The sequence below is a fragment of the Amycolatopsis sp. WGS_07 genome (genome assembly GCF_045278895.1).
GTDB lineage: Bacteria > Actinomycetota > Actinomycetes > Mycobacteriales > Pseudonocardiaceae > Amycolatopsis.
Map to the genome: position 1 here is coordinate 2,224,203 of NZ_CP136053.1, position 56,519 is coordinate 2,280,721.

Genomic DNA, 56,519 nt, shown 5'->3' on the forward strand with positions numbered 1-56,519 from the left:
CATCGACCCATAAGCCCGGTCATGCTCCGCATTCAGCTCGGCGAACGCCAACTCCGCCTCAGTCAGATCGAACCGGCGCGCGAATGCCAGGCCGAAATCGGTCAATACAAACCGATCGCCATCGGTCAAGAAGTTCTCGAAGTGGTTGTCGAAGTGCAGAACCCCTTGTGCCCGAAGGAAATCGAGCGTTGAGGCGATCTCCGACGCGACACGTCCTGCCTGTTCCAAATGATCAGGCAGCCACCGGTGCAGATTGGTCGGAAAGTACTCGCAAAACAGCACCACACTCGCCGACGCGTCCCGTAGTTCCGTGAGACGCTGGCGGACCGCGGCTGAACCGCCCCAGTACTCGACGTCCTCCTCCAGCGGACGGTCCGGCTCTCGACCCGACGGGACCGGCAGGATTCGCCAATGGTGCAGCAGCGGGAAGTTCTCACACTCGCCGCTGAGCACCCAGCCGTTCGCCATCACATGGAGCGCCAGCTCACGCCACGCCGAACCCTCCGGCGAACCAAGGCCGTAATGGCAAAAGGCAGGCAGGCCATACAGATTCGCGGTCGAATGCGGATGCCGCCGCTCCAACTCGGTGAGGGGCACGCGCTTCGCGAATACCGGAACCCCGTCGACGTCCAAGCGGGCACCGGTGCCGCCGATTCCCTGGGACAGCACCTCGGCGGACTCCAGCCGCTCGGTGAGCTGACGGTCGCTCAGCAGGGAAAGCGCCGTGCTCGCCGCGGTGTGCCGCGAAACCCTAGAAGACCCCATACTCCGACAATAGAGAAAAGGGCGGCCCCCGCGTGGGGAGCCGCCCTTTTCGCCGTTAGATCACTCGTTCTCGGACTCGCCGTTTTCGGCGGCTCCGATGCTCACCGGCGGAGCGTCGGGAACCGAAGACGGACGCTTCTCCCCACGGAAGGTGAAGTGCGCCTCGTCGTCGCGGTCCTCGGGGTTGCCGCTCCAGCCTTCGACGTCGACCACGATGATCTGGCCGGCTTCGACCTCGCCGAACAGGATCTTCTCCGAGAGCTGGTCCTCGATCTCGCGCTGGATCGTGCGGCGCAGCGGACGGGCGCCGAGGACCGGGTCGAAGCCGCGCTTGGCCAGCAGCGCCTTCGCCTTCTCGGTCAGCTCGATCTCCATGTCCTTGGCCTTGAGCTGCGTCTCGACCCGGCCGATCATCAAATCCACCATCTCGATGATCTGTTCCTGGTTGAGCTGGTGGAACACGATGATGTCGTCGATCCGGTTCAGGAACTCCGGGCGGAAATGCTTCTTCATTTCCTCGTTGACCTTCTGCTTCATCTTCTCGTAGCGGTTCGTCGAATCCGCTCCCGACGAGAAGCCCAGGCTCACGGACTTCGAGATGTCCGAGGTCCCCAGGTTCGAGGTGAAGATCAGCACCGTGTTCTTGAAATCGACCGTCCGGCCCTGCCCGTCGGTCAGCCGGCCGTCCTCGAGCACCTGCAGGAGGGTGTTGTAGATCTCCTGGTGCGCCTTCTCGATCTCGTCGAACAGCACCACCGAGAACGGCTTGCGCCGCACCTTCTCGGTCAGCTGCCCGCCCTCCTCGTAGCCGACATAGCCCGGAGGCGCCCCGAACAGCCGGGAGGCGGTGTAGCGGTCGTGGAACTCGCCCATGTCGATCTGGATCAGCGCGTCGTCCTCGCCGAACAGGAACGACGCCAGCGCCTTCGACAGCTCCGTCTTACCCACACCGGAGGGGCCGGCGAAGATGAACGACCCGGACGGGCGCTTCGGGTCCTTCAGCCCGGCGCGCGTGCGGCGGATCGCCTGGGAGACGGCCTTGACCGCGTCCTCCTGGCCGATGATGCGCTTGTGGAGTTCGTCCTCCATGCGCAGCAGCCGGGTGGTCTCCTCCTCGGTCAGCTTGAACACCGGGATGCCGGTCCAGTTCGCCAGCACCTCCGCGATCTGCTCGTCGTCGACCTCGGCGACGACGTCGAGGTCGCCGTCCTTCCACTGCTTCTCCCGCTCGCCCTTCTGGCCCAGCAGCTGCTTCTCCTCGTCGCGCAGCCGCGCGGCCCGCTCGAAGTCCTGCGCGTCGATCGCGGACTCCTTGTCCCGGCGCACGTCGGCGATCTTCTCGTCGAACTCGCGCAGGTCCGGCGGCGCGGTCATCCGGCGGATCCGCATCCGCGCCCCGGCCTCGTCGATCAAATCGATCGCCTTGTCCGGCAGGAACCGGTCGTTGATGTAGCGATCCGCCAGCGTCGCGGCCGCGACCAGCGCCGAATCGGTGATCGAGACCCGGTGGTGCGCCTCGTACCGGTCCCGCAGGCCCTTGAGGATCTCGATCGTGTGCTCCAGCGACGGCTCGCCCACCTGGATCGGCTGGAACCGCCGCTCCAAAGCCGCGTCCTTCTCGATGTACTTGCGGTACTCCTCCAGCGTCGTCGCGCCGATCGTCTGCAGCTCCCCGCGGGCCAGCATCGGCTTCAGGATCGACGCCGCGTCGATCGCGCCCTCCGCCGCGCCCGCCCCGACCAGCGTGTGCAGCTCGTCGATGAACAGGATGATGTCCCCGCGGGTCTTGATCTCCTTGAGCACCTTCTTCAAGCGCTCTTCGAAATCGCCGCGGTAGCGCGACCCGGCGACCAGGGAGCCGAGGTCGAGGGTGTAGAGCTGCTTGTCCTTGAGCGTCTCGGGCACCTCGCCCTTCACGATGCTCTGCGCCAGCCCCTCGACGACGGCGGTCTTGCCGACGCCCGGCTCGCCGATCAGCACCGGGTTGTTCTTCGTCCGGCGCGACAGCACCTGCATGACCCGCTCGATCTCCTTGCCGCGCCCGATCACCGGGTCCAGCTTGCCCTCGCGGGCGAGCACGGTCATGTTGCGGCCGAACTGGTCGAGCACCAGCGACGACGACGGCGTGCCCTCGCCGCGGCCGGAGCCGCTCTCGGTGGACTTCTCGCCGGTCTGGTAGCCCGACAGCAGCTGCAGCACCTGCTGGCGCACGCGGTTCAGGTCCGCGCCCAGCTTCACCAGCACCTGCGCGGCCACGCCCTCGCCCTCGCGGATCAGGCCCAGCAGGATGTGCTCCGTGCCGATGTAGTTGTGGCCCAGCTGCAGCGCCTCCCGCAGCGACAGCTCCAGCACCTTCTTCGCCCGCGGCGTGAACGGGATGTGCCCGCTCGGAGCCTGCTGACCCTGGCCGATGATCTCCTCGACCTGCTGGCGCACGCCCTCGAGGGCGATGCCCAGCGACTCCAGCGCCTTGGCGGCGACACCCTCACCCTCGTGGATCAACCCCAAAAGGATGTGCTCGGTGCCGATGTAGTTGTGGTTGAGCATCCGGGCCTCTTCCTGGGCCAGGACGACCACCCGCCTCGCGCGGTCGGTGAACCTCTCAAACATGCGCACTCCCTCGACTGCTGCGTCGGCGGCCCGTAACCTCCGTGGATCGCGTCCACGGCGGACAGCACCGTGAGACCACTCTAGTAGCCAAGCGGTCGCGCTTGCGTACCACTACGGCAACCGGGCGGCCCGTTCGCACCCGGACGGCGACCCGGTCGGTCACCGTTCATCATCCGGTTGCGCTGCACCTTTACTCCCTCTCGAACGTACGGGACCGGATCAGGATTCCGCCCGGGCACCCCTGTCCGCTCAGCGCGAACACCCCCGCGCGACCGGGTGGTCTCACCCTGTGGCCACCCGATTGGCGCAATCGCGCTCCGTATGTAAGGTTAGGCACGCCTAATTACGACGGCGAGTGGGGAGGACAGGGGGTGGACCGGTGAACCCGCAGCGCTCGCGCGACGACACCCGCGAGATCGGCGACGGTCTCGCGTCCTCCCTGCTGCGCGCCAGCACCCGGTACGACCTGCGCCGCGACGTCCCCGAGGACTGGCTTCGCTGCGCTGACCTGCTGGAACGGCCCGCGCTGTTCGTCGAATGGCGGTCCCGGCTGACCGAATGGCTAGTCCAGCAGCACGGCGTGGCGCCGGAGCGGACCGCGGCCAGCTACGTGATGTCCTGGTACCTGTACGTCCCCGCGTACATGGGCGCGCTGCTGCTGCATCACGAGCGCCGAGTGCCGTGCCTGAAGCCGGAGCAGCTCGCGTTCGGCCTTGGCCCCGATCGGCCGCATCCCGAGGGCATGGCCGTGCTCAGCGACGCCTTCTACTGCCTGCCCACCGACCCGGGCAGCGTCCGCCCTGAGGCGACCGTCGTGGCCGACGAGCGAGCGCTGGCCGCAGTGCTGCGCGCGCAGTTCGTCGGCCACGCTGCCCGCTTCGTCCGCGCGTACGCCCCAACCACCCGCCTCGGCCGCCGCATGCTCTGGGCAGCCGCCACCGACGCGCTGGACGGCGCGCTGTGGCGAGTGGGCAAGCAAGGCGGGACGGCCGAGGCCGAAGGCGCTGGCGTCGCGGACGCGGCATTGGTCCTCGACGCGCAGTACCGCCCACTGACCTCGGCGTCCACCTTGCGCATGACGGTCAACGACGACGGCCACCGGGTTTGGGAGCGACGTCGGGAGAGCTGTTGCTTCTCCTATCTCCTGCCCGGCGAAGCGGAGTGCGAAAGCTGTCCGCGAATCTGCCGCCGTTGATCTCCATCGAGTGAAATTTCAGGCGTACGGATCGCGGCCCGTCGCGCCCAGCGCCCGATGCAGCACCGGCGCGGTTTCCGGCACCGCGACCTCCGGGCCGAAGACACCGCCGGCGCGGGCCTGCTCGCCCATCCCGGCCGCGAAGGCGAGAACCACTTCGGCGGCTTCGTCCGAGCAGTTCAGCTCGACGCCGCTCGCCCGCGTCAGGTCCCAGGCGTGCACGACCAATTCGCCGAGCACCATGTCCCCGACGACCGAGGCGGGCAGTTCCGATCCGCCGAAAGTGACGGTTCCGGTCCACGCCTCTGGCGGGGTGAGCGCGGCGACCACATCGTCGGTCAATTCCTCAAGCGCCTTCGGCCAGTCGTCGCCGACAAGCGAGGCCTCGGCTTCGCTCGGCGCGGGCGGTTCGTAGGACTCCTGCCGAATTGCGGCAGCGAGCCATGGGCCCCAGTACAAAAGGTGATTGAGGAGACCGCGAACGTCGTAGTCGGCACAGGCGGTCGGCGCGGTTAACGACGGGGCGGCGGCCGCGACGCGCCGCAGTTCGGCGGCGGCCGGGGCGAGCAGTCCGGAGTGATTCGACATGCGCCCGAGCCAACCACGGAAGGCGGCCGCCGTCTTGAAATTACGCGACGCAGTACCGTTTCGGACATGCGGCGGATCCCGAGCGGCATCCTGAACGAGCCGGTGGCGCGCACCAAGTTCACGCTGACCCGGCATCCGCCCGCCCCGGAACTGCGCGATTTCGTGGAACACCACTGGGTGCTCCGCTGGAACCTCACCGAATCCCACGAACAGCACGTGCTGCCGAATCTGTCGGTGCACGTGACGTTCTTCCCGGGCGCCTGCGGGGTTTACGGTCCAGCGCACGAACTTTTCACGCATCGGCTCAGCGGACGCGTGCACGGGATCGGGGCCAGGATCCGGCCCGGCTGTTTTCGCCCGTTCCTCGACGCCCCGGTGCGCACCCTCGCCGATCGCGCCGAGGACGTAACCAAGATCTTCGGGCCGGCCGCCGCGGTCGCCGAAAAATCCGTCCGCAATGCGGAAACGGACGAGGAAATGATCACTGCAATCGACAACTTGCTGATCGCACGTGCTCGTCCCATTCCGCACGCGAGCAGGGTGGCCGCGGAGGCGGTGGAAACAATCGCCGCGGATCCCGGCATCACCAAGGTGGCGGAACTGGCGGCGGCACTCGGGCTGTCGATCCGGGCGGTGCAGCGGTTGTTCGCCGAGCACGTCGGGACAACGCCGAAGTGGGCGATCCGGATTTATCGGCTCAACGAGGCCGCCCGGTTACTCGGCGCACCGGACGCGCCGGATTACGCGGAACTGGCGACCCGGCTGGGCTATAGCGACCAACCTCACTTCATCCGCGATTTCCGCGCAGTGACCGGAGCCCCGCCCGCGGAGTACGCCCGCTCGGCTCGCCGGCTGATGTCGTGCACTCCGGACGGCGCAAAGACTGGAATCTAATACGAACGCCAAACGGCCGCCGGGAATGTTCCCGACGGCCGTTTGACATGCGGTCCGCGAAGACCTGGCGCGGTGCGTTCTCCCGGTTCGCTAACCGGAGGACCGCATCCGCGAGCCCGGAAATGCCCGGGTCAGTTCTTCTTGTGGTAAGCCTCGACGACCTCCGACGGGATGCGCCCGCGGTCGGAAACCTGGAAACCGTTCTTGCGGGCCCACGCGCGAATCGCCTGGTTCTGCTCGCGGTCGACCGCGGCCGGGCGGGCCGGGGCCTTGCCGCCGGCGACCGGACGCAGCGGCGCGCGCTTGCGGCCGCCGGCGCGACGAGCGTGCTCGACGTACTGCGCCAGCGCGTCCCGCAACTCCTCGGCGTTTTCGCCCGACAGGTCGATCTGGTAGCTCACACCGTCCAAACCGAACTCAACGGTCTCTTCCGCCTCACTGCCGTCGAGGTCGTCGACCAGAGAGACCAGCACCTTCTGTGCCATCTGATTCCTCCTGCGGGGCTTACCCGAATGATCTGGCTACATGATCTGGTTTCGGGGCAAGCCCCGAGCTACAGAAGTCTTTGACACCCATATTAATACCCGCTCGCTCCGCCGTAGGCAAATCCGCATTGAGGAAAACTCGAGCGGAGCGACGAGCGGCACCCTATTCGGGGCGTACGAGCGGGAAGAGGATCGTCTCCCGGATACCGAGCCCGGTCAGTGCCATGAGCAGCCGGTCGATCCCCATTCCGACCCCGCCGCTCGGCGGCATTCCGTACTCGAGCGCACGCAGGAAATCCTCGTCGAGACGCATCGCCTCGCTATCGCCCGCGGCGGCGAGCCGGGCTTGTTCGGTGAGCCGCTGCCGTTCCACGACCGGATCCACCAGCTCGGAGTATCCGGTGGCGAGTTCGAAACCGCGCACGTACAGGTCCCACTTCTCGGCCACGCCCTCCCGGCTGCGGTGCTGCCGGGTGAGCGGAGAGGTCTCCAGCGGGAAATCCCGGACAAATGTGGGGGCGTGCAGTCCGTCGCCGACGAGATGTTCCCACAGTTCTTCGACCAGTTTGCCGTGCGCTAGCTTGGGATCCACCTCGATCTCGCGCGCCGCGGCGATCTTGTGCAGTGCTTCGGCCGGAGTATCCGGCGTCACTTCCTCGCCGAGCGCTTCCGACAGCGACTCGTACATGCCGAGTGTCGTCCATTCGCCGGAAAGGTCGTACTCGGTTCCGTCGGCGAGAGTGACGACCTGGGTGCCGAGCACGTTCTCCGCGGCCTCCTGGATGAGTTCGCGGGTCATCACGGCATTCGTGTCGTAAGTGGCGTACGCCTCGTAGTACTCGAGCATCGCGAACTCCGGCGAGTGCGAGGAGTCGCTGCCCTCGTTGCGGAAGTTCCGGTTGATCTCGAAAACCTTCTCGATCCCGCCGACCACGCAGCGCTTGAGGTACAGCTCCGGCGCGATGCGCAGGAACAGCTCGAGGTCGAAGGCATTCGAATGCGTGATGAACGGCCGGGCGGCGGCGCCGCCGTGCAGCGTCTGCAGCATCGGCGTCTCGACCTCGGTGAATCCCCGGCGGTGGAACGACTCCCGCAGCGAACGCATCACGCCCGAGCGCGTGCGCACCACGTCGCGAGCCCGCGGCCGCATAATCAGATCGACATAACGCTGCCGGATTCGCGTTTCCTCGGCCAGCTCCTTGAACGCCACCGGCAGCGGGCGCAGCGCCTTCGCCGCGATCTGCCAGCTGTCGGCCAGCACGGAAAGCTCGCCGCGCTTGGAGGTGATGACCTCGCCGTGCACGAATACGTGGTCGCCAAGATCGACTGTGGACTTCCACGAGGCGAGCGACTCGGCGCCGACCTGCGCGAGACTCAGCATCGCCTGCAGTTCCGTGCCGTCTCCCTCACGAAGAGTGGCGAAACACAGTTTGCCCGTATTGCGGAGAAACATGACGCGACCGGTGACGCCCACCGACTGACCGGTGCTGGTGTCGGCTTCGAGACCGGAATGTTCGGCACGGATCTGCGCGAGACTGTGCGTACGCGGAACCTCTACCGGGTAAGGATCGGCGCCCTCCGCGATTATCCGGTCGCGCTTGTCCCGGCGCACCCGCATCTGTTCGGGCAGGTCGTCATCGGGCAGTGCGTCGGACGCGGGGAATTCGGTCATGGCCATAGAGTACGAAGCCGCTGGTGAACCGCGTCAACCGGATTCCCCTTACGAGGCACTCACGGTATTAGGGTGGTTACTCGTGAGCGATCACGGCACTGACGCGGAACTGCACGCCCGCCGGGCTTCTTCCTTCGGCGACCAGGCAGGCACCTATGCCCGGCACCGCCCGGACTATCCCCGCACGGCACTCGAATGGGGTATGGCCGGAGCAAACCGACCGGTACGCGACGTGCTCGACCTCGCCGCGGGCACCGGAAAATTGACCGAGGGGCTGACCGATCTGGGCCGATCGGTGACCGCGGTGGAGCCGGACGCGGACATGCTCGCCGAACTGTCCCGGCTGCTCCCGGACGTTCCCGCGCTGACCGGCAAGGCCGAGGACATCCCGCTGCCGGATGAATCAGCGGACGCGGTTTTCGTCGGACAGGCTCTGCACTGGTTCGATTTAGAAGCGGCGTTCGCCGAGATCCATCGGGTGCTGCGGCCGGGCGGGACAGTAGTGGCGCTGTGGAACCACGACGACGAATCGGTCCCGTGGGTGCTCGAGTTCTCCCGGCTGATCCGCACCGGAGTCAGCCGGGGGTTCGCCGATCCGGACCGGCCGCTGCGGGCGGACGGCTTCGGCCGATTCGAGCAGGAGAAGTTCAGCCACACGCACCGGCGCACTATCGAATCCCTGCTGGCGACCGTGGCCACGCATTCGCATCTGCTCGTCGCTTCCGCCGAAGACCGCGACCGACTGCTCGCGCAAGCCCGCGCGTACCTGGAATCTGTTCCGCAGACTGGAACAGGCGAATTCGACTATCCCCTGGTCACGACGGTTCTGCGCGCTCGCCGGAGCTGAGTGGCGACCGAAATCACCACCTCGCCGCGGCCGGACGGTGCTAATTTCGGAAGTGGCGGCGATCCGCCCCGGACGAGCGCGTCGTACCCGGTCACGACAAGACGGCGCAGTGGACTATCCGTCACTGCGAAAGGTTCTTGATCATGTCCTGGCTCGTTCTTGTCGTTTCCGGATTTCTCGAAACCGTGTGGGCCGCGGCCCTCGGTGCGTCGAAAGGCTTCAGCAAACTCTGGCCGAGCGTGCTGTTCGGCGGCGCGCTGCTGCTCAGCATGTCCGGTCTCGCGTACGCATTGCGCGAAATTCCGCTCGGCACCGGATACGCGGTGTGGGTCGGCATCGGTGCGGTGGGGACCGCTGTGTACGGGATCGTCGCGATGAACGATCCGCTCACCATCAGCCGGATCACCTGTCTCGTGCTGATTGTCGCCGGGGTCGTCGGACTGAAATTGTTCCACTGATCTTCACGCGAGCGAGATCTCCAGCGCGCGGAGCCGTTCCGGCGCGGAAATCACGTCGATCCCGGTAATCCGGTCGCCGTCGAATACGAAGGTCAGCACCACGGCCAGCCGGCCGCGCGGGGCGAGCACCAGGCCGGGAACACCGTCGACCAACGCGACCTGCGTACTGCGTGCGACTTCCGAAGCGAGCAATGCGCCCTTGCTGACCGCTCGGACGCCGCGTAGCACCACCGGCGCCGCGCCGGTGTCCGAATGCAGCACGACGTCGGGATCGAGCACTTTCAACAATCCCGCGAAGTCGCCTTCCCGGGCAGCCGCCAGATAAGCCTCGACCGCCCCGCGCCGCCGGCTCGCGTCGGCCGGACCGGCTTCGCCGCCGCGCACTCGGCGACGGGCCCGGCTGGCCAGCTGCCGGACCGCCGCCGGGCTGCGGTCGAGGATCTGCGCGATGTCCTCGAACGGCACCGCGAACAGGTCGTGCAGCACGAACGCGATCCGCTCGGCCGGGCCGAGGACGTCGAGCACGACCAGCATCGCCAGACCGACGGAATCGGCCAGCTCGGCTTCTTCGGCGAGATCCGCACCGTCGTCGCCGCGGTCGAGCGGGAATGCGTCCAGCGAGTCCTCGCGGCGGCGTTCGCGCGTGCGCAACAGGTTCAGGCACACCCGCGCCACCACTGTGGTGAGCCAGGCGGGCAAATTCTGCACAGCGGAAACATCCGCGCTGTCGACGCGCAGCCAGGCTTCCTGCACCGCGTCATCGGCCTCCGCGAGCGAGCCGAGCATCCGGTAAGCGACCCCGCGAAGCCGCGGACGCTGTTCCTCGAATTGGGCCGCGAGCAGCACGCGAGCATCCACCTGTCACATCTCCTTCGCGGGCGGGTTCATCCCCAGTAGGACACCCCCAGTGCCCGACCCCGCGGCACTTTACCCGGAAGGAATTGCCATGACGACGATCTTGGTCACCGGCGGCACCGGAACCCTCGGCAAGCTGGTCGTTCCCGCGCTCGGCGACGCCAAGGTGCGTGTTCTGAGCCGGAACGCGAACGGCCCCGACCGGTTCGCCTGCGACCTGATGACCGGCGAAGGACTGGCCCCCGCCGTGGATGGCGCCGACGTGGTCGTGCACCTGGCGGGCGGTCCGAAAGGCGACGACGTGGCGACCGCGAATCTCGTCCGCGCGGCGGAACGCGCCGGAGTCGGCCACCTGGTTTTCATTTCGGTGATCGCCGCGGACGCGGTGCCGCTGGGCTATTTCCGCCGCAAGCACAAAGCCGAAAAACTCGTCGCCGCGGCGGAGGTGCCGTCGACCATCCTGCGCGCGGCCCAGTTCCACGGCTTCTGCCTCAATGCCGTGCAAGCAGCGGCGAAACTGCCGATCGTGCCAGTCCCCGCGATCCATTTCCAGCCGGTCGACGCTCGCGAAGTGGCGACGCGGATCGCGCAGTTGGCGCTCGGCGCTCCGGCCGGGCGAGTGCGAGATCTGGCCGGGCCCAAGGTGTACGGCATGGGCGAGCTAGTCGATCAGTATCTGCGGGCCAGCGGGCGGCGACGGCTGAAAATGCCGATGCGCATTCCCGGCTCGGCCGGAAAGGTCTACCGCACCGGCGGCAACCTCAACCTCGACGCGGACACCGGCGTCCGCACTTTCGAGGATTACCTCGCCGAGCAGTTCGGCTAACGCACATTCCGCTCGTACACCAGCCGCAGCCCGAGCAGCGTGAGATCCGGGACGTGTTCCTTGATCGTCTCGGATTCGCCCAGTACCAACGGGGCGAGTCCGCCGGTGGCGATCACCGTGACCGGATCCGCGCTGTCGGCCTGCAATTCGCGCACAATCCGCCGGACCAGGCCGTCGACCTGGCCGGCGAAACCGTAGAGAATGCCGGATTGCAGGCATTCCACGGTGTTCTTGCCGATCACCGAACGCGGCGGGACGAGTTCCACCTTGCGCAACGCGGCTGCTCGGGCGGCGAGCGCGTCCACCGAGATCTCAATGCCCGGGGCGAAGGCCCCGCCGAGGAATTCACCCCGGGCGGAGATCGCGTCGACATTTGTAGACGTTCCGAAATCGACGACCACACACGCGGTGGCGTGCAAATGGTGCGCGGCAAGGGTGTTCACCAGCCGGTCCGCGCCGACTTCCTTCGGATTGTCCACCAGCAGCGCGACCCCGGTGCGCACGCCGGGTTCGACCACGACCTTCGGCACCCGCGCGTAATAGCGGCTGAGCATCACGCGCAATTCCCGCAGCACCGCGGGAACCGTGGACAGCGCGCTGATTCCGGTGACCGCGTCGGCGTGCGGACCGAGCAGGCCGCGCACGGTGAGGGCGAGTTCGTCCGCGGTCATCCGCGCGTCGGTGCGCATCCGCCAGTCACCGACCAGCTCGGCGCCCTGGTAGAGGCCGAGCACGATGTTGGTGTTGCCGACGTCGACAGTGAGCAGCAACGAGGTCTTCCTTACTGCGGCTCGGACCGCCGCCGCGGACAGGTCAGTTTTCGGCGTGCAGCAACGCGTCGAGACGACGCGCGTCCGCGGTTTCGGCCACCGGGAAGGTCATCGTGTCCTCTTCGGGCAGCGTGACCGTGCCGCTCAGCAGACCCGAACCGTCGGGTGCGTGCGCCGGGTCGTCCCCGCGCTCGACGATCCGGTTGTAATCGTCCACAAAGATCACTCGCGGACGGTAAGCACGCGCCTCCGCGTCGTCCATCTGGCCGTAGGCGATCAGGATCACCAGGTCGCCGGGGTGCACCAGATGCGCGGCGGCTCCGTTGATGCCGAGCACGCCGCTGCCGCGCTCCCCGGTGATGACGTAGGTCTCCAGCCGCGCGCCGTTCGTGACATCCACAATGGACACCTGCTCGCCCTCGAGCAGATCGGCGGCCTCCATGAGGTCCTCGTCGACCGTGACCGAGCCCACGTAGTGCAGGTCGGCCTGGGTCACCGTGGCCCGGTGGATCTTCGACTTCAGCATCGTTCGATACATTGTGGACTCTCCCTATTCCCCTGCGTCCGGATCCGCGCTCGGATGTTCCACGGCTTTTCCGAGCAGCACTCCCGCGTTGTCGATCAGCCGGGTACTCCCCACCCGGGCGGCGACCAGCAACCGCGCCTCTCCATCGACGGGCGCCGGCCCCAGATCGGTTCCCCGCAATTCCAGGTAATCCACTTCCACCTGGGGACGGGCCGCGAGCGTCTTCCGCGCCATCTCCAGCACGGCCGCCGCCCCGTCCCGCCCGACGTGTGCCCCAGCCGACAACGCGGCCGAAAGCACCACAGCGTCTTCCCGTTGTTCCGGCGTCAGGTAGACGTTGCGCGAGGACAGCGCGAGGCCATCCCGTTCCCGGACCGTCGGCACCCCGATGACGCGGGTGCCGATGTTCAGGTCCGCCACCATGCGCTTGATCAGCACCAGCTGCTGGTAGTCCTTCTCCCCGAAGAACGCGTAATCCGGGCGCAGCAGGTTGAACAGCTTCGCGACGACCGTGAGCACTCCGGAGAAATGCCCGGGCCGGACGGCTCCTTCCAGCTCGTCGCCGAGCGGGCCGGGGTTCACGGTGACCATCGCGTTGTCCGCGTACAGGTCCGAAGCCTTCGGCGTGAAGGCCAGTTCGACGCCCGCTTCGGACAAAGTCGCCAAGTCGGCTTCGAGCTGGCGCGGGTACGCCTCGAAGTCCTCGCCCTCGCCGAACTGCAACGGGTTCACGAAAATCGACGCGACGACCACGGTGTTCGGCAGCCGCTTCGCGCGGCGCAGCAGCTCACGGTGCCCGTCGTGCAGCGCGCCCATGGTCGGCACGAGCGCGACCTTCCGCCCGACGCTGCGCAGCGCCTGGCTCACCTTGCTGATGTGCTCGGGCGGCTGGAACGTGTTGAGCGTTCCGCGCTGGAATTTCGGTGTCGTCACGGGGTCTGTCCTTCGGCGGGGTCGGCGAGAAGGTCGGTCAGTTCGCCCGCGGCCGCGGGATCGAGCAGGCCGGCGGCACGGGACCGTTCGGCCGTGCGCCGGGCCAGCGCCCGGTAGGCCGGGGCGATCTGCGGCGCCCGGTCCGTGAGCACGTCGAGGTGCTTGCGGACGGTGCCGAGATCACCACGCGGGACCGGTCCGGTGAGGGCGCGGTCCCCGTGGCGCAAGACATTGTCCAATGCCGCCGAAAGCAGCGGTGCGACGAGTCGTTCCGGATGCCCGATTCCAGCGTCGCGCAGGGTTTCGGTGCAGTCGGCGACCAGCGTCATCAGGTGATTCGCGCCGTGCGCCAGCGCCGCGTGATAGAGCGCCCGCGCGGATTCGGGCACCCGCACCGGCTCGGCGCCCATCTCCACCGCGAGCGCCTCGCCGACGTTCCACGCCGCGTCGTCGTCCGGTGCCGCGGTGACGCCGATGCTCGCCGCGACAAGGCGTTCCAGGTCTTCCTCGCGTCCGGTGAAGGTGAGCACCGGGTGCAGCGCGAGCGGCAGCGCGCCGGCTTCCGCGACCGGGGCCAGCACGTCGATGCCGTGCGCACCCGAGGTGTGCACCACAATCTGGCCAGCCCGTACGGAATTCGTAGCGACCAGACCACGGACGGTGCCGGCCAGCGCGTCGTCCGGCAACGCGAGCAGCACCAGATCGGCTCTGCGCACGACCTCGTCGGGCGGCAGCAAGGGGACCCCCGGCAGCAGCCGTTCCGCGCGGTTCAGCGAAGCGGCGGACAGCCCGGACGCGGCGACGACCGTGTGGCCAGCCCTGGCCAATGCCGCACCGAGGACACTGCCCACGCGGCCAGCGGAAACGACGCCCACGGCAAGGCGGGCCGGCCGGTTCATGGCGTGCGCCTGTGGACGCTCATGGCTCGAAACTCCTCATGTTCGTTCCAGTCCCGCTCTTTCGTCGCGGGTACCAGACGACGGCGCGAGAGTAGCCCCGACCCGGGCGGATCGCGGCACCTGGGTGACCAGCTTCACCCAGGGCGTCCACTCGCGCCCGTACCCTATTGGCGTTCGCCCGGAGCGGGCCGTCGTCAACGCGAATCCCCCGGTGGAACGCCACTTTTGGCACGGTAGAGCTACCCCGGACGGGGAATGTTCACCGACTGTCGCGATTGTTCGCCAATCGCACCGCATCGGCACGGGCATCCCGCAGTGCCTGCAACAACTCTTCCTGCCGCTTCCGGTCCTGCTCAGTGCGCAGCCGAGTACGACGCAGGAATGCGAGTTCCGTCACGCTTGCCTGATATCGGCCCACGGCACGAGCTGCGGCCCGCCCGGATTGCTTGCGCGCCTGCTTACGCCACTCCCGCCGCCCGGACAGACTGGCGAGCAAATCGACCTCCGACGGCGCGATCCACCGCGCGGCCGCCATCTTCGGCAACGCGGCGGCGACGATCCGCTGTTCTCTGCGCCGCTGCAACACGATCACGTAGATCGCCGCGATCAGCAGCGGCAGAATCACCAGGAAATACAGCGTGAGGAAGGACTTTCCGCCGTTGAGCGTGGCCGCCGCGTTCCAGAGCGCGTGCAGCAGGACTCCGACGAGATACCCGGCCAGCGGCGCGACAATCCGGACCCACCGCTGCGCGTAACGAGCGGCGATGCCGAACCCGATGCCGGTCATGGCCGTGAACAGCGGATGCGTGAACGGCGAAAGCACGCCACGCACGAGGAAAGCAGCCAGTACACCGGAGTTGGCACCGTTGCCGAAGCCGTGCTCAGCGAACGCGCGACCGAAGTAATAGATGTTCTCGGTAAAGGCAAACCCGGCAGCCGCGAACCCCGCGTAGACGACGCCGTCGACAATCCCGTCGAACTCCTCGTTGCGCCGCCAGAAGATCAACAGCACGAAGACGCCCTTCGCGGCCTCCTCGACCAGCGGCGCGGAGACGAGCGCACTGACCTTGCTCCCGTTGCCGCCACCCAGAAGCAGGTCGCCGAACGCTTCCGCCCCGGTGTTGATGAGCAGCGCGGTGACGGTGGCAATGCAAGCGCCCCAAGCAAAAGCGATCAAGAGCAGCTTCGCCGGCTCAGGCTCCCACCGATCGACCCACAGCAGCCCCGCGACCACCACCCCGACCGGCACCAGCGCCGCGACCACCCCAATCGCGACCGCCAGCCACCCCACGCGTGCCGTAGCGAGCCCGAAGAGAAAAGCCCGCACAACGCCACGACGATCAGCCCGAGCACCGGAAGGAGCACGGTGATGTGCCGCGAGCGAGATGGAGTGGACGCAGAACCCGGCGGCGTGGCGGGAATGGTGCCGTTCACGAGCCGTCACCCTACGCAGGCCCTGCTGGGGATGCCGGTTGGACGTAGGGTGTTCAGCCCTATGCGGGACACCCTGTGACCACTTCCCCCGCGCAACGTCCGTGAGGGCCACCTTCACAGCCCCAGATTCCCCCAGGGTTCCCCTCACACCCCTTCGGCCCTGGCTGTCCGTGAAGGACCCCTTCACATACTTAGACTCCCTCAAGGAGTCCTTCACGACCCCGAAACAGCCACCGATGCACCCACCCATCGAGGCACCCACCCCACCCCCGCACCCCGATACGAAGCCACAATGCGGTCTGGGGGTGTTTGTCAAGGCATCTTTCCCGCCTTGACAAACACCCCCAGACCGTCATCACAATCAGGCTTCGGGGTGCCCCACGCCAAACGAGGCGCAATGTCGCCCCCAGGCGACGAGCCGCCGATCAATCCTCCGCCCGACGCCTCCGCCGAGGAGTCCCCTCAGTTTTCCCATTAGCCGCAAGCAATTCCGTCACCGACCGCCCAGCCGCATGGCTCCCAGCCGAACCGCCCCCACGCTCCGCAGACCGCCGCCCATGCGCCGACGACTCTTCCTCAACCCCATCCTCCGGAGTCTCCCAAGCAGGCGGCTCCCCATCCGGCCGCCGCCGACGCCCCCCAGACGACGGCACCGGAGCAGGCTCATCATCAGGCCGCCGCCGACGCCCGCCAGTCCCACTCCCAGCCGCCCGAACAGCCTCCGGCAAATTCGGCTTGTCCGCCCCCGGCGCACCATGCCGCCCAGTAGGCGTATCCGCGGCCAACGGCGACAAATCAGACCGAGAGAACTGCTCCAACCGAGACGGCGCACGAGTAGCCGGCTCCGCCGAAGCTTCCTTCTCCACCACCGAAGGCTCAGCATGCCGAGCCGGTTCCGCAGGCCGCGAAACCGCAGTCTGCTCAACCGGCTCCGGCCGCTCCTCAGCCCGCTTCGGCGCAGGCCGGGCAGCCAACCGAGGCACCGGCCGCTCCTCCTTCACCGACGGCACCGATTGCACCGGCGGTACCGACGGCGCAGGCGGCACCGAGGGCTCTGGCTTGCTCACCGGCGGAACCGTCCGAGTCGGCTGCGCATCAGGAGCAGGCCGACGAGGCGGCTCCGGCACGTCGTTCTTCGGCCGAGCCGCCCGCGGCTTACCCGGCCCGAACGCGTCCTCAGCCCGCCCCCGCGATTCCGGCGCAGCAGCCCGATTCTCCCGCGCACGAGGCAACGGCTCAGTCACATTACGCGGCGCACGCTCACCATTCTCCTGCTCAAACGGCTCCGGAATGACGTGCGAACCAGACTCACCCGCCGACCGACGCTCAGGCTCCGGCGCACCACCGCGAGCAGGCCGCTCAGCATTCGGTTCCGAAGCACGCGGCCCAGCGAAGGCATCCGCCACACTGGCCCGCCCCTCGGGCGGACCCGCGTCCCGCCCGCCACGGGGCACGAACGCGTCCGCCAGGCTGGCGCGAGGATCGCGACCGCCCCGAGCGGGAGTCTCCGGCTCGACCTCGTCCTCGAACGGCTCCGGCTCAGCGGGCGGTTCCGGACGCTTCGGCTTGAGCCGCGGCATCTGCTGGGTGCGCAGCTGGGTCGACCGATCGCCGTTCGGGCCGGAACCGTTCAATCCAGCGCTGATCGACCCGTTCGTTCCGGAAGTCCCGTTGGCGCCATGGGACTTCGCCGCGCCATTAGTACCGTTCACCGGTGCCCGGCGGCGTTCGGCGGGCGTGGCGTCCACCACCCGGTCCATGAATTCGGTCGGCCGCTCCGGAACGTCGACCACCGGTTTCTTCGGAGCCAGCAACTGGGCCGGCTTCTTGCCATTGCCGTTCTTCGTTTCGGTACCGGCGGAAACGAGCCGCTGCTCGTCGTTCAACGCCCGCATCCGGGTGGCCTGCGCGGTGAGCGCGACGCGTTCGAGCAGCACCTCGCCGCCGAACAGAGATTGCAGACTTTCGCGCAGCGCAGCCACTTCGGCACGCAGCGCATCCAATTCCTCGCGTGACTGTGCCTGCGCGGCCTCGCGCGTTTCCGTCTCGAGTTCGAGTTCGTACTCCCGCCGGGCCGCGATCTCGCGTTCCAGCTCCAGTTCGTACACCGCCTGCGCCTCGGCGGCCGCGTCCTCGCTGTGCGCCGCGTTCTTGCGGGCGCGAACAGCCAGGAAGGCACCGATCAAAGCCGCCCAGAGCGCCGCGACGATGCCGAGCCGGAGGTACCGGAGGTCGTCGCTGAGCACCAAAACGACAGTGGCGCCGACAGCGAGGAGCAATCCGACGACAAGCCACGGCCTACCAGGGCGGCGGCCGTGCGAGTCGTCACCCACGCCAGTCATGCCTGACACCGTACCTTCCGGTGATCCGAATGAGACCTAGTCGGTACTTCGAGCGGTGCCATCGAAGCGTTAACCGGTCGTTCCCCGACGGTCCTCCGGCGGCGTCCGGCAGCAGTGCTCGAGCCACAAACCGGCAGCTACGAGCAGCGCCGACGACACCGCCCCGACGACCGCCGACTTGCTGTCCGAGACCGCGGCGACGAGTTCGTCACGTCGCGGGAAAACATAGAGGAACGCGGCCACCCAGCCGCCCCCGAGTACCGCCCCGGCCAGCGAAGACGCCTTCGCCAGCGCGACCGCCCGCGCGATCCCGACCGCGTCGCCGTGCACCCGGCCCGACTTGATCCGCGACCGGATCGACAGCGCCAATCCCGCCTCGGCGATCGCGAGCACCGCGAAGGTCACCCCGGCGAGCGTCGGCAGCCGCGGCAGGTCGCCGTAAGCGGCTTGGAACAGCACGTAGACCACGGCGAGGCCGAGGACCGCGGCCACGACCAGGTCCCGGGACCGCGTGAAGTGCATGACTCCACCGTACCGAGCCCGTTCTGGCAGGCTTGACTCTCCAGCGACTGGAGACTCCACGATGCCTGACATGCCTGCCACCACGGTCTTCACGATCGGCGAACTCTCCCGGCGAACGGGGCTGCCGGTGAAGACCATCCGGTTCTACTCCGACGAGGGCCTGCTGCCGCCCACGCAGCGGACCGGTGCCGGCTACCGGCTGTACGACGCGCACGCGCTCGCCCGGCTGGAGCTGGTGCGGACGTTGCGCGAGCTGGGCATCGGCCTGCCCGACGTTTCCCGCGCCCTGGCGCGCGAAACGACGGTGCGCGACCTGGCGACCAGCCACGTCGACGCGCTCGACGAGCAGATCCGGCGGTTGCGGCTGCGCCGCGCGGTATTGCGCGCGGTGCTGAAACGGGATTCCGAGCTGGAGGAAGTGAAACTGATGAATCGCATCGCCCAAATGCCGGATGAGGAACGCCGCCGTCTGGTGGATGAGTTCTGGGCCGAAATGATGGAAGGGCTCGATGTCGATCCCGAGTTCTACGCGCGAATGCAGTCGGCGAAACCGGATCTTCCGGATGATCCGACTCCGGAACAGCTGGAGGCCTGGATCGAGTTCGCCGAACTCGTGCAGGACCCCGGATTCCGGCAGTCCATCCGCACGATGAGCGAGAAGCATTCGGCCACGCGGGAAGCGGGCGAGTACGAGCGGCCGTCGAAGGCTCAGCAGGAAAACTGGGAGACCTGGATGGCCGACGCCCGGTCCGCGCTCGACGCGGGCCACGCGCCGGGCTCCCCGGCCGGAAAGGCACTGGCGGACGCGATCGCGACCGCCTCGGCCCTTCCCGGCCAGGACCCGGCCGACCCGGCGGTCCGTTACAAGATGGCCGACGGAATCGCCGTCGGAGCGGATCCGCGCGCCGAGCGGTACTGGCAGCTGCTGGCGACCATCAACGGCTGGCCCGCCATCCCCAGCAGGCAGGACGAGGTGCAGTTCCTGCTGGCGGCACTGCGGGCCTCGTGAGTGGTGCAGCCGGTTAGAACCGGCCTAAGCGCTCACGACAAGGTGAGGTCGGGCCGCAGGACGACGCCCGCCCGGTCGGCTTCCGGCAGCCGGGCGAGCAGGTCGGCGGCCCGGCCGTGCCCGGGGACCTCGGCGTCCGGGTCGATCTCGAGCCACGGGATCAGCACGCTCGCCCGGTCCGGGGTCCCGGGATGCGGCAGGAGCAGCTCCGGATCGTCGGACGTCACGCCCTGCACTGTCACTATGTCGACATCCAGGGTCCGCGGGCCCCAGCGCAGTTCGCGCACCCGGCCCGCCGCCTGTTCGGCCGCCTGCCCGGCGCGCAGCCACGCCCAGTGGTCGCGCGCCGGGTCGTCGACGATGCACAGCGCGTTGAGGAAGTCCGGCTGGTCCTCGACGCCCCAGGCTTTCGTCTCGTACACCCCGGACACCGCGACGAGCGCCGGGCGCACCGCGTCGACCGCGCTGCGCAGGTAACCGAGCCGGTCGCCGAGGTTGGAGCCCAGCGACAGGACCGCGCGGCTCATCGCTCCCGCCGGATGGTGACGGCGACGTCGTCGAACGTCAGCGGAATCGGCGCGGACGGCTTGTGCACGGTGACCTCGACGGCGGTCAGCCGGTCGTCGCGCATGACCTCGTCGGCGATCTTCCCGGCGACGCTCTCGATCAGGTCGTACGGCTCCCCGGCGACGATCCCCGCCGCCAGTTCGGCCAGTTCGCCGTAGTGCAGCGTCTTGGTCAGGTCGTCCGACGCCGCGGCGGGCCCGAGATCGAGCCACGCGACGATGTCGATGCCGAATTCCTGCCCGTCGCGCTTCTCGTGGTCGAAGACGCCATGTCGGCCGAACACGCGCAATCCGGTGAGCGTGATGCGATCAGCCATCGGCCCGTCCCTGCTGCCAGGCCGCGGCCACCGCCACGGCGTCCAGTGAAGCCCCCACCTCGTGCACCCGCACACCCCACGCGCCAGCCGCCGCGGCCAGCGCCGAGATCGACGCGGTAGCGATCTCCCGGCCGTCCGGCGGCCTCGGCACTCCGTCCTTTCCGGACAGCAGCCTGCCGAGGAACCGTTTGCGTGAAGCACCAACCAAAACCGGGAAGCCCAAGTCCACAAAGGATTCCAGCCCGTGCAGCAAAGCCCAGTCGTGCTCGGCGTGCTTCGCGAACCCGAGACCGGGGTCGAGCACGATCTCGCTCTCCGTAACCCCGGCGGCGATCGCCTCGTCGACCCGCTCCAGCAGTTCGCTGCGCACCTCGGCGACGACGTCGTCATACGTCGCCAGCGCGTTCATGTCCTTGCTGTGCCCGCGCCAGTGCATCAACACCCACGGCGCCTTGGTTTCCGCCGCGACCCGCCCCATCGCCGGATCGGCGAGCCCGCCGGACACGTCGTTGATCACCTGCGCGCCGGCTTCCACCGCTGCTTCCGCCACCGCGGCCCGCGTGGTGTCGACGGACAGCACGAAGCCTTCGGACGCCAGCTGCCGAATCACCGGCAACACGCGCGCGGCCTCGGTCTCCGCGTCGACCCGCGACGCACCCGGCCGCGTCGACTCGCCGCCGACGTCGATCAGGTCCGCGCCGCGCTCCCACATCTCGCGCGCGTGGTCCAGCGCCTGGTCGAGATCGAGGTACCGGCCGCCGTCGGAGAACGAATCCGGAGTCACGTTCAGCACGCCCATCACGGCGCAGCGACCCGGCCGGGGGATCACCGGCGTCCTCGGATCAGCTCGATCGCCTCGGCCCGCGACGTCGCCGACGACCGCAGCAGCCCGCGCACCGCCGACGTGGTGGTGCGCGACCCCGGCTTGCGGATCCCGCGCACCGACATGCACAAATGCTCGGCCTCGACGACCACGATCACGCCGCGCGGCTCCAGCTTCCGCGCGAGCGCGTCGGCGATCTGGGAGGTGAGCCGCTCCTGCACCTGCGGGCGGCGAGCGTAGAGATCGACCAGCCGGGCGAGCTTCGACAGACCGGTGACCTTGCCGTCGCCGTTCGGGATGTAGCCGACGTGGGCTACGCCATGGAAGGGGAGAAGGTGGTGTTCACAGTTGGAGTACATCGGGATGTCCGTGACGAGCACGAGTTCCTCGTGCGATTCGTCGAACGTCTTCGCCAGCACCTCGTCCGGATCGAGGTAGAGGCCGGCGAACATCTCCTGGTAAGCGCGAGCGACCCGGGCCGGGGTGTCCTGGAGACCGTCCCGATCCGGGTCTTCGCCACAGGCGAGCAGCAGCTCGCGCACGGCCCGCTCCGCCCGGTCCTGATCGAAGACCGGGCGGATGCCGTCTTTACCGCTTGTCTGTTCCGTCGTCGACGTCACGCCGATGCTGCCCCTCGTCCGGCTGCTGGCCGTTCGCGCCGTCGGCGAACCAGCCCTGCTCACGCGGACGGTCTTCGGCGGGGCGCCACGGCTGCTGGCCGCCCGGGGACGTCGCCGGGGTCCAGCCCGGAGGCGCCCCGTAGTTCGGCGGTCCGCTCTGCGCACCGCCAGGGCCACCGGGCTGGTAGCCGCCGCCTGCCGGACCGCCCGGCTGCTGCTGACCACCATACGGCTGGCCCCAGCGGCCGGTGCCGTTCGGCCCGCCGGCCGGACGGCCGCCGTTGGGCGGCGGGGCGTACGGGTTGGCGTTCGGGTCCGGAGCCTGGTACGGCGGGCCGCCGGGCAGCTCGCCCGCTCCCGGCGCGGTGCCGACCGGGGTCGGAGCCGGCTGCAGCACCGGCTTCTCCTTCTCCGGCGCGGGCGGCGGCCACGGCTCGCCGCGCTCCATCGCCAGCTCGCCGGGGGTCTTGATCGGCGGCTTGTCCGACGGGGTGCGCTCGCCGAACTCGTTGAAGACGGTGATGTGCGGGCGCTTCTCGACGGTCGCGAAGATCCGCTCGAGGTCCTTGCGCTGCAGCGTTTCCTTCTCCAGCAGCTCCATGACCAGGTTGTCGAGCACGTCGCGGTAGGTGTTCAGCACGTGCCACGCCTCGGTGTGCGCGGTCTCGATGAGCTTGCGCACCTCCTCGTCGATCTCGTGCGCCACCTCGAGCGAGTAGTCAGCCTGGCGGCCCGCTGACCGGCCGAGGAACGGGTCGCCCTGCTCCTGGCCGTACTTCACCGCGCCCAGCCGTGCGCTCATGCCGTATTCGGTGACCATCGCGCGGGCGATCTTCGTGGCCTGCTCGATGTCGGACGAGGCACCGGTGGTGGGCTCGTGGAACACGAGTTCCTCGGCCGTGCGACCACCCATCGCGAACACCAGCCGCCCGATCATCTCCGACCGGGTCATCAGCTGCTTGTCGTCCTCGGGCACCAGCAGCGCGTGCCCGCCGGTGCGGCCGCGCGGCAGGATCGTCAGCTTGTACACCGGCTCGATGTCCGGCATCGCCCACGCGGCGAGCGCGTGCCCGCCCTCGTGGTAGGCGGTGATCTTCTTCTCCTTCTCGGAGATGATCCGGCTCTTGCGCGCGGGACCGCCGACCACCCGGTCGACCGATTCCTCGAGCGCGGCGTCGGTGATCACGTGCCCGTTCTCCCGGGCGGTGAGCAGCGCGGCCTCGTTCAGCACGTTCGCGAGGTCCGCACCGGACATGCCGACGGTGCGCTTGGCCAGCCCGGTCAGGTCGGTGCCCTGCGCGATCGGCTTGCCCTTGGCGTGCACCTCGAGGATCGCCTTGCGGCCGAGCAGGTCGGGCGCGGACACCGGGATCTGCCGGTCGAACCGGCCGGGGCGCAGCAGCGCCGGGTCGAGGATGTCCGGCCGGTTGGTGGCCGCGATCAGGATGATGCCGCCGCGGGCGTCGAAGCCGTCCATCTCGACCAGCAGCTGGTTCAGCGTCTGCTCGCGCTCGTCGTGGCCGCCGCCGAGGCCGGCGCCGCGCTGGCGGCCGACCGCGTCGATCTCGTCCACGAAGATGATGCACGGCGCGTTCTGCTTCGCCTGCTCGAACAGGTCGCGCACCCGCGACGCACCGACACCGACGAACATCTCGACGAAGTCCGAACCGGAGATCGTGTAGAACGGCACGCCCGCCTCGCCGGCGACGGCACGCGCGAGCAGCGTCTTACCGGTGCCGGGCGGCCCGTAGAGCAGAACGCCCTTGGGGATCTTCGCGCCGAGCGCCTGGTAACGCGCCGGGTTCTGCAGGAAGTCCTTGATCTCGTACAGCTCTTCGACCGCTTCGTCCGCGCCCGCGACGTCGCCGAAGGTCGTCTTCGGCATGTCCTTGTTGAGCTGCTTCGCCTTCGACTTGCCGAAGTTCAGGACGCGGTTCCCGCCGCCCTGTGCGTTGTTCATCATCCACATCAGCAGGCCGAGCACCAGCGCCAGCGGGATCGCGAAGATCAGGATCTGGGTCAGCAGGCTCTGCTGGGTGACCTTGGTGGTGAACTTGATCGGATGGTTCGCCTGGTTGTCGACGTTCGCGCCGAGAAGGTCTTTGTAGATGTCGTCGGTCGCGCCGCCGGGGAACTGCGCGATGACCTGGTCGGTCTGCTGGCCGTCGACATCGATCTTCTGCGTGAGCAGCAGTTTGAGCTGCTGCTCCTTGTCCTCGAGGCTCGCTTCCTTGACATGTCCAGCCTTGATCTGCTGGATCGCTGTCGAGATCGGAGCCTGGGTGTAGCCACGATCGCTGTCGAAGATCGTGTTGTAGGCGAACAACGCCAGCAACCCCGCGACGATCCACAGCAGTGGGTTCCTGAGCACGCTCTTCCGGTTCATACGACTCGGCCCTTGCGGCCTCGACCCTCCCTGGTTGGGCGGCTCCTGTGATACCCGCCATCGCGATCTTGACAACCCGTGGGCGCCGCAGGGCACCCGTCCCACCAGGGTACCGTCCGGGCGGGCGGAGAAGCCTGGCGAGCCTCTCGCAGGTCAACGGCCAATCCCGCGCGAGGGTTCCCGGTCCGGGACGACACGTCACCCGACTATCGGGTGTCGACCGCCACAGAGGCCACCATTTCACCCAGCCTGCTCCGCAGCGTCGCCGGGTCCGCCGGGGCGACGGTGACCCATTCGCGACCGTCCGAACCCGCCCGCGACAAGCTCAAATACCGGCCGGTGGCGGTGTCGAACCAGCCGAGCACCCGCGACCGCTGCCGCACTCCCAGCTGGGACCGGCTGTTCGCTGCCAGCTGACCGCCGCGCAGCCGAGGCTGCCCCGCGATGAGCCCGTAGGTCTCGCGCGGATCGACCGTGGCGCGCTCGCTGAGCGACTGCCGCCTCGACCGTCGCCCGCCCTTCTCCTCGGCCTGACCGCCGCCCGCGGCGACCGGCACCCGGATCGGCTGCGTGTGCAACGCCTCGTCGAGCGGAAGGGTGACCGACGCCTCACTGCCGCGCGGACCGCCGGGAAGCAGCTCGACGATCGTGGACACCAGCGCGTCCGGCGGGGTCTCCCGCAGCCAGATGCCGTCGGCGTCCTGGATCGCGACCACGCCGGTGCGCTCGTCGCCCGCGGCGAGCAACGCGACCGGATGCGCCTCGAACTGCGGGATGTGCAGCGCGTCAATGGAGTGCGGGGCGCGCGCGAGCAGCGTCAGCCAGTCTTCGACATCGGGCTCGACCCGGCCGTGGGCGTCGCGGATGCCGCGGGCCTTCAGCTCGGTGTCGACGCGATGGCGCAGCGAGACGCGCTCGTCCTCGGTCGCGCCGTGCGAGCGCACGCGCAGCGGGTAGGGCAGCTCGCCCAGCTCCATCGACTCCCACAGGAAGTCGAATGCCAGCGGCGAGAAGAACTCCTGGTGCATCCGGTACTGCTCACCCTCCGGTCAACGATTTCCGGCCCAGCGTAGCGCCGGATCGGCAGTCTTCAAGCGCCCCAATGCCACATTGGCTGGTTCGGGCGAGCGGGAGCCGAGCGGAGAGCGCGAAATCAGAACGCGCCCGCGTTGGCCTGGTCGGCCACCCCGGCGAGCATTTCGCCGAGCCGGTGCCGCAGCGTGGCGGGATCGGCGGGAGCGATAGTGATCCAGTCGCGGCCGTCGTGGCCCTGGCTCGCCTGCGTGAAATACCGGCCGGTTTCGGTGTCGAACCAGCTCAGCACCGTCGACCGGCTGCGGCCGCCGAGCCGGTTGCGGGCGTTCGCGCCGATCTGGCCGCCGCGCAGGCGCTGCTGTGCGTGCAGCCGGGCGAGCGCCTTGCGGTCCTCGTCGACGCTCGCGCGGCCGGAGGCGTCGACCTGGTTGCCGCGCCGCTGCATGAAGTCGACTCCGGACGCGCCGACCAGCTGCTCCAGCGGCACGGTGATCGACTTCTCGGTGCCCCGCGGAGCACCCGGAAGAAGCGAAATGATCGCCGTGGCGAGGCCGTCCGGCGCGCACGGGTGCAGGTGCAGCCCGCGCTGGTCCTGCACGGCGAACAGGCCGTCGCCGTGGGCACTGCCCGCGACCGCGAGCAGCGGTTCGCCGTTCGGGTCGAGCAGCTGGACGGTGTCCAGGCTGACGTCCGGGGAGGCGAGGATGCCGAAGTAGTCCTCGACGTGCGGGGCGGGCCTGCCCCGGTCGTCGGCGAGACCCCGGTCGGCGAGCGCGCCGAGCGTGCGCGTGCGCAGCGCCGAGCGCTCGTCCATCGTCGCGCCGTGCGAACGGATCCGCAGCGGATACGGCAGCTCGCCCATCCCGGCCGACTCCCACAGGAAATCCACCTCGATCGGCGCGAGCAGCTCCGCGTTCGGCATCGACCAACCCCCTACCCCGAGTGTTTCCGAACGCTCGCGGGCGCGTGACCGGATCCGGTCACGCGCCCGCGAGCATCGCGTCAGTTGTCGTCGTCCGACCACGCGCCGATGACCGGCGGCGGGGTGGCCTGGTTGGCCCCGAACGCGTCGTCCGGGTCCGGCTCGATGAGGAACGAGGCGTGCGTGTGCTCCTCGTCCTCTTCGCCCGCGCCGTGCGCGCCCGCACCGGCCATGCCGCCGCCCATCGGGCTCATGCCGCCCTGGCCCTGGCCGATCGTGCCGCTCGGCGGGACGACGCCCTGCTGTTGCTGCGGCACCGCCGACGCGGCGCTCTGCCCGTTCTGGTGCTCGGACGCGGCGGAGGTCTTGCCTTCCTCCTCCTTGCGCGAACCGCTGCGGTTGCCCTCGCCGAGCTTGCCGCCGGCGAACCCGGCTCCCGCGCCGATGGCGCCGAGGCCGAGCGCGGCGCCGACGCCGCTGCCGCCCGTGCTCGCGGGCGCGGCCGGGGCGACCGGAGCCGCCGCGCCGGACCCGACGCTGGCCCCGGCGGCGAGCCCGCCGCCCTCGAAGCCGGAGGCGCCGTACTTGCCCGAGTCGGCCGAGACGTGCGCCGGAGCGCCGTGCCCGGCGACCCCCGCACCGCCCGCCGCGCCGTGCGCGCCCACCGTGCCGAAACCGGCCGGCGAGCCGAGCGCGCCCGCGTCGGTGTGGCCGATGTTGCTGACGTTGTTGAACGAGTTGCCGTTGAAGTGCGTCGCGGTCGGCTTCATGCCGAGCGAGTCCGGGCCGAAGCTCGGGGTGGAGCTGTCGACCTCGGTCATCGCCTGGGTGTAGGCGTTGAAGAACGCGACCTGCTGCGCCTTGACGTCGTTCGCTGCGTCCGCCTGCGCCTTCTGGTCCGCGGCCAGCGCGGCCGGGCCGCCCGCGAGCGCGGCCGTCATGGCCTGCTTCGGGTCGTAGTCGCGCGGGGCGGGCATCTTCTTGACCTCGGCGGCCGCGGCGGCCTGCCGGGCGAGCCGGTCGGCCATCGTGTGCGCGGCGTCCGAGGCCTGCGTGCCCGAGTTGGCGATCGCCACGAGCGCGCCCTGCGCGCCCGCCGCACCCTGGCCGACCCAGGCGTGGCCCAGTTCGGTGATCGCGTTGTACAGGTCGTTGGACGCCTGCTTCAGCTCGGTGCCGTGCTTGGTCCAGTGCTGCCCGGCGGCCTCGGCGGTACCGGGGTCGTTGTCGGTGGTCGCGCCGACGTAGAGCTGGTGGCTTTCCTGCGACTGCCAGTTCGGCGGGTTGCCGATGGCGCGGTCGCCGCCGATCTCGAAGCCGCCGGAGCTGCTGCGCGCGGACGCGACGATGTCGTTGGTGGCCGAGTTCGGGCCCATCGCGACGGCGGAACCGGGCGCGGGAACCGAGGACGAGGTGCCGTAGCCGGAGGTGTTGTAGCCCGAGCCGTCCGGGACGGAGCCGCCCGTGGCCGGGGTGCTGGTGTTCGGTGCCATGACTGCGTGATCCCCCTAGGACGTCAGGCCTTGTTGCGGAACGGGTCGCCGGCGGACTGGTCGATCTCGTGGTAGCGGGCCATCGCCGCGACGATGCCTTCCTCCGCCGCCTGGTACTGGCTGAGCAGGTTCTGCAGCGCGGACGAGTAGGAGTCGCCGCCGCCGTCGGCACGGCGCACGAACTTGGTCGCCATCGCCTGGCCGACCGGGTTCGCGCCGAGCTTCGGCGGCTGCGCGAGCGTGCCCGCGCTGTTCAGGAGAGCCTCGATCGCGTCCCGTCCGGTCCGGATCTTCTTCAGCACGGTCTGCGCGGCGTCAGGGTCGATCCCGACCTGGCCGTTGACAGCGGCGTTCTTGAACGCCGCGGCATCCGCCGAGCTGTTGTTGCCCATCTGCCCTCTCTCCGTTCCCCCGCGCGAGGACCAGCCCGTCGGCTGGTGTCACTCGTCCGCATGGCAATAGGTCTTCGCATAGGTTAACGCACCTGGTCGAGCCCTATGACGCGATTTGGCGCTTCCGGGTTCCGCACCCGAAAGGATTACCGCGAACCGGACTATCCGGACGTGTAGACGTGCGGATCCAGCGTGCCGATGTAGGGCAGGTCGCGGTAGCGCTCGCCGTAGTCGAGGCCGTAGCCGACGACGAACTCGTTGGGGATGTCGAAGCCGATGTACTTGACCGGCACCTCGACCTTCACGGCTTCCGGCTTGCGCAGCAGCGAGACGACCTCGAGCGAGGCCGGGTTCCGGCTCGCCAGGTTCTTCAGCAGCCAGGACAGGGTGAGCCCGGAGTCGACGATGTCCTCGACGATGAGCACGTCGCGCCCGGCGATGTCGCGGTCGAGGTCCTTCAAGATCCGCACCACCCCCGACGACGAGGTCGAAGACCCGTAGGACGACACGGCCATGAACTCCAGCTGCGTAGGCACCGGAAGCGCCCGCGCGAAGTCGGTCATGAACATGACGGCGCCCTTGAGGACGCCGACCAGGAGGAGGTCGCCCTGGCCGTTTTCCGGGTGGTCGGCGGCGATCTTCGCCGCCAGCTCCGCGATCTTGTCCTTGATCTGCTGCTCGGTGATGAGCACGGAGGCGATCTCGCCCTCGTACACGGGTCATTCCCCTCGGGTGGTGGGTTCGGGTCCGGCAAGCGAGAGCCTGCCACGCCGCCGTCGAGCCTCCAAGTTGCCCGGCAGCCAGACCCCGCCCTGCCCTCGCCAGCGGGCCACGAGCGCGTCGACCGAACGCAGGTGCGCGTCGGTCAGCTCGCGGACCCCGGAGTCCAGCAGCCACCTGCGGAGAACCCGCCTGCGCAGGGCAGCGGGCTCGGCTGCGAGCACGGCTACGTCGAGGTCGTCTTCGCGGACCGCGCGCTCGTGTACGCGCGCGGCGAGTGTGTCCAACGCCTCGGTGTCTTCGCGCAGCTGTGCGGCCGTACGGGCTAAAGCTGGAGCGACTCCACCCGACAGCACGTCCTCCAACAGCGGCAGTGCTTCCGTACGCAGACGTACGCGAGTGAAGCGCGGATCAGCGTTGTGCGGGTCTTGCCACGGCTCTAGGCCGAGTTCTGCGCACGCCGCAACGGTTTGCGCGCGAGTGATGCCGAGCAGTGGACGGCCCCACGGCGGATCGTGCGGACGCATGCCAGCCAGTGACCGCGGTCCGGAGCCTCGGCCTAGACCGAGCAGCACCGTCTCGGCTTGGTCGTCTTGGGTGTGGCCGAGCAGTACGAGCCCTTCGCCGTCCGGCAACGCTTCGCGCAGCGCGTGGTACCTCGCAGCGCGCGCGGCTGCTTCAGGACCGCCTTTGCCCACGACGTGCACGGCATGCACCTCAACGACGTCAATGCCGAGGCTCTTCACGACTGTCGCCGCTTCGGCGGCAACGACGGCTGAATCGGCCTGAAGGCCATGGTCGACCACGAGACCTCGCGTACGGACGTCTCGGTGCCGAAGGACATACGCCGTCGCTTCAGCGAGCGCTAGGGAGTCCGCGCCGCCCGACACCGCGACGCACACTTCGCCGGGAACGGCGACCGTCCCGAGGAAGTCGCGGACCGCTGTCCGGACCGCCGCGAGCGCGCTCACCCGTGCAGGCGCCGCACCCAGGCCGCGGGGTCGGCGATCTCAGCGCGAGTCGGCAACGTGTTCGGCGAGCGCCAGACCGCGTTGAACCCGTCCATCCCGACCGCGTCGACCACGTGCCGCGTGAACTTCGCGCCTTCCTCGTACTGGCGGATCTTCGCGTCGAGGCCGAGCACCGCGCGCAGCAGCCGGTCGAAAAGCCCGCCGCCCTGGCGACGCGCGGTGAACCGCTCCCGGATCTGCTCGACGCTGGGCACGACCTGCGGGCCGACCGCGTCCATCACGTAGTCGGCGTGCCCTTCCAGCAGCGTGGACAACGCCAGCAGCCGGTCGAAAACCGAACGTTCCTTCGGCGACTGCAGCAGCTCCGCGATGCCGCCGCCCTTGCCGCGATTGCGCAGCGCGTCGGGCAGCCTGCCGACCAGCTCGGCCAGTCCGTCCGCGGAACTGTCCGCGAGCCCGGAAACGAGCCGTTCGACCTCGTCGGCGAAGTAATCGCGCAGCCACGGGACCGCGGTGAACTGCAGCCGGTGCGTGCACTCGTGCAGGCAGACCCACAACCGGAAATCGCGTCCGGGGACCTTCATCGCCCGCTCGGCGGCCACCACGTTCGGCGCGACGAGCAGCAGCTCGCCCTTGTTTTCGGGCCCGCCGAACGGGTCGTACTGGCCGAGCACGCGGGAGGCCAGGAACGCCAGCAGCACCCCGGTTTGCACGCCAGCGCCGGACGCCAGGATCGGGCCGAGCGGACCGCCCTGTGCCGCGGGCAGCGCGCGGCCGGTGAGCACGCCGAGGCCGGACGCCGCGGACCGCACCCAGCCGGGCCGGTCCACCACGGTGCCGGGCAGCAGCGGCAGGTCGCGGCCGAGGCCGGTCAGCTCGCGGACGTGCCCCTCCGCCTCGGCGGTCAGCTCCCGCAGGTCGACCACCGCGCGGTCGGCCTCGCCGCGGGCGACCTGCGGGCCGCCGCGCACGAGCAGCGCGCCGGTGGCGGCCGCCCGGTCCCAGTCGACCATGGGCCGCCGTCGGGTCTCGGTTTCCTGGCTCACCTCTCCGACGCTACCTGCCGGTCCGGAATTGTGGGCGGTTCAGCGCAGCGGGTTCAGCGGGTCGGCGCAGTGCCGGGACTACTTGCAGCCGCATCCCCGCAATGCCGTCGCCAGCACGTCGAGCGCCGCCTGCCCGGAGTTCTTGTCCGAGCCGTTGGACATGAACGCGAAGGCGAGCACGCGGTTGTCGCTGTCGAGCACATACCCGGCGAGGGTGTTGACGCCGGTGAGCGTGCCGGTCTTGGCCCGCACCCAGCCCTTGCCGCCCTGGGTTTCGCCCGAGTGGTACCGGCCGTGCAGGGTGCCGTCCGGGCTGCCCGCGACCGGAAGGCCGGCCAGCAGCGGACGCAGTTTCGGCGTGTTCGGGTCCTTGCCGTCCGGACCAGCCGCCGCGGCGAGCACCTGCGCGAGCAGCCTGGCCGGCACCTTGTTCTGATTGGACAGTCCACTCGTGTCGAACAGCTGCAGGCCGTTGACGTCGAAACCGTGGTCCGCCAACACCTTCTTCACTGCGGCGGAGGCACCGGCGAAGGACGCTTCGCCACCGGTGGCCATGGCGACCTGGCGGCCGAGCGCGTCGGCGAGCACGTTGTCGGAGATCTGCAGCAGCGCGTACGCGAGGTCCGGCAGCGGAGCCGACTGGACCTCGCCGAGAACCTTCGCACCTTCCGGTGCCTTGGCGGGCCCGCCCGGGGACGCGCCGAGCTTGTCCGAGACGAGCTGCGTCAGCGCGGTTCCCGGGTTGGCCGAGCGCATGGTCTCGTCGGCCTTCGGGTTGCCGCGTCCGCCGTCGGTCATGGCCGGGACGATCGGCGCGCCGAACAGCGACGGCGCGTCGCCCGGCTCCCAGCCCGGCGCGGTGTTCGGACCGCTGTAAGCGCTCGCGTCAAGCTGCACCTTCGTGATGTTGCCGCCGGCCTTCTTGACCTGGTTGACGAGGTCGTCGAGGTGCGCCGCGCCCGGGTACAGCGGCGAATCGGTGCCCACCGGCAGCGCGGTGAGCGACGGGTCGCCGCCACCGACGATGACGACCGTGCCCGGCTGCGCGCCCTGCACGATCTTGGTGGAGATCCGCTTCGTCGGCTCCATCGCGAGCAGCGCCGCCGCGACGGTGAGGATCTTCGTGGTCGACGCCGGAGTCAACGGCGTGTTCGACGCGTGGTCCCACAGCACGGTGCCGCTGGCCGGGTCGATCACGCTGCCGCTGAGCTGCGAGAGCGCCGCTGCACCGGCAGGCCCGGAAAGCTTCGCGGCGACGCCGTTCGCGGACGGCCCCTGCCCGGAGGTGTCCGGGCCGTGCAGCGCGAGGCTGGCGTCCGCGGGGTCGGGTTCACTGCCCTTCGGCGCGTTCGGTGCCCACGGCAGCCCGAGCCGGTTCGACACGGCGGGCACCGCCGACGCGCCACCCGCGGCGGCCAGCAGAAGCACTACGACCAGCGTCAGGACCAGCGCCTTCCGCTTCCGTTTCTTTCCCTCCGGAGGAGGTGCGGCGGCCTGAGGCGGGATCGGGGGCTCCGGCGGGGACTGCTCCGCGTCGGCGCGCGGCGGAATCTGCTCGGGCCCCGGACGCTCCGCGAAGCCCTCGGCGGGGCGGGGAATCCCGACGGTCGCCTCGGACGGCCCCTGCGCCGCGTCGGGTGCGACGGGGAAGCCCTCGGCCGGACGCGGGATCCCGACGGTCGCTTCCGCCGGGAACTGGCCACCGGCCGGTTCGATCCGCATCGGCCGCACGTGCCCCGCGCCCGCGGGCGGGACGGTGCCGGGCGGCGGTTCGGGCAGCTCGGGGCGGACCGGGATCTCGATCTGCTGCGACCACGACCCAGCTCCGGCCCGGGACTCATCTCCGGGACGGCCGGACTGAGCCTGGTTGGCGCCGGGCCAGTTTTCCCCCGACTCCTCCCCATGACGGCCGGGCTGGGACGGGTTGAGGCGAGCGGCGGCGGACCCGGGTTCGTTCTGCGGCTCGTTCCCAGAACGACCGGCCGGGTTCGGGCTGGCGGCACCGGACTCGGCACGGGCGCCAGGCCGGTTCTCCTCGCCGGAACGACCGGCGCCGGACTGCGCCGAGGCAGGCGCGGCGGAGCGAGCGTCGCCAGGACCGGAGTCGTCTCGGAAGGCGGCCCAGCCCTCCTTCGGCGGCTCCCCCTGCTCGTCCCGCGCGACGACCGGGCGGAACGCCGCCCAGCCCTGGCTGTTGTCGGCGTTTCCCGGAGTCTCGTCCCGGAACGCGGCGAACTGCTGCGCCGCCTCGGCTGGTTGACCGGACTGGAACGGGTTCCACCCCTGCTCCTGCCCCGAAGCCGAAGCGGGCTCGAACAGCGAGTTCCCCGGCTTCCGCGGGGCCTGCCAGGCGGGCGAAGACTCCTGCTGACCAGGCTGAACGTTCGGCTGTGCCCGGACCGTCCGCTCGGCGGTCCCCTCCGCCTCGACCGTCGAGGAGCGCACCGTCTCCTCCGCGTCCGGCCGGGAGTTCTCCCCGGGCCGCGGCACCCCGGCCACGAACTGGGTCGGCCCCTCCACCGGCACCCACGGCGCCTGCGGTTTCGGCTGCTCAGGCCGCGCGGGGACCCCCGACGCGCCGCTCATCCGGTCCGCGAGGTTCGACCGGGGCGGCTCCGGGGCTGGCGGGGCCTCCGAGGGCGCGTTCAGCCCGGGGACCTCCTCCGGTTCGACGTTCGGCCGGAACCACGATCCGGGCCCGTCACCAGGTGTGACATTCGGCACGGAAAGCTGCGCGGTGGCTCCCGCGTCGCGCTTGGGCAGGGGAAGGCGGGAGGTCGCCCGGTCCGCCTGGGACGAGGTGTCCTCGTCGCCCGTGGGCCACCTCGGCTGGTCGTTTTCCGGCACCCACCACTCCTTCTCACCCGCCCCCGGAGGGGCCAAGGTCACATGCCGTCTGGCCGACATCGGCGCGACCGGCCGACGGGGCGTAGTCCACACTAGTGACGTCAACGAGGTCATTAGGTTGCCGCCCACGAGCGCGTGGGACACCGAGATTCGAGAAGCAGCGAGGACGGCCGTGGAATTCGACGTCACGATCGAAATCCCCAAGGGGGAGCGCAACAAGTACGAGGTCGATCACAAGACCGGTCGGATCAAGCTCGACCGGACCCTGTTCACCGCGACCCAGTACCCGGCCGACTACGGCTTCATCGACGACACGCTCGGCCAGGACGGCGACCCGCTCGACGTGCTCGTGCTCGTCCAGGAGCCGACCTTCCCCGGCTGCCTGATCCGCTGCCGCGCGATCGGCATGTTCCGGATGACCGACGAGAAGGGACCGGACGACAAGGTCCTCGCCGTCCCGACGAACGACCCGCGCCTTGAGCACCTGCGCGACATCCACCACCTGAACGAGTTCCACAAGCTCGAGATCCAGCACTTCTTCGAGGTCTACAAGGACCTCGAGCCGGGCAAGAGCGTCGAGGGCTCGTCCTGGGTGAGCCGCGCCGAGGCCGAGGCCGAGATCGGCCGCTCGTACGAGCGCGAGAAGGACCGCCTCGCCAAGGAAGAGATCAACGGCGAAGCGCACCACTGAGTCACGCGTAAAAGGGGCCGCCCACCTGCTGGTGGACGGCCCCTTTTTCGTCGGCCGGGTCAGCCCGCGAGGGCCAGCTCGCTGGCTTCCTTCTCAGCGCGCTGCTCCATCGCCGACTTGTCCGAAAGCGGCTTCTCCCGCAGCAGCCAGACCAGCGCGAACCCGACGGTCAGCACCGCGCCGCCGATCAGGAACACCGTGCTCATCGAGCTGGAGAACCCTTCCAGGATCGGCCGGGCGAGCACCGGGTCCAGCGTCGACAGGAACGAGGTGTCGTTCACGTCGATCCCGCCGCCGGCCATCTGCCGGGCGAACTCCGGGTGCTGGGCCAGCGCCGCGGTGTAGGCCGGGGAGGCCATCGCCGAGCGCACCGCCGCCGCGATCCGGTCGCCGACCGTGCTGAACAGGATCGACAGGAACACCGCGGTGCCCGCCGTGCCGCCGATCTGCCGGAAGAACGTGACCGACGAGGTCGCGACCCCGATGTCCTGGGGCGAGACGTCGTTCGTCGCGGCCAGCGTCAGCGTCTGCATGGTCGAGCCGAGGCCCAGTCCGAGCACAAACGCGATGGCCATGACCACGCCGAGCGAGGTGTCCACGCCGATCATCGAGAACGAGTACACCGCCGCGGCCATCAGGCCGAGACCGGCGACCGCGAAGCCCTTGTACCGGCCGGTGCGAGCGATGATCCGCCCGCTGCCGAGGCTCGCGACCATGATCCCGAGGGTGAGCGGCAGCATCTGCAGCCCGGCCTGGGTCGGCGTCGCGCCCTTCACGATCTGCAGGTACAGCGGCAGCGACATCATCGCGCCGAACATCCCGATGCCCTGGATCACGGTGACCATCGTCGACACCCGGAACACCGAGTTGCCGAACAGCCGCAGCGGCAGCAGCGCGGCGTCGCCCATCCGGCGTTCCTGCAGGATGAACAGGGCCACGCCGAGCGCGCCGACCAGGTACATCGCGAGCGACGCAGGCGATCCCCATCCCCATTCGCGGCCCTGCTCGGCGACGAGCAGCAGCGGCACGAGGCCCAGCGTCAGCGCGCCGGCTCCGAGGAAGTCGACCTTCTGGTCCACGCGAGTGTGCGGGAGGTTCAGCACCTTGCTCACCACGACCAGCGCGGCGAGCGCGATCGGGACGTTCACCATGAACACCCAGCGCCAGCCGGTGAGGCCGGCGAACGAGTCGAGTCCGGCGAAGAACCCGCCGACGACCGGGCCCGCGACGCTCGAAACGCCGAACACGGCCATGAAGTAGCCCTGGTAGCGGCTGCGTTCCCGCGGCGAGGTGATGTCGGTGATGATCGCCAGCGCGAGCGACATCAGACCGCCGGCGCCGAGGCCCTGCAACGCGCGGAACGCGGCCAGTTCGTACATCGATCCGGCCATCGCGCTCGCCAGCGAACCGGCGAGGAACAGCGAGATCGCGGTCAGATACATCGGCTTGCGGCCGAAGAGGTCGGACAGCTTGCCGTACAGCGGCGTGGAAAGCGTCGCGGTGATCAGGTAGGCGGTGGTGGCCCAGGCCTGCAGGCTCTGTCCGTGCAGTTCGTCGGCGATGGTCTTCATCGCCGACGACACGATGGTCTGGTCGAGGGCCGCCAGGAACATGCCGAGCATCAGTCCGGACAGAACCGTGAGGATCTGCCGGTGTGAAAGCCGTCCGTTCGTGGTGGCGCCCCCTTCCGCAGTGGCGGTGTCGCTCATGGTGGTCTCCCTCAGTGCCCGATTAGTTGCTTGTATCTCTCAACTACTTGCTCGTCACAACTGTTCCCGAAAAGCTTGCATTCATCAACCAAATATCGTGTGACGCTAGTCTCCCCGCAGGCGATGTCGAGAACGCGAGATCGGCTCCGTCTCTGGCGCGAACGTGGCCGACAACGGGTCGCCACCAGCACTGAGGAGAACCACCATGGCCAAGTACCTGCTGCTCAAGCACTACCGCGGCGCGCCGGCTTCGGTGAACGACGTCCCCATGGACCAGTGGACGCCCGAGGAGGTCACCGCCCACATCCAGTACATGCGCGACTTCGCGGACCGGCTCGTGGAGACCGGCGAGTTCGTCAGCGAGCAGGCGCTGTCGTCGGAAGGGACGTGGGTCCGCTACGACGGCGAGGGCCGCCCGCCGGTCACCGACGGTCCGTTCGCCGAGACCAAGGACGTCATCGCGGGCTGGATGATCATCGACGTCGACAGCTACGAGCGCGCCCTCGAACTGGCCGGCGAGCTGTCCGCGGCTCCCGGCGCGGGCGGCAAGCCGATCCACGAGTGGCTCGAACTGCGCCCCTGCTACGGCGTCAAGCCCTCGGTGACCGAGTGAACGACGCACTGCTGCGGGAGCTGGTACCCGCGGTGATCGGCATCCTCGTCCGGCGCGGAGCGGACTTCGCGTCGGCCGAGGATGCCGTCCAGGACGCGTTGCTTTCCGCACTGGACGCGTGGCGGGACGATCCGCCGCGCAATCCGAAAGCGTGGCTCATCACGGCCGCGTGGCGCCGGTTCCTCGACGCCACGCGGTCGGAGTCCTCGCGCCGGGACCGGGAAGTGGCGATGGACGCCGAGCCGCTGCCCGGTCCGGCGTCCGCGGTGGACGATTCGCTCCAGCTCTACTTCCTGTGCGCGCACCCGTCTTTGACGCCGTCGTCAGCGGTCGCGCTCACGCTGCGCGCGGTCGGCGGGTTGACCACGAAGCAGATCGCGCAGGCGTACCTGGTGCCGGAAGCGACCATGGCGCAACGGATCAGCCGGGCCAAGAAGACGGTGTCCGGCGTGCGGTTCGACGCGCCCGGCGACGTCGCGACCGTGCTGCGCGTGCTGTACCTGGTGTTCAACGAGGGCTACTCCGGCGAACTCGACCTCGCCGCCGAAGCCATCCGGCTGACCCGGCAGCTCGCGGCGGGATTCGACCATCCGGAAGTGGCCGGGCTGCTCGCGTTGATGCTCCTGCACCACGCCCGCCGCGCCGCGCGGACGAAGCCGGACGGCAGCCTCGTCCCGCTCGCCGAGCAGGACCGAAGTGTGTGGGACACCCGGCTGATCGCCGAGGGCGTCGACATCCTGCAGGCGGCGCTCGCTCGGGACCAGCTCGGCGAGTACCAGGCCCAGGCCGCCATTGCCGCGCTGCACGCCGATGCCCTGGTCGCGAAGGAAACGGACTGGGTACAGATCGTCGAGTGGTACGACGAGTTGCTCGCGTTGACCGACAGCCCGATCGTCCGGCTCAACCGGGCTGTCGCGGTCGGCGAGGCGGACGGGCCTCGCGCGGGGTTGAAGGCGCTGGCGGAGCTGGACGACAAGCTGCCTCGGTATCGCGCGGTGGCGGCTTACCTGCACGAACGCGACGGTGACCTGGCGACGGCCGCGCGGCTGTACCGGGAAGCCGCGGAGAAGGCGCCGAACATAGCCGAGCACAACCACCTGATCAGCCAGGCGGCCCGGCTCAACAACTCGTGAGTGGCGATCACGGTTAGAACCGTGATCGCCACTCACGACGTCACTCGCTGTAGCCCGGGATCGGGTAGGGCTGCAGGAACTCGCGGATCTCGGCGGCGATCGAATCCAGCTCACCGTCCTGCTGCGCCGCCGCGGCGGTCACCGTCCGGTCGATCCACTCGGCGACCTGCACCTGGTGCTCGGGCTTGAGCCCGCGCGTGGTGATCGCCGACGTGCCCAGCCGGATGCCGGACGGGTCGAACGGCTTGCGCGGGTCGAACGGCACGGTGTTGTAGTTCAGCTCGATGCCCGCGCGGTCCAGCGCCTGCGCGGCGGGCTTGCCGGGCACCGCCTTGTTGGTCAGGTCGATCAGCAGCAGGTGGTTGTCCGTGCCGCCGGAGACGAGGTCGTAACCCCGCTCGACCAGCGCTTCGGCCAGTGCCTTGGCGTTCGCGACGATCCCGTGCGCGTACTCGGAGAACGACGGCTGCTGCGCCTCCCCCAGCGCGACCGCGATGGCGGCCGTCGTGTGGTTGTGCGGACCGCCCTGCAGACCGGGGAACACCGCCTTGTCGATCGCCTTGGCGTGCTCGGCGTCGGAGAGGATCATCGCGCCGCGCGGACCGCGCAGCGTCTTGTGCGTGGTCGTGGTGATGACCTGCGCGTGGCCGACCGGCGACGGGTGCGCGCCGCCCGCGATCAGACCGGCGATGTGCGCGATGTCGGCGACCAGCACGGCGCCGACCTCGCGGGCGATCTCCGCGAACGCCGGGAAGTCGATGGTGCGCGGAATGGCCGTGCCGCCCGCGAAGATCAGCTTCGGCCGGTGCTCGCGGGCGAGGTCGCGGACCTGGTCGAGGTCGACGCGGCCGGTTTCCTTCCGGACGCCGTAGCGGACCGGCGTGAACCACTTGCCGGTGGCGGACACGCTCCAGCCGTGCGTGAGGTGGCCGCCGTCGGGCAGCGCCATGCCGAGCACGGTGTCACCCGGCTTGGCGAACGCCAGGTAGGCCGCGAGGTTGGCCGGCGAACCGGAGTACGGCTGGACGTTCGCGTGGTCGGTGCCGAAGACGGCCTTCGCGCGCTCGATCGCCACCTGCTCGACCTGGTCGATGAACTGCTGGCCCTCGTAGTAGCGCTTGCCGGCGTAGCCCTCGGAGTACTTGTTGGTGAGCACGCTGCCGGTGGCTTCGAGCACCGCCTGCGACACGTAGTTCTCGGACGCGATCAGGCGGATCTTGTCGTGCTGGCGTTTCGCCTCGTCCTCGACCAGACCGGCGATCTGCGGATCCGCCGCGGACAGTGCGGACAGGGCGGGCTGGTGTGTCATGGCGTACTCCGGCTCTGCAGTGGCCATCACCCAGGCGCGCGGTGCCGGCCTCGTCGTCGCTCCCCGGTGGTGCTCCACCTCTTGAATGGCGCCAGTCGCTGCTGCGGGACGCAGTTTAGTGCACCGCGCCAGCCCGCGTCCGGTCCGCGGGAACGGGCTCAGACCTGCTCGAGGCCGCCGCGGTGGCGCCGCGCGAGTTCCTGGTAGACCGCCGCGTTGTGGTCGACCCACACGCGCGCCGAATCGGTGAGTTCCACGAACTTCTTGGCCGGGCTGCCCATCGCGATCGTCTCCGCCGGGACCTCGGTGCCGGGCGTGACCGTCGAGCCGGCGGCGACGAACGCGCGCGGTCCGATCACCGCGCGGTCGAGCACGGTGGAACCGTTGCCGATCAACGCCTGTTCGCCGACCGTGCAGTCGTGCACGAGGCACTGGTGCCCCACGGTCACGTTGCGGCCGACCTCGGTCATCTCGGGCCCGGAGTGGATCACCGAGTTGTCCTGGATGTTCGCGCCCTCGCGGATGACGATCGGGCCGAAGTCCGCGCGGATCACCGCGCCGTACCAAACCGAGGCGTCCTTCTCGACGGTCACGTTGCCGATCAAGGTGGCGGTAGGGGCGATCCACGCGTCGGGGTGGACCTGGGGACTGACACCGTCCAAGGAGAACAAAGGCATGCCGGGAGCCTAAGCGGCGTCAGCGGTACCCGGCGAAGCAGAGCGCCTCGATGTCGCCGCGGAGGCTCGAGAACGACCGCGGCCGGACCCGCTGCTGCACCACCGCGCCGAGCAGGTAGCTCAGCAACGAGCGGGCCCTGGCGCGCGGGTCGTCGACGTCGAGCGGGGCGAGGAGTTCGACGAGCAGTTCGGTGATCGAGGTGAGCATGGCGTCGATCGCCTGCGGATGCTGCGCGCGGCCGGCCGCGATCCAGTACTCGAACCAGAGGAACGCGCCGCGCGGATGGTCGGCGAACTCGGCGAGGTAGGCCTCGGCCACGGCGAAAAGCCGTTTGCGCGGGTCGTGGTGCTTGTCCGCGACCGTGCGCAGTTCGGCGGCGAAAGTGTTGACGTGCGCGGCCATCGCGCGGTCGATGAGCACGTCGATGTCGGCGAAGTAGTAGTGGATCGCGCTCTTGGTGAGCGGTCCGGCCTCCGCGATCGCGCGTACCGTGCAGCCGGCGAGTCCTTCGCGGGCGAGGACCGTGCGGGCCGCTTCGACGATCAGTTCCTGCTTCTGCAACTGGTTGGGCGACAGCTGGGTGCTGCGACCGGGCACGGCGCTCACGGTGATCCTCGTTACGTTGTCCAGGACGGCAGCCCTGAATCCTAGGCCAGTCGTCCCAACGTCTTCCGGCGGGTGAAAAACCGGATTGGCCACCCCGGTCCGCGCAGCGGACAATGCCCGGCATGGTGATCTCAGGGGACAAGGGGCTCAGCGAGGCGGCACGCCGTCAGCTGGAGAAGGAAATCGCGGACCTGCGTGCGCAACGGGAGGCGCTTTCGCCGCAGCCGGGCGAGCAGGAACGCACGGGGGACGCCGCCGACCAGGCGGACGTGATCGACCGCGCCGAGGCAGCGGCGCGGCTGGACCGGCAGATCGCCGACGTCACCGCGAAGCTGGAGCACGGCGCGTACGACAGCTCGCTGCTTCCGGACGGCACGCGCGTTTCGCTGCGTTTTTCCGACGGTGACGAGGAAGAGTTCACCGTGGTGACCCTCCCTGGCGAGGACGCCGACGCGATCACCTCCGACAGCCCGCTCGGCCTTGCTTTGGCCAACGCGAAGGCAGGCGAGGAAATCAGCTACCGCACCCCGCGCGGGCAAGCCACCGCGACGGTGCTGAAGCTGACCCCGCCCGCCAACTGACCACAGAGGACAGACGGTGGGCCGCCCCGGATCCCGGGGCGGCCCACCGTTTTTATTTATCTGCGTTGGCCACTGTTTCCGGCTGATACGCGAACACCCCGTCGCTCTCGACGGCGACGTGCCAGCCGCCGCAGTCCTTGTCCGTCCGCTTGTGTTCGCCCGCGGGCCACCAGTCCGCGCTGAGGGTCGGAGCCTTCACCTCGGCCTTGCCCGGCATGCACACCGCGGGCAGACCGGACGGACCCGGCTCGTAGCGCAGAATCCGCTCCGAGCCCGTGGTGCGAATCAGTTCGGTGACCGACTTCGCGTCGTCAGGCACCCACGACGGAAGCCGCGCGTCCGCGTTGGCCTTGCCCTGCTTTCCGCTGTCGTAGGAAACCGACTTCACGTGGCCGTTCGACTTCTCCTCGACCGAGGCACCGAGGCCGCACGACGCGACCGTGGCCAGAGCCGCGATCCCGGTCGCGGCGAGTGCCACCTTGTTCCGCACGCTGTTCATGGCTTCCAGTCAACCGAGACTCAGGCGCCCCGCCCTCGTTCTTCCGGCCCTTGCTTGCTGGCCAGTCGGCCGACTCGGTCCCTCAGATGAGTGAAATCGCGGGTCATTCTTCGCGGTCGAGGTGGGCCTGCAGCGCGGCGAGCGGACCGTCCCAATCCCGGGCGAGGGCGGCGAGGAACTGCTGCGCGACGCGCATCGGCGCCGAATCGAGCCGGAAGCGCACCCGGCGGCGCTCACCCGGCTCAGCGACGACCATGCCCGCGTCGGAGAGCAGGCCGAGGTGCTTGGCGATGGCCTGCCGCGTGATCGGAAGCCGGGTCGCGAGGTCGGTCGCCGTCGCCGGACCGCGCGCGGCCAGCTCGGCGAGGATCGCGCGGCGGGTCGGGTCGGCGAGAGCGGCGAAGACCTGCTCGGCGACCGCTTCGGGATCAGCTGGCATCGAAACTGGCCGCCAGCTCGTCCAGCTCGCGCGCCCAGCCCTCGACGTGCGAGCGGTAGGTGGCGGGGTACTGGCTGTCCGGCAGCTGCGCGAACCCGGATTCGACCACGGTGAGCCGGGTTCCGCCGTCGCGTTTTTGGAGGGTGAACTCGACGTAGGTGCGCCGCGGATCGTCGTCCGGCATCCCGTCGACCTGCCAGGTGAAGCCGAACACCTCGGGCTCCTCGACGCGCTCGACCCGGATCTCGGCACTGCGGTCGCCAATCCACGCGACCCGGCCGAGGCCGCCAGGGCGCAGGTCGATCTCCGCCTCGTCGCCAAACCAGGCGCGCAGACCGTCGGCCGTGGTCAGCGCCGTCCACACCGTCGCAGGCGGCTGCGCCAGCTCGACCGTCCGCTCGACGCGGTCGGGAAACCCCATGCCGTGCTCCTTCCGGGCTGAGCCTAGGCAACCACACTCCATTGACGCAACCACCCGATTGCCATAGTGTAGCAACCAATCAGTTGCGATATCTGTCGAAAGGAAGGCCATGAACTCCTTCACCACCGAACTGACCGTCGACCGCACTCCCGACGAGGTCTTCGCCGCGGTCACCGACGTCCGAGGCTGGTTCAGCAAGACGATCACCGGCACCGCGACCGCGGTCGGCGACGAGTTTTCCTTTGTGGACAAGGGAATCCCGTCGAGCCGGATCCGCGTCACCGAACTCGAACCGGGCCGCCGGGTCGCTTGGCACGTTGAAGACGCGTACGTCGCCTTCACCGACCAGCCCGACGAGTGGACCGACACCCGGATGAGCTTCGACATCACGCCAGGCCCGAACGGCACGACACTGCGCTTCACCCATCACGGCCTCACCCCGGACCAGGCTTGCTACCGCGAGTGCTCCCGAGGCTGGACGAGCTGCGTCAACACCAGCCTGCACGCACTGCTGACCACCGGCGTCGGCGAACCGATCCCGGAATCCGCCAAGCCTTAGGGGAGCTGACGGTCCGAGGCGTCGCGCTTGGCATGCATCTCCCACAGCGTCTCCGCGATGTCCGCCGGCTCGATCTCCGGAAACTCGGTATTGGGTTCGATCTCGCCGGATCGCAGTGCGGCGTGGACAGCGCTTCCCCTGATCATGGCTCCGATCTGAAGCGTCGCCGCGTGCACGCCGTCGGGCGAGATTTCCGCCGACAAGCTCTGGATGTAGTTACGGGTCGCCGCCATCGCCGGTCCAATGCCGCTGAGGACAGGAGCGGGCTCGGTGGCCGAGACGCTCTGGCTGATCAAAATGCTGCCTTCGCCGCGTTCACGCAGCTCCCCCAAAACGGCCTGAACCAGAGCCATCGGAGTGAGGAAGTAGAGGTCGAGGAGCTGCTGCTGGATCGCCGGAATCAAGTCGGCCGCGGGCGTGAAACCGTTCAGGTCCAAGGGCGAGTACGACACCACATCGATCCGCCCGAACCGGTTCCGGATCGTGTCGACCAGTGCGGGAATCTCCGCTGGCCGCGCGAGATCAGCGGTAAACGCCGCGGCTTCGACACCTTCCTCGGCCAGTCCGTCAGCCAAGGCGGCGAGACGATCGCGATTGCGCGCGACGAGGGCGACCCGAAACCCCTCCCGGCCGAACCGCCGGGCGATCGCGGGACCAAGGCCGGTACCAGCACCAAGGACAACAAGCGTTCTGGACACGAAACCTCCATAAGTTGACATTGACCTCAACTTTGGCGCCAAGTTGAGACCGCTGTCAACTTTCTGGCTACGATGACCAGATGGGGAAGCCAACGCTGCGCCGAGACGCGCGCCGCAACCAGGAGCTGCTGCTGGCGGCGGCAGCCGAGGCATTCCGGGAGAAGGGCCTCGGAGTGCCGCTGGAGGAGATCGCACAACGGGCGGGCGTCAGCGCCGGAACGCTCTACAACCGGTTCGGCGGACGGGAAGCCCTGATCGACGCGGTGATGCCCGAGTTGGTCGCCGAGCGGATGGACGAGGCCATGCGGCGGGCAGAAGCGGTCGACGACCCGTGGGAATCGTTCGTCACCTACGTGACCGTGCTGTGCGAACAGCAAGCCGACGACCCCGCGCTCCGGGACGCGATCAGCCGGCAACTCCAGAACGCCCCTGAACTGACCGCGCGCTGCACGGCCGAACTCGGCAAATCGGTACGGCTATTCGAACGCGCCCAGCGGGCCGGGACACTGCGGGCGGATGTGACGTCCGAGGATCTGATGCTGCTGATCTTCACGAGTGCACTGATCGTGCGCGAGACAGTCGAGACCAATCCGGACGCTTGGCGGCGCACGCTTTCATTCAGCCTCGCCGGACTTCGCGCCGGATGTGGTAGTGAGAACGCATGCGAAGATCCTTTTCCCCTTGGGAAATCCGATGAACGATGACGTTTCCCAGAATCTCGTCGTCTTCCGGATCAAAGGCCTGCCCGAACCGGTGCTGGCCAGCGCGCCCACCCAGGCCGACGACGCTGTCGAGCAGGCTTGGGCCAGCATCCGGCAGCAGCACAAGGTGCGCGGGTCCGCGGTTTTGGCGGTGTACAGCGAATGGCAGCCTTCCGCGGCGGACCAGAAATTCATGGCCAAGAATTTTCGAAAAGCGGAGTGCACCTACAGCTTCCCCCGACCGGCTCCCGGTGAGTGGGACCGCGCATTCGCCGAAGCGCGCGCCGTGATGGCGGAAGCCGAGCAGAAGAAAAGCGCCGAGGAGATCCTGCCGATCCTCTGGAGCGCGTCCTCGCCGCGCGCCGGACTGCTCGACGCTTTGCCCCACCACCCGCTCGTGCCCGGCAAGCTGTCGGTCGCGCTCGCCGTGGTCGGACGGACCCCGCAGGGCAAGATCGGAATGCAGCACATCACCCGGCACCAGCAGGAAGAGATGGGCGCACCGCTCGAAAAGCTGCTCGACGTCGGGTTCGGCTGCCTGGCCCGCGGGCTGAAGTTCGAGGTCCGCGGTTCGGGCGAGGACGTGCTGGTCTCGGTCGCCAGGGAGAACCAGATGGCGGCGTCCGCCCTCGCGCTGCCTGATCTGTACCCGCAACTGTCGCACCACCTCGGCACGGGCGACCTGATCGTCGGCCTGCCCTGCCCGGACGAGATGTATGTTGCCAGGGAAGGCTCCGGCTTGGCGGACACCGTCCGGGAGCAGGCGCTCCGTTCGCCATACGAGACCACGGAACTGGTCCCGTCCGTACTGCGGCTCGGCCCAGGCGGGCTGGAACTGCTCGCCGAGCGGAGTTAGCCAGGTCCCCAAACGGGTGAATCTGCGGGAGACCGCACGGGCCGCCCCGGAAACGGATCAGGCCCCATCCGAACCGCGTCGGATGGGGCCTGACCTGCGGAGCCGCCTGGGGGAATCGAACCCCCGACCTATTCATTACGAGTGAATCGCTCTGGCCGACTGAGCTAAGGCGGCATGTCGCTGTGCGACGGTCATCAGTGTAGCGGAGGCGTGTGCGTCACCTTGCGGGGGCCGCGTCGTTAGGCTCCTATGACTTCGGTCTCAGTCCCCGACCCGGCGATCACCTGGAGGACCCGGCACATGCAGCGAAGACTGCCCCGTGCGCTGGCGCTACCCGCCACTGCCGCGTTGCTGCTGCTCTTGGCCGCGCCGGCCGGTGCGCAGGAGATTCCGACGACGCCGATCCCGCAGCCGAACAACCCCTCGCAGCCGCCCGCGTCCGCGCCGATCGGGCCGCAGCCGCTCGGGCACGCGGTCGGCGACGCGGGCACGGCGCTCGGCGTCCTGCGGCTGCTGCCGAACTCGGTCAGCACGAGCACGATCCTTCCCGGCTTCGGGCAGACGCTGCCGAAGCAGTCCGCGCTCGAGGCGGGCATGGGCCTGTCCAGCGCGTCGGCGAACTCGGAGGCCTACCTGGCCTACGAGAAGGCGATCGCGCAGTCGTCTCCGTTCGGGCTTGCCGTCGGCGGCCAGGCACCGCAGACGCCGGGCAGCCTCGTGCAGACGGCGCTGCCGGACAACCCGAAGGAGATCAGCGGAGGCCTGAACGCGCCGTCGAACCCGCTGCTGAACGTCGGGCTGCTCAACGGCACCGCGCACGCCCGCTGGAGCGAATCGCTCGGCCCGTGCGTCGACACGATTGCCGACGCCAGCACCTCCGTCGCGAGCCTGTCCTTGCTGAACGTCCTTCCGACGCTGCCGCAGGTCCCGCTGCTCGGCGGCGGCGGGCTGAACCTGCCGCAGGGCACCCAGCTCGCGCAGGGCTTCGACCCGAAGAGCGGGCTGCAGAGCCTGGGCGGCCTGCTGCCCGGCAGCGGCCAGACGCCCGCCGCGGGCACCGGATCGCTGCTGAGCCTGCCGAACACGCTGTCGTCGCGGTCGCAGGTGAAGCTCGTCGACATGCCCGGCTCGAAGAACAAAGCCGTGCAGTCGAGGTCCACGCTGCAGGCTGCGGACATCAACATCCTGAAGGGCACCCCGCTTGAGCTGAACCTCAAGGTGGCCAGCCAGCCGACGCTCACCGTCACCTCCACCGGCGACGCGAAGACGTCCAAAGTGGACTACCAGGCACCGGTGATCACCATCGCGGCCGGCGGCAAGGCGCTGTACACGCTCGACGCGGCGCACCCGACCAAGGACATCCCGATCGGCCTGCCGCTGTCACAGCTGAGCGACCAGTTCGGCGCGCTGGACAACGTGCCGGTGGTCGGCGGCCTGGTCGCCACCGCGACGAAGGGCATCCAGCAGCTCGGCGACACCACCGGGAAGGTGCTCGACCTCGGCGTGCTGCGGCTGAGCATCGCGAACCTCGACCAGAAGCAGTCCGAGGCGACCACGCCGTTCAAGGGCTACCAGCTGGGCGCGGCGGCGCGGCTGCTCGACGTTCAGGTGCTGCCCACGAAGAAGCTGAAGGAACTGCTGCCGAAGCAGGCGGGCGACAACCTGCCGTCGTCGCTGGCGCAGCTGTCGCTGGGCGAGCAGGTCGCCCGCGCGTACGCCCCGACCGGCGGCGTCGTCTGCGGCACGGCCACGACTCCGGCCGCCCCGCCGAAGGGCGGTGCCGCACCGGCTGGTCCGGTGAAGCACCTGGCCTACACGAACGGCGCGTACGACACGGTGCCGCTGTTCTGGACGGGTACGGCGATGCTGCTGCTCGGCGTTGTCCTGGTCGCGGCGTTCCCGAACCGGCGACGTCCGGCGCTGCCGCTGAAGCGGCCGTCCGGTGGTCCTGACGCACCGTTCAAGCCGTCGCCGCATCCGCGCGACTGACGCTCGACAACAGAACGGCCCTCTCGCTGACTGGCGAGGGGGCCGTTTTTGGTGAGTCAGCCTTGGCGAAGCGTGGTGACCATGGCTTCCACCGCGATGCGCGGCTTCACGTTCAGCCCGATCGCCTCGCGGCACTCCAGCACCGCTTCCAGGCGGCGCAGCGTCGACTCGGGCGACCAGGCTGCCGCGGCCGAGTTGATCTGCTCGGCGTGGTCGGGATGCGTCAGGGTCGCGCCGGAACGCGTGGTCGTCACGAGGACGTCACGGTAGAAGCCAGCCAGGTCGACCAACGCGAGGTCGAGAGTGTCGCGCTGGGTACGCGTCGCGCGGGACTTCTGGCGTTTCTCCAGCTGCTTCACCGCGGCCTCCGCGGCACGTTTCGCGCCAGCGACACCCTTACCGGTGCCGTCGCCACCCATCGCGGTGCGCAGTTCGGAACGTTCCTGCTCGTCGCGGCCTTTGCTTTCCTCGCCCGCGTCCGCTTCGGCGGCGCTGATCAGCTGGTCGGCGCTGGTGAAAACGTCGTCCGGACGGCGCAGCCCCAGTGGAATCCGCAGCACCGTGGCGCGACGCTGCCGGGCGGCCTCGTCGGTGGCGAGCCGGCGCGCACGGCCGACGTGACCGTTGCACACCGCCGCGGCCCAGTTCGCGCGCTCGGGATCGACGCCGTCCCGGGAGATCAGCACCTGCGCGATCGCCTCGGCGGGCGGCGTGCGCAGCGGGACGAGGCGGCACCGCGAGCGGATGGTGACCGAGACGTCCTCGGGGTGATCCGACGGCGCGCACAGCAGGAACACGGTGCGCACCGGCGGCTCTTCCACAGCCTTGAGCAGCGCGTTCGACGCGCCCTCGGTGAGCCGGTCGGCATCCTCGATGATCACGACCTGCCACTCGCCGGTCGTCGGCCGCCGAGCCGCCGCCTGCACCAGCGCGCGCATCTCGGCGACCGAAATGGACAGTCCTTCCGGGACGACCAGCCGCACGTCAGCGTGGGTGCCGGCCATCGTCGTCCGGCAGCCGGGACACGCGCCGCAGCCGGTTCCGGTGCTGCACTGCAGAGCCGCGGCGAACGTGCGCGCGGCGACCGAACGGCCGGAGCCCGGCGGCCCGGTAAGCAGCCAGGCGTGCGTCATCGCCGCTGGCGCAACCGGTTCTCCCGCAACGATTTTGGCCGCCGCGGCCGCCGCCGAGGACAGCGTTTCCACAGCAGGCTCCTGGCCGACGAGTTCGGTCCAGACGCCGATCGGAGCCGTCACCGATCCTCCACTTTGGACACCACGGGCACCACGTCCGCTTCCGCCACTCCGTTCTGCTTCGCCTCCGGCGTCAGTTCCGCCTCGGCGGCCGCAGCCTCGGCGAGGTCGGCCGTCGCGGCGTCGGCCGGCTCTGCGGGTGCGAGACCGGCGAGCGAGCCGACGAAGACCGACTTGACGGCGGTGCGGACGCGACTGGCGACGTCACCGTCGGAACCTTCGGCATCGACCACCACGTACCGGTCCGGATCGGCGGCGGCCATCTCGGCGAGCAGCTTCTGCACCCACAGCTGATCCTTCAGCGACGGCTGCGGATCGTCCGGGTGCTCGGAGTCGAGAAGCACGGTGAGGTCCGGACGGAGCCGTCCGGTGGCCCAGTCGACCAGGCCTTCCAGCTCGTCGCGGTCCAGCTCGCCCGCTGCGGACAGCGAGGCGAGCGGTGAGTCGACGAAGCGCTCCATGACGACCACGGACCCGGCGTCGAGCGCGGGCTGGATCTGACGTTCCACCAGCTCAGCACGCACAGCTGCGGCCACGAGCGCCTGCGCCCGCACGCCGGTGAGGGCGGCGTCCGAAACGAGCGTGCGGAAGCGCTGTTCGCCGAGCGCCGGGTCGGCGGTGAGCACGACCGGACGGGTGCCGGTGCCGAGCCAGCGCGCGAGGCGGGCGGCCTGCTCGGCGGTGTTGACGGCGGTGGTGCCCTCGATGGCGATGAGGAAGCCGTTGACGCGGCGCGGGTTGCGGCGCAGCGCGTTGCGCAGGTCGCTGAAGATCTTCTCGGTGCGCCGCTCGTCCATCTGCCGGTAAGCGATGATCCCGAGCAGCACCGCGAGCAGACCGCCGCCGAGGATGACCGGGCGCGTGCCGTCGACGATGATCGGCGTGCCGAAGAGGTTGACGTTGCGCTGCCGGACCAGGCCGATCAGCACCGGCGTGACCACCGTCGCGCCGAACAGCACGATCTTGAGCATCGCCTGGTAGATCGCGTTGATCCGGCCGCGGATCGCGTCCTCGACGCGGGAGCCGATGATCGTGACGCCGGTCAGGAAGGCGGTGCCGGCGCAGACGCCGACGAAGGCGACCGCGCCCACCGAGATCGCCAGGTGCGGCGACAGCGCGACGACGCCGAGCGCGAGCCCGGCGAGGACGATCGAGATGCCGAACAGCCGGTCGTGCGGGAGCCGGTGCGCGAGCTTCGGGGCCAGCGCCATGCCGAGAGCCAGGCCGATGAAGACGGCCAGCATGAGCAGGTTGAACGCCGCGTCGCCGCCCAGCAGGGAGGACGAGTACGGCTTGGCCGCGCCGATGACCGCGCCGCCTGCCGCGAACGCGCCGAACGCACCGATCAGCAGGCCGCGCACGATCGGGGTGCTGCGGACGAACTTGATCCCGTCGCGCATCATCGCGCCGAAGCCGAACTTCTCCTCGTCGGCGCGCTTGACCTTCTTCTGCTGCGGCGACGAGTGCACGTCGCGCAGGGACAGCTCGGGGATGCGGGTGGCGACCAGGATGCCGCTGATCAGGTACAGCAGGCCGGTGATGACGACGACGACCTTGGCGATGTAGAGGTCGACCCCGGGGCCCTGGAACAGGTGGAACGTGGAGTTCGCGCCCTGGATCAGCGCGTTGGCTCCGGCGGCGGTGATGACGGCGAGGCCGTAGGTCATCACCATGCCGAGCTGGTTGGCGGTCTCGACCTGCTCGGGGCGGCGCAGCAGGTTCGGCACCGCGGCGTCCTTGGACGGGATCCACATGATCGAACAGCAGCCGACCAGGAAGTTCGCCACGAACAGCCACCACGGCGCCCCGACGACGGCGATCGAGAGCAGGAACCCGCAGCGCAGCAGGTCGCAGATGACCATGATCTTGCGCCGGTCGAACCGGTCCGCGAGCAGGCCGCCGACCGGCGCGAAGAGCAGGCCGGGCAGCAGCGCGGTGACGATGACGCCGACGAACGCGTAGTTCTGCGCGGAGTAGTTGTCGAGGAGCTTGGTGCTCAGGCTGGTCAGGTTCAGCAGGTTCAGCCAGTCGGCGACACTGCACAGATACGTGACGCCCCACAGCCGACGGAATGGCTTGATCGCCAGCACCCGGCGGGCCCGGTGGATCGTGGACGTCCCGCCCGATCCGCCCGGGCCGGTGCCAGGCACCGACCGTACGCCCTCGCTGATACGCCCACCCCACTTGTCACGGCGGCGTCAGGCGACCCCTGCGGATCCCCCGACCGTGTGGTGGCCAGGGTAGTCCCGCCGCGGACGCGGGTACGGCACGCCCCGTGATATGGGTGGTCAGGCGGGGTCAGCCAAACAGCCCCTTCACACTGCTCACCAGGCTAGCGATCAGCTCAATCGCGACAATTCCGAACACGATGAGCAACACTACAGCGAGCACGACGCCCGCCGTACTGCTCGACGGACGGCCGAAGCTGGGCATGCTGATCGAGGGCAGCCCACGCCGGCTCTGCCGCTCGGCAAGCTCCTCCTCGATGTCGTCGTCGGCGATCTCGGTCACCCGCTTCGGCCGCGGCCGGGGCACCTTCTTCAGCAGCTGAGGAGCCTTGGTCGGCCAGGTCCGCTGCCGGGGCAGCAGCCCAAGCGGCACCAGATCGGGCCGTTCCGAGGGCGGAATCGGATTCGGCGTCTTGACGACTTCCTTTTTCTTGGCCTCTTCCTTCAGCGCGGCCTCGACCATCCGCTTGACGGCCTCCGGATCGTGCTCGACCGGCTTAGCGGTCGGCAACGGCCGGGGCGAGCGGCTCGTCGACATCTCGAACCCGGACAACGGATCGGAGAACCGCTCGCCCCCGACGTCGCCGGCCAACGTCCCGTCCCGGTCGGACCCGGAGGCGGGAAAGAACGGAGTCCCGTCGCTCGTGCTCATGGTGACCACCTCACTACGGAATGTCCGCCGAGTCCAGTGTCGGCGAGAGTACCGGCAACCGCATCCACCCAATGGCCGCAGAACCACTACCGCCCGCTCCCGCGAAGACACCCGCCACCCAGGCCAGGGACCGCCGATAGACGCCCGCAGGCAATTTTTTCAGCAAAAGAACAGGGGCCCAATTCAGGGGCGCCAGCCAGACCGAGCGGCCGCGAGGCTGAGCCAACACCGCACCTCCCCCAGCCAGCCCAGCTCAGCCACCGCAAACCCAGCCCCTCAACCCCCCAGCCACCTCAACCCCAGTCCTCCCTCAAATACAACTCCGCACCGCCTCCACAATCCAAGCCTCCGCGGTCCCCCGAGTAGCAGGCGTCCACGTAACCACCCACCCCCCGCCTCCACCCCTAGGCGCAGCCCGAAACTGATACCTCCCCTGATCGTTGTCCACCAGCCCAAACGCACCATGCGGATACTCCGCCAACACCGAATCCCGCACAGCCAGATCCACCAGCACCGTCCCCAGCCGGGGCCGCGCCACCGCCTCCCGGATCACGTCCAAATCCCCCCACGCCGCCCGGGGAATCAGCCCACTGTCATCCGTCTCGATCCGCACCGCCGGACCAGGCCCCGGCGAACGATCCGGCAGCCCGTCAAACACCCACCCGGGCAGCGCGCTGAGCATCCCGGACCGCAGCCGCGCCCGGCGGCCCAGTTTGCTCATCACCGTGGTGAAGTCCTCGTCGCCGAAGAACCGCACCTCCCACGGCTCCTCGCTCGCCGGGAACACCCCGGTGACCACTCCGCGGATGAATCCACCGCGCAGCACTCGGTACAGCTCGACCGCCTCGGCGGTGACCTCGCCGTCCGCAGCGAGCCCGAGCGCGGCCATTCCGGCGACGAACCGCGTGTACTGCTCCACCTCCTCGGCCAGCCCCGCACCGAGCATCGGCCCGAACGACTGCCGGACCTCCTCGGCGAGGCTCAGTCCCGAAGCCGCTCCGGCGGGCTCCTCCTCGGCCAGTACGGGCGGCACCTCGAAATGCGGGTCGTAGAACTCCATCACCGAAGGCCGCTGCGGCATCTCGGCGCGCAGCGGTCCGATGACCTCGTCGATGACGTCGAAGACGACGGGTGCTGAACTGCTCACCCCGTCATTGAACACCCTGGTACCGACAATTTCTCGAACTTTTGTTCGAGTCACCCCCTCGATGCGCCGAGCGGTCGGTCAACGCCGCGAGACCGGGTCGCCGACCCGCATCGTGGGCGCGAGGAAGCCGACAGTCACCACGAGAGCACCGACCACGGCGAGCGTCCAGTGCAGCCCGATCCCGCCGCTCAGTCCGCTCACCAGCACCGGACCGGCGAGGAATCCGAGGTACCCGCACGCGGCGACGGCCGCGATCGCCCGGCCCGGTGCCTCCGGCTGTTTGCGGCCCGCGGCGCTCCACGCGAGCGGCACCATCCCGGACACCCCGAGCCCGACCACGGCGAACCCGATCACCGCGACCACCGGCACCGGAACCGCCACCGCCAGCAGGAATCCGGCGACCGTCACCGCGGTCGCGACCCGCATGAACAGCACGGCACCGACGCGTTCGACCACCCGGTCGGCCACCGTGCGCACCGCGATCATCGTGATCGAGAACGCGAAGTAGCCCAGCGACGCGACAGCCGCGCTCGCCGTCGTGACCTCGCGGAGGTAGACCGCGCTCCAGTCGTTCACCGTGCCTTCCGCGACGAAACCGCAGAACGCGATCACGCCCAACGGGATCAAGGCCTTGCTGGGCAAGGCAAACGCCGCCTCGCCCTGTCCCCGGTCGGCACCGGGCAGGAACTGCGAAGCAGCGAAGACGCCGAGCACCAACAGCACGACGCCAGCGCCAGTGAAGTGCGCCTCGATCGGCACGCGCCAGACCTCCATCAGCGCCGCGACGCCCGAACCAGCCAATCCGCCGATGTTCCAGAAAGCGTGAAACCCGGCGAAAATCGGCCGCCCGTAAGCCTCTTCGACGCGTGCGGCGTGCGCGTTCATCGAAACGTCCAGCAGGCTGTTGCCCACTCCGAGCACCACGAGCGCGGCAACGAACAGCGGCACGTTCGGCGAGAACGCGACGAGCGGCAGGCCCGCGCACAGCACCGTGGCCCCGCACAGCACCCCGCGTCGGCTGCCGATCTTCGTGATCAACGGCCCGGCGGCGAGCAAGGCGACGACCGAACCGGCGGCGAGCCCGAACAACCCGATCCCGAGTTCTCCGGCACCCATGCCGAGTTTCGCTTGCGCCGCAGGCACTCGAGCCGCCCACGAAGCGAATGCCGCACCGCACACCGCGAAAACCACGGAAACCGCGGCACGAGCGCGCTGTGTCTCCCCCATCTGTTCCCCCTGACACGAGAAAGGGCCACCCGGAGTTTTCCAGGTGGCCCTTCAGATCCTCGTTACTTCGACTTCGTCGCCGTACTGCTCCGCTTGGCAGGCGCCTTCTTCGCAGTCGTCGACTTCGCCGCCGTGGACTTCGTCGTGGTCGACTTGGTCGCAGTGGACTTCGCCGGCGTCTTGCGCGTCGTCCGCTTCTTCGGCGCCGGGCCCTTCGCGCGCTTCTCGGCCAGCAGCTCAGCCGCGCGCTCCGCGGTGAGTTCCTCGATGCTGTCGGACTTCCGCAGCGTCGCGTTGTACTCGCCGTCGGTCACGTACGGGCCGAAGCGTCCGTCCTTGACCACCATCGGCTTGCCCGACACCGGGTCGTCGCCGAGTTCCTTCAGCGGCGGACGCGCGGTGGCCGACCGGCCGCGCTGCTTCGGCTCCGAATAGATCTTCAGCGCTTCTTCCAGCGTGATCGAGAACAGCTGGTCCTCAGTCTGGATCGACCGCGAGTCCGTGCCCTTCTTCAGGTACGGCCCGTAGCGCCCGTTCTGCGCGGTGATCTCGTCACCGGACTCCGGGTCCTTGCCCACGACGCGCGGCAGCGAAAGCAGCTTCAGCGCGTCTTCGAGCGTGATCGTCTCGATCGACATCGACTTGAACAGCGAGCCCGTACGCGGCTTCGGCAGCTTCGCCTTCGCGGCCTTCTTCTGCGCCGCAGTGGCGTCTTCGGGCAGCTCCGGCTCAGGCAGCAGCTCGGTGACGTACGGGCCGAAGCGGCCTTCCTTCGCCACGATCTCGTGCCCGCTGACCGGGTCGGTGCCCAGCACACGGCCTTCCTGCGGCGTCGCGAAGAGCTTCTCCGCGATCTCCGGCGACAGCTCGTCCGGCGGCAGGTCCTCGGGCAGATTCGCGCGCTGCGACTCGCCGTTGACCTCGCGCTCCAGGTACGGCCCGTACCGGCCGACGCGGACCACGACCTGGTGGCCCTCGGCGTCGCTGAACATCGGGATCGAGTTGATCTCGCGCGCGTCGATGCCCTCGACGCTGCCGTCGACCAGCTTCTTCAGCCCGCCGAGCCGTCCGACCGAACCCTCGACGCCGAAGTCGCCGCCGAAGTAGAACTTCGACAGCCATTCGACGCGGTGCTCGTCGCCGTTGGCGATCCGGTCCAGCTCGTCCTCGAGACCGGCGGTGAAGTTGTAGTCCACCAGCCGTTCGAAGTGCCGCTCCATCAGCCCGACCACGGCGAACGCGACCCAGGAGGGCACCAGCGCGGAGCCCTTCTTCCACACGTAGCCGCGGTCCTGGATGGTCTTGATGATCGACGCGTACGTCGACGGGCGGCCGATGCCCAGCTCTTCCAGCTTGCTGACCAGGCTCGGCTCGGAGTAGCGCGCGGGCGGCGACGTGGAGTGGCCGTCCGCGGACAGCTCGGCCGCGGTCAGGGCCTGGTCCTTGACCAGCACCGGAAGCCGGCTCTGCTTGTCGTCGGCCTCGCCGCCGGCCTCGGTGTCGACTGCCTCGACGTACGCCTTCAGGAAGCCGGCGAAGGTGATCGTGCGGCCCGAAGCGGCGAAGGTGCACTCCTCGCCGGTCGAAGCGGTGCCCACGATGCGCACCGACATCGTGGTGCCCTTCGCGTCCGCCATCTGCGACGCGATGGTGCGCTGCCAGATCATCTCGTAAAGCCGGAACTCGTCGGTGTCCAGCTCTTTCGCGACCTGACCCGGCGTACGGAAGACCTCGCCCGACGGACGGATCGCCTCGTGCGCTTCCTGCGCGTTCTTCACCTTGCGCGTGTACTGACGCGGCGACGGCGAGACGTACTCCTTGCCGTACAGCTGCGTCGCCTGGCTACGCGCGGCCGTGATCGCCGACTCCGACAGCGTCGTGGAGTCGGTACGCATATAAGTGATGTAACCGTTCTCGTACAGCTTCTGCGCGACCCGCATCGTGCGCTCGGAGGTGAAGCGCAGCTTGCGGCCAGCCTCCTGCTGCAGCGTGGACGTCATGAACGGCGCGTACGGCTTACGCGTGTACGGCTTCTCTTCAACGCTCGAGACCTTGAAGTCACGCTCGTTCAGCCCCTGGGCCAGCGCCCGCGCGTCAGACTCGCCGAGCACGCGGATGTCCGCGGTGTTGCCCTTGAGCTGACCGTTGGAGTCGAAGTCACGCCCCGTCGCGAGGCGCGCACCGTCAACCGCGACGAGCCGCGACGGGAACGTACGCGGCGAAGCGTCCTCGCCCGCGTCCATGGTCGCCGAGATGTCCCAGTACGACGCCGAGGTGAAGCGCATCCGCTCGCGCTCGCGCTCCACGACGATCCGCGTCGCCACGGACTGCACACGGCCCGCCGAGAGCTTCGGCATGACCTTCTTCCACAGCACCGGCGAGACCTCGTAGCCGTACAGCCGGTCGAGGATGCGACGGGTTTCCTGCGCGTCGACCAGGTCGGCGTCCAGCTCGCGAGTCGCCGCGGCGGCCGCCTGGATGGCCTGCTCGGTGACCTCGTGGAACACCATCCGGCGCACCGGGACCTTGGGCTTCAGGGTCTCCAGCAGATGCCACGCGATGGCCTCGCCCTCGCGGTCGGGGTCCGTCGCGAGGTAAAGCTCGTCGACGTCCTTCAGCAGCCCCTTCAGCTCCGTGACCTTGGACTTCTTGTCCGGGGTGACGATGTAGAGCGGCTTGAAGTCATTGTCGATGTCGACCCCGAGCCGCGCCCACGACTCGCCCTTGTACTGCGCGGGGACGTCAGCGGCGCCGCGGGGCAG

At 69.2% G+C, this 56,519-nt stretch carries 52 protein-coding genes, 1 tRNA gene, 2 pseudogenes and 1 riboswitch (2 of these 56 cut by a window edge); of the genes and pseudogenes, 14 read left to right on the forward strand and 41 right to left on the reverse strand.

The window, feature by feature from the left end; genetic code table 11:
- Window positions 1-633 carry the 5' portion of a hypothetical protein gene (locus tag RPX00_RS10305; protein ID WP_406639302.1) on the reverse strand. It extends 222 nt beyond the left edge of the window, so the window shows 633 of its 855 coding nt (coding positions 1-633); the start codon lies at window positions 631-633; the stop codon falls past the left edge of the window.
- Between the two features lie 192 nt (window positions 634-825).
- Window positions 826-3,375, reverse strand: coding sequence for an ATP-dependent Clp protease ATP-binding subunit (locus tag RPX00_RS10310; RefSeq protein ID WP_406639303.1), 2,550 nt, complete (start codon window positions 3,373-3,375; stop codon window positions 826-828).
- Between the two features lie 379 nt (window positions 3,376-3,754).
- Between RPX00_RS10310 and RPX00_RS10315 the strand changes: the two genes are divergently transcribed.
- Entirely contained in the window at window positions 3,755-4,570 is an 816-nt protein-coding gene (locus RPX00_RS10315; protein ID WP_406639304.1) for a (2Fe-2S)-binding protein, read from the forward strand.
- 18 nt (window positions 4,571-4,588) lie between these two features.
- Here RPX00_RS10315 and RPX00_RS10320 read toward each other — a convergent pair whose 3' ends face one another.
- Window positions 4,589-5,158, reverse strand: a complete 570-nt coding sequence (locus RPX00_RS10320) for a TIGR03086 family metal-binding protein (protein WP_406639305.1) — start codon at window positions 5,156-5,158, stop codon at window positions 4,589-4,591.
- A gap of 66 nt (window positions 5,159-5,224) precedes the next feature.
- Between RPX00_RS10320 and RPX00_RS10325 the strand changes: the two genes are divergently transcribed.
- On the forward strand, window positions 5,225-6,052 hold the full coding sequence (locus RPX00_RS10325) for a DUF6597 domain-containing transcriptional factor (protein WP_406639306.1): 828 nt from the start codon (window positions 5,225-5,227) through the stop codon (window positions 6,050-6,052).
- 131 nt (window positions 6,053-6,183) lie between these two features.
- On the opposite strand, the gene RPX00_RS10330 is transcribed toward RPX00_RS10325, so the two are convergent.
- Window positions 6,184-6,537, reverse strand: coding sequence for an Lsr2 family protein (locus tag RPX00_RS10330; protein ID WP_020664267.1), 354 nt, complete (start codon window positions 6,535-6,537; stop codon window positions 6,184-6,186).
- 163 nt (window positions 6,538-6,700) lie between these two features.
- Window positions 6,701-8,209, reverse strand: a complete 1,509-nt coding sequence (gene lysS / locus RPX00_RS10335) for a lysine--tRNA ligase (RefSeq protein ID WP_406639307.1) — start codon at window positions 8,207-8,209, stop codon at window positions 6,701-6,703.
- Window positions 8,210-8,291: 82 nt separating this feature from the next.
- Here lysS and RPX00_RS10340 point away from each other — a divergent pair, with 82 nt between their 5' ends.
- Window positions 8,292-9,056 (forward strand): class I SAM-dependent methyltransferase, encoded by a 765-nt coding sequence (locus RPX00_RS10340; RefSeq protein WP_406639308.1) that lies wholly within the window; start codon window positions 8,292-8,294, stop codon window positions 9,054-9,056.
- A 49-nt stretch (window positions 9,057-9,105) separates the two neighbouring features.
- Window positions 9,106-9,167: riboswitch (guanidine-III (ykkC-III) riboswitch) on the forward strand.
- Window positions 9,168-9,199: 32 nt separating this feature from the next.
- A complete protein-coding gene (locus RPX00_RS10345) occupies window positions 9,200-9,514 on the forward strand; it encodes a DMT family transporter (RefSeq protein WP_406639309.1) in 315 nt (104 codons plus the stop codon).
- 3 nt (window positions 9,515-9,517) lie between these two features.
- On the opposite strand, the gene RPX00_RS10350 is transcribed toward RPX00_RS10345, so the two are convergent.
- Window positions 9,518-10,372, reverse strand: coding sequence for a sigma-70 family RNA polymerase sigma factor (locus tag RPX00_RS10350; RefSeq protein WP_406639310.1), 855 nt, complete (start codon window positions 10,370-10,372; stop codon window positions 9,518-9,520).
- A gap of 88 nt (window positions 10,373-10,460) precedes the next feature.
- Here RPX00_RS10350 and RPX00_RS10355 point away from each other — a divergent pair, with 88 nt between their 5' ends.
- Window positions 10,461-11,195: an SDR family oxidoreductase gene (locus RPX00_RS10355; RefSeq protein ID WP_406639311.1), complete on the forward strand. Its 735-nt coding sequence runs from the start codon at window positions 10,461-10,463 to the stop codon at window positions 11,193-11,195.
- Here RPX00_RS10355 and RPX00_RS10360 read toward each other — a convergent pair.
- From RPX00_RS10360 to RPX00_RS10390, 7 genes and pseudogenes are all read right to left on the reverse strand, one after another.
- Window positions 11,192-11,965 carry a type III pantothenate kinase gene (locus tag RPX00_RS10360; protein WP_406639312.1) on the reverse strand — a complete coding sequence of 258 codons (774 nt, stop codon included), beginning with the start codon at window positions 11,963-11,965 and terminating at the stop codon, window positions 11,192-11,194. The genes RPX00_RS10355 and RPX00_RS10360 overlap by 4 nt on opposite strands.
- A 43-nt stretch (window positions 11,966-12,008) precedes the next feature.
- Window positions 12,009-12,503, reverse strand: coding sequence for an aspartate 1-decarboxylase (gene panD / locus RPX00_RS10365; RefSeq protein WP_043827144.1), 495 nt, complete (start codon window positions 12,501-12,503; stop codon window positions 12,009-12,011).
- 12 nt (window positions 12,504-12,515) lie between these two features.
- The gene (panC, locus tag RPX00_RS10370; protein WP_406639313.1) at window positions 12,516-13,424 is read right to left on the reverse strand and encodes a pantoate--beta-alanine ligase; all 909 of its coding nucleotides are present in this window, start codon (window positions 13,422-13,424) and stop codon (window positions 12,516-12,518) included.
- Window positions 13,421-14,335, reverse strand: a pseudogene (locus tag RPX00_RS10375) (Rossmann-like and DUF2520 domain-containing protein); the annotation flags it as partial. The pseudogene RPX00_RS10375 and the gene panC, both read right to left, overlap by 4 nt.
- Window positions 14,336-14,582: 247 nt before the next feature.
- Window positions 14,583-15,688, reverse strand: a pseudogene (locus RPX00_RS10380) (PrsW family intramembrane metalloprotease).
- Window positions 15,689-16,182: 494 nt separating this feature from the next.
- On the reverse strand, window positions 16,183-18,099 hold the full coding sequence (locus RPX00_RS10385; protein ID WP_406639314.1) for a DUF6779 domain-containing protein: 1,917 nt from the start codon (window positions 18,097-18,099) through the stop codon (window positions 16,183-16,185).
- Window positions 18,100-18,168: 69 nt separating this feature from the next.
- Window positions 18,169-18,621, reverse strand: coding sequence for a DUF3180 domain-containing protein (locus RPX00_RS10390; RefSeq protein WP_406639315.1), 453 nt, complete (start codon window positions 18,619-18,621; stop codon window positions 18,169-18,171).
- Window positions 18,622-18,691: 70 nt separating this feature from the next.
- Between RPX00_RS10390 and RPX00_RS10395 the strand changes: the two genes are divergently transcribed.
- A complete protein-coding gene (locus RPX00_RS10395; RefSeq protein ID WP_406639316.1) occupies window positions 18,692-19,630 on the forward strand; it encodes a MerR family transcriptional regulator in 939 nt (312 codons plus the stop codon).
- A 32-nt stretch (window positions 19,631-19,662) separates the two neighbouring features.
- Here RPX00_RS10395 and folK read toward each other — a convergent pair whose 3' ends face one another.
- From folK to dacB, 13 genes are all read right to left on the reverse strand, one after another.
- A complete protein-coding gene (gene folK / locus RPX00_RS10400) occupies window positions 19,663-20,157 on the reverse strand; it encodes a 2-amino-4-hydroxy-6-hydroxymethyldihydropteridine diphosphokinase (RefSeq protein WP_134728484.1) in 495 nt (164 codons plus the stop codon).
- On the reverse strand, window positions 20,154-20,513 hold the full coding sequence (folB, locus tag RPX00_RS10405) for a dihydroneopterin aldolase (RefSeq protein WP_406639317.1): 360 nt from the start codon (window positions 20,511-20,513) through the stop codon (window positions 20,154-20,156). Before folB ends, folK begins: the two co-directional genes overlap by 4 nt.
- The gene (gene folP / locus RPX00_RS10410) at window positions 20,506-21,312 is read right to left on the reverse strand and encodes a dihydropteroate synthase (RefSeq protein WP_406642850.1); all 807 of its coding nucleotides are present in this window, start codon (window positions 21,310-21,312) and stop codon (window positions 20,506-20,508) included. Before folP ends, folB begins: the two co-directional genes overlap by 8 nt.
- Before the next feature lie 26 nt (window positions 21,313-21,338).
- The gene (gene folE, locus RPX00_RS10415; RefSeq protein ID WP_406639318.1) at window positions 21,339-21,956 is read right to left on the reverse strand and encodes a GTP cyclohydrolase I FolE; all 618 of its coding nucleotides are present in this window, start codon (window positions 21,954-21,956) and stop codon (window positions 21,339-21,341) included.
- On the reverse strand, window positions 21,925-24,342 hold the full coding sequence (gene ftsH, locus RPX00_RS10420) for an ATP-dependent zinc metalloprotease FtsH (protein WP_406639319.1): 2,418 nt from the start codon (window positions 24,340-24,342) through the stop codon (window positions 21,925-21,927). Before ftsH ends, folE begins: the two co-directional genes overlap by 32 nt.
- A 206-nt stretch (window positions 24,343-24,548) precedes the next feature.
- Window positions 24,549-25,370, reverse strand: coding sequence for an ESX secretion-associated protein EspG (locus RPX00_RS10425; protein ID WP_406639320.1), 822 nt, complete (start codon window positions 25,368-25,370; stop codon window positions 24,549-24,551).
- A 125-nt stretch (window positions 25,371-25,495) separates the two neighbouring features.
- On the reverse strand, window positions 25,496-26,299 hold the full coding sequence (locus tag RPX00_RS10430) for an ESX secretion-associated protein EspG (RefSeq protein ID WP_406639321.1): 804 nt from the start codon (window positions 26,297-26,299) through the stop codon (window positions 25,496-25,498).
- Between the two features lie 80 nt (window positions 26,300-26,379).
- Window positions 26,380-27,675, reverse strand: a complete 1,296-nt coding sequence (locus RPX00_RS10435) for a hypothetical protein (protein WP_406642852.1) — start codon at window positions 27,673-27,675, stop codon at window positions 26,380-26,382.
- Window positions 27,676-27,815: 140 nt separating this feature from the next.
- Window positions 27,816-28,184: a hypothetical protein gene (locus RPX00_RS10440; protein ID WP_406639322.1), complete on the reverse strand. Its 369-nt coding sequence runs from the start codon at window positions 28,182-28,184 to the stop codon at window positions 27,816-27,818.
- A gap of 161 nt (window positions 28,185-28,345) precedes the next feature.
- On the reverse strand, window positions 28,346-28,900 hold the full coding sequence (hpt, locus tag RPX00_RS10445) for a hypoxanthine phosphoribosyltransferase (RefSeq protein WP_378304206.1): 555 nt from the start codon (window positions 28,898-28,900) through the stop codon (window positions 28,346-28,348).
- A gap of 3 nt (window positions 28,901-28,903) precedes the next feature.
- Window positions 28,904-29,875, reverse strand: coding sequence for a tRNA lysidine(34) synthetase TilS (gene tilS, locus RPX00_RS10450; RefSeq protein WP_406639323.1), 972 nt, complete (start codon window positions 29,873-29,875; stop codon window positions 28,904-28,906).
- Window positions 29,872-30,888: a zinc-dependent metalloprotease gene (locus RPX00_RS10455; protein WP_406642854.1), complete on the reverse strand. Its 1,017-nt coding sequence runs from the start codon at window positions 30,886-30,888 to the stop codon at window positions 29,872-29,874. Before RPX00_RS10455 ends, tilS begins: the two co-directional genes overlap by 4 nt.
- A 111-nt stretch (window positions 30,889-30,999) precedes the next feature.
- The gene (gene dacB / locus RPX00_RS10460; protein WP_406639324.1) at window positions 31,000-33,768 is read right to left on the reverse strand and encodes a D-alanyl-D-alanine carboxypeptidase/D-alanyl-D-alanine-endopeptidase; all 2,769 of its coding nucleotides are present in this window, start codon (window positions 33,766-33,768) and stop codon (window positions 31,000-31,002) included.
- Window positions 33,769-33,940: 172 nt separating this feature from the next.
- On the opposite strand from dacB, the gene RPX00_RS10465 reads away from it, so the two are divergent.
- Window positions 33,941-34,459 carry an inorganic diphosphatase gene (locus RPX00_RS10465; protein WP_406639325.1) on the forward strand — a complete coding sequence of 173 codons (519 nt, stop codon included), beginning with the start codon at window positions 33,941-33,943 and terminating at the stop codon, window positions 34,457-34,459.
- Between the two features lie 59 nt (window positions 34,460-34,518).
- Here RPX00_RS10465 and RPX00_RS10470 read toward each other — a convergent pair whose 3' ends face one another.
- Window positions 34,519-36,168: an MDR family MFS transporter gene (locus tag RPX00_RS10470; RefSeq protein ID WP_406639326.1), complete on the reverse strand. Its 1,650-nt coding sequence runs from the start codon at window positions 36,166-36,168 to the stop codon at window positions 34,519-34,521.
- 205 nt (window positions 36,169-36,373) lie between these two features.
- Here RPX00_RS10470 and RPX00_RS10475 point away from each other — a divergent pair, with 205 nt between their 5' ends.
- Entirely contained in the window at window positions 36,374-36,781 is a 408-nt protein-coding gene (locus RPX00_RS10475; protein WP_037369186.1) for a YciI family protein, read from the forward strand.
- Window positions 36,778-37,914, forward strand: a complete 1,137-nt coding sequence (locus RPX00_RS10480; protein ID WP_406639327.1) for an RNA polymerase sigma factor — start codon at window positions 36,778-36,780, stop codon at window positions 37,912-37,914. The genes RPX00_RS10475 and RPX00_RS10480 overlap by 4 nt, the downstream gene beginning before the upstream one ends.
- A 40-nt stretch (window positions 37,915-37,954) precedes the next feature.
- Here the strand turns inward: RPX00_RS10480 and glyA are convergent, their stop codons facing one another.
- From glyA to RPX00_RS10495, 3 genes are all read right to left on the reverse strand, one after another.
- Window positions 37,955-39,223, reverse strand: coding sequence for a serine hydroxymethyltransferase (glyA, locus tag RPX00_RS10485; RefSeq protein ID WP_406639328.1), 1,269 nt, complete (start codon window positions 39,221-39,223; stop codon window positions 37,955-37,957).
- A 158-nt stretch (window positions 39,224-39,381) separates the two neighbouring features.
- Window positions 39,382-39,900, reverse strand: coding sequence for a gamma carbonic anhydrase family protein (locus RPX00_RS10490; protein ID WP_182895806.1), 519 nt, complete (start codon window positions 39,898-39,900; stop codon window positions 39,382-39,384).
- A 19-nt stretch (window positions 39,901-39,919) separates the two neighbouring features.
- On the reverse strand, window positions 39,920-40,507 hold the full coding sequence (locus RPX00_RS10495; RefSeq protein ID WP_378304190.1) for a TetR/AcrR family transcriptional regulator: 588 nt from the start codon (window positions 40,505-40,507) through the stop codon (window positions 39,920-39,922).
- 122 nt (window positions 40,508-40,629) lie between these two features.
- Between RPX00_RS10495 and RPX00_RS10500 the strand changes: the two genes are divergently transcribed.
- A complete protein-coding gene (locus RPX00_RS10500; protein WP_037808306.1) occupies window positions 40,630-41,088 on the forward strand; it encodes a GreA/GreB family elongation factor in 459 nt (152 codons plus the stop codon).
- Between the two features lie 52 nt (window positions 41,089-41,140).
- Here the strand turns inward: RPX00_RS10500 and RPX00_RS10505 are convergent, their stop codons facing one another.
- The 3 genes from RPX00_RS10505 to RPX00_RS10515 form a co-directional block, all read right to left on the reverse strand.
- Window positions 41,141-41,587: a hypothetical protein gene (locus RPX00_RS10505; RefSeq protein WP_406639329.1), complete on the reverse strand. Its 447-nt coding sequence runs from the start codon at window positions 41,585-41,587 to the stop codon at window positions 41,141-41,143.
- 103 nt (window positions 41,588-41,690) lie between these two features.
- On the reverse strand, window positions 41,691-42,026 hold the full coding sequence (locus tag RPX00_RS10510; RefSeq protein ID WP_406639330.1) for an ArsR/SmtB family transcription factor: 336 nt from the start codon (window positions 42,024-42,026) through the stop codon (window positions 41,691-41,693).
- Window positions 42,016-42,447: an SRPBCC domain-containing protein gene (locus tag RPX00_RS10515; protein ID WP_406639331.1), complete on the reverse strand. Its 432-nt coding sequence runs from the start codon at window positions 42,445-42,447 to the stop codon at window positions 42,016-42,018. Before RPX00_RS10515 ends, RPX00_RS10510 begins: the two co-directional genes overlap by 11 nt.
- Window positions 42,448-42,556: 109 nt before the next feature.
- Here RPX00_RS10515 and RPX00_RS10520 point away from each other — a divergent pair, with 109 nt between their 5' ends.
- On the forward strand, window positions 42,557-43,006 hold the full coding sequence (locus RPX00_RS10520) for an SRPBCC domain-containing protein (protein ID WP_406639332.1): 450 nt from the start codon (window positions 42,557-42,559) through the stop codon (window positions 43,004-43,006).
- Here RPX00_RS10520 and RPX00_RS10525 read toward each other — a convergent pair.
- The gene (locus RPX00_RS10525; RefSeq protein ID WP_406639333.1) at window positions 43,003-43,704 is read right to left on the reverse strand and encodes an SDR family NAD(P)-dependent oxidoreductase; all 702 of its coding nucleotides are present in this window, start codon (window positions 43,702-43,704) and stop codon (window positions 43,003-43,005) included. The genes RPX00_RS10520 and RPX00_RS10525 overlap by 4 nt on opposite strands.
- 80 nt (window positions 43,705-43,784) lie before the next feature.
- Here RPX00_RS10525 and RPX00_RS10530 point away from each other — a divergent pair, with 80 nt between their 5' ends.
- Both RPX00_RS10530 and RPX00_RS10535 read left to right on the forward strand, forming a co-directional pair.
- On the forward strand, window positions 43,785-44,408 hold the full coding sequence (locus RPX00_RS10530; protein WP_406639334.1) for a TetR/AcrR family transcriptional regulator: 624 nt from the start codon (window positions 43,785-43,787) through the stop codon (window positions 44,406-44,408).
- The gene (locus tag RPX00_RS10535; protein ID WP_406639335.1) at window positions 44,398-45,261 is read left to right on the forward strand and encodes a hypothetical protein; all 864 of its coding nucleotides are present in this window, start codon (window positions 44,398-44,400) and stop codon (window positions 45,259-45,261) included. Before RPX00_RS10530 ends, RPX00_RS10535 begins: the two co-directional genes overlap by 11 nt.
- A gap of 100 nt (window positions 45,262-45,361) precedes the next feature.
- On the opposite strand, the gene RPX00_RS10540 is transcribed toward RPX00_RS10535, so the two are convergent.
- A tRNA-Thr gene (locus RPX00_RS10540) sits at window positions 45,362-45,435 on the reverse strand.
- A 126-nt stretch (window positions 45,436-45,561) separates the two neighbouring features.
- Here RPX00_RS10540 and RPX00_RS10545 point away from each other — a divergent pair.
- Window positions 45,562-47,250 (forward strand): hypothetical protein, encoded by a 1,689-nt coding sequence (locus RPX00_RS10545; protein WP_406639336.1) that lies wholly within the window; start codon window positions 45,562-45,564, stop codon window positions 47,248-47,250.
- A gap of 56 nt (window positions 47,251-47,306) precedes the next feature.
- On the opposite strand, the gene RPX00_RS10550 is transcribed toward RPX00_RS10545, so the two are convergent.
- The 6 genes from RPX00_RS10550 to topA form a co-directional block, all read right to left on the reverse strand.
- Window positions 47,307-48,506, reverse strand: coding sequence for a DNA polymerase III subunit delta' (locus RPX00_RS10550; RefSeq protein ID WP_406639337.1), 1,200 nt, complete (start codon window positions 48,504-48,506; stop codon window positions 47,307-47,309).
- On the reverse strand, window positions 48,503-50,653 hold the full coding sequence (locus RPX00_RS10555) for a bifunctional MFS transporter/dTMP kinase (protein ID WP_406639338.1): 2,151 nt from the start codon (window positions 50,651-50,653) through the stop codon (window positions 48,503-48,505). The genes RPX00_RS10550 and RPX00_RS10555 overlap by 4 nt, the downstream gene beginning before the upstream one ends.
- A 148-nt stretch (window positions 50,654-50,801) precedes the next feature.
- Window positions 50,802-51,383 (reverse strand): hypothetical protein, encoded by a 582-nt coding sequence (locus RPX00_RS10560; protein ID WP_406639339.1) that lies wholly within the window; start codon window positions 51,381-51,383, stop codon window positions 50,802-50,804.
- A gap of 310 nt (window positions 51,384-51,693) precedes the next feature.
- Window positions 51,694-52,545, reverse strand: coding sequence for an ESX secretion-associated protein EspG (locus RPX00_RS10565; RefSeq protein WP_406639340.1), 852 nt, complete (start codon window positions 52,543-52,545; stop codon window positions 51,694-51,696).
- Window positions 52,546-52,608: 63 nt separating this feature from the next.
- Window positions 52,609-53,757 carry an MFS transporter gene (locus RPX00_RS10570; protein ID WP_406639341.1) on the reverse strand — a complete coding sequence of 383 codons (1,149 nt, stop codon included), beginning with the start codon at window positions 53,755-53,757 and terminating at the stop codon, window positions 52,609-52,611.
- A gap of 62 nt (window positions 53,758-53,819) precedes the next feature.
- Window positions 53,820-56,519 carry the 3' portion of a type I DNA topoisomerase gene (gene topA / locus RPX00_RS10575; RefSeq protein WP_406639342.1) on the reverse strand. The gene runs 177 nt beyond the window's last position, so the window shows 2,700 of its 2,877 coding nt (coding positions 178-2,877); its start codon lies off the right edge, out of view; its stop codon occupies window positions 53,820-53,822.

Bases quoted from the DNA above. Each gene is read 5' to 3' on its own strand.
- RPX00_RS10310 (WP_406639303.1), bottom strand. From the start codon at position 3,375: ATGTTTGAGAGGTTCACCGACCGCGCGAGGCGGGTGGTCGTCCTGGCC.
- RPX00_RS10320 (WP_406639305.1), bottom strand. From the start codon at position 5,158: ATGTCGAATCACTCCGGACTGCTCGCCCCGGCCGCCGCCGAACTGCGG.
- RPX00_RS10325 (WP_406639306.1), top strand. From the start codon at position 5,225: ATGCGGCGGATCCCGAGCGGCATCCTGAACGAGCCGGTGGCGCGCACC.
- RPX00_RS10330 (WP_020664267.1), bottom strand. From the start codon at position 6,537: ATGGCACAGAAGGTGCTGGTCTCTCTGGTCGACGACCTCGACGGCAGT.
- lysS (WP_406639307.1), bottom strand. From the start codon at position 8,209: ATGACCGAATTCCCCGCGTCCGACGCACTGCCCGATGACGACCTGCCC.
- RPX00_RS10345 (WP_406639309.1), top strand. From the start codon at position 9,200: ATGTCCTGGCTCGTTCTTGTCGTTTCCGGATTTCTCGAAACCGTGTGG.
- RPX00_RS10355 (WP_406639311.1), top strand. From the start codon at position 10,461: ATGACGACGATCTTGGTCACCGGCGGCACCGGAACCCTCGGCAAGCTG.
- panD (WP_043827144.1), bottom strand. From the start codon at position 12,503: ATGTATCGAACGATGCTGAAGTCGAAGATCCACCGGGCCACGGTGACC.
- RPX00_RS10385 (WP_406639314.1), bottom strand. From the start codon at position 18,099: ATGACTGGCGTGGGTGACGACTCGCACGGCCGCCGCCCTGGTAGGCCG.
- RPX00_RS10390 (WP_406639315.1), bottom strand. From the start codon at position 18,621: ATGCACTTCACGCGGTCCCGGGACCTGGTCGTGGCCGCGGTCCTCGGC.
- RPX00_RS10395 (WP_406639316.1), top strand. From the start codon at position 18,692: ATGCCTGCCACCACGGTCTTCACGATCGGCGAACTCTCCCGGCGAACG.
- folK (WP_134728484.1), bottom strand. From the start codon at position 20,157: ATGAGCCGCGCGGTCCTGTCGCTGGGCTCCAACCTCGGCGACCGGCTC.
- folB (WP_406639317.1), bottom strand. From the start codon at position 20,513: ATGGCTGATCGCATCACGCTCACCGGATTGCGCGTGTTCGGCCGACAT.
- folP (WP_406642850.1), bottom strand. From the start codon at position 21,312: ATGGGCGTGCTGAACGTGACTCCGGATTCGTTCTCCGACGGCGGCCGG.
- ftsH (WP_406639319.1), bottom strand. From the start codon at position 24,342: ATGAACCGGAAGAGCGTGCTCAGGAACCCACTGCTGTGGATCGTCGCG.
- RPX00_RS10425 (WP_406639320.1), bottom strand. From the start codon at position 25,370: ATGCACCAGGAGTTCTTCTCGCCGCTGGCATTCGACTTCCTGTGGGAG.
- RPX00_RS10430 (WP_406639321.1), bottom strand. From the start codon at position 26,299: ATGCCGAACGCGGAGCTGCTCGCGCCGATCGAGGTGGATTTCCTGTGG.
- RPX00_RS10435 (WP_406642852.1), bottom strand. From the start codon at position 27,675: ATGGGCCCGAACTCGGCCACCAACGACATCGTCGCGTCCGCGCGCAGC.
- RPX00_RS10440 (WP_406639322.1), bottom strand. From the start codon at position 28,184: ATGGGCAACAACAGCTCGGCGGATGCCGCGGCGTTCAAGAACGCCGCT.
- RPX00_RS10455 (WP_406642854.1), bottom strand. From the start codon at position 30,888: ATGGTCGACTGGGACCGGGCGGCCGCCACCGGCGCGCTGCTCGTGCGC.
- RPX00_RS10470 (WP_406639326.1), bottom strand. From the start codon at position 36,168: ATGAGCGACACCGCCACTGCGGAAGGGGGCGCCACCACGAACGGACGG.
- RPX00_RS10475 (WP_037369186.1), top strand. From the start codon at position 36,374: ATGGCCAAGTACCTGCTGCTCAAGCACTACCGCGGCGCGCCGGCTTCG.
- glyA (WP_406639328.1), bottom strand. From the start codon at position 39,223: ATGACACACCAGCCCGCCCTGTCCGCACTGTCCGCGGCGGATCCGCAG.
- RPX00_RS10490 (WP_182895806.1), bottom strand. From the start codon at position 39,900: ATGCCTTTGTTCTCCTTGGACGGTGTCAGTCCCCAGGTCCACCCCGAC.
- RPX00_RS10500 (WP_037808306.1), top strand. From the start codon at position 40,630: ATGGTGATCTCAGGGGACAAGGGGCTCAGCGAGGCGGCACGCCGTCAG.
- RPX00_RS10505 (WP_406639329.1), bottom strand. From the start codon at position 41,587: ATGAACAGCGTGCGGAACAAGGTGGCACTCGCCGCGACCGGGATCGCG.
- RPX00_RS10510 (WP_406639330.1), bottom strand. From the start codon at position 42,026: ATGCCAGCTGATCCCGAAGCGGTCGCCGAGCAGGTCTTCGCCGCTCTC.
- RPX00_RS10515 (WP_406639331.1), bottom strand. From the start codon at position 42,447: ATGGGGTTTCCCGACCGCGTCGAGCGGACGGTCGAGCTGGCGCAGCCG.
- RPX00_RS10520 (WP_406639332.1), top strand. From the start codon at position 42,557: ATGAACTCCTTCACCACCGAACTGACCGTCGACCGCACTCCCGACGAG.
- RPX00_RS10530 (WP_406639334.1), top strand. From the start codon at position 43,785: ATGGGGAAGCCAACGCTGCGCCGAGACGCGCGCCGCAACCAGGAGCTG.
- RPX00_RS10535 (WP_406639335.1), top strand. From the start codon at position 44,398: ATGAACGATGACGTTTCCCAGAATCTCGTCGTCTTCCGGATCAAAGGC.
- RPX00_RS10545 (WP_406639336.1), top strand. From the start codon at position 45,562: ATGCAGCGAAGACTGCCCCGTGCGCTGGCGCTACCCGCCACTGCCGCG.
- RPX00_RS10560 (WP_406639339.1), bottom strand. From the start codon at position 51,383: ATGAGCACGAGCGACGGGACTCCGTTCTTTCCCGCCTCCGGGTCCGAC.
- RPX00_RS10570 (WP_406639341.1), bottom strand. From the start codon at position 53,757: ATGGGGGAGACACAGCGCGCTCGTGCCGCGGTTTCCGTGGTTTTCGCG.